The 57,671-nt window shown below is 45.5% G+C and carries 51 protein-coding genes (2 of these 51 running past the window's edge); 39 read left to right on the forward strand and 12 right to left on the reverse strand.

Annotated elements, in window-relative coordinates; all coding sequences use genetic code 11:
- From EKN16_RS01670 to EKN16_RS01680, 3 genes are all read left to right on the forward strand, one after another.
- Positions 1-888, forward strand: partial view of an extracellular solute-binding protein gene (locus EKN16_RS01670; protein ID WP_125653414.1) — the 3' portion only. It extends 495 nt beyond the left edge of the window; 888 of the gene's 1,383 nt are visible here — the last part of the coding sequence; its start codon lies beyond the left edge, outside the window; the stop codon is at positions 886-888.
- A 129-nt stretch (positions 889-1,017) separates the two neighbouring features.
- Positions 1,018-5,934, forward strand: coding sequence for an S-layer homology domain-containing protein (locus EKN16_RS01675; protein WP_164522633.1), 4,917 nt, complete (start codon positions 1,018-1,020; stop codon positions 5,932-5,934).
- A 311-nt stretch (positions 5,935-6,245) separates the two neighbouring features.
- On the forward strand, positions 6,246-7,409 hold the full coding sequence (locus EKN16_RS01680; RefSeq protein WP_125653416.1) for an MFS transporter: 1,164 nt from the start codon (positions 6,246-6,248) through the stop codon (positions 7,407-7,409).
- A 133-nt stretch (positions 7,410-7,542) separates the two neighbouring features.
- Here EKN16_RS01680 and EKN16_RS01685 read toward each other — a convergent pair whose 3' ends face one another.
- Positions 7,543-8,235 (reverse strand): hypothetical protein, encoded by a 693-nt coding sequence (locus EKN16_RS01685; RefSeq protein WP_125653417.1) that lies wholly within the window; start codon positions 8,233-8,235, stop codon positions 7,543-7,545.
- Entirely contained in the window at positions 8,219-8,872 is a 654-nt protein-coding gene (locus tag EKN16_RS01690) for a helix-turn-helix domain-containing protein (protein WP_232016150.1), read from the reverse strand. The genes EKN16_RS01685 and EKN16_RS01690 overlap by 17 nt, the downstream gene beginning before the upstream one ends.
- Positions 8,873-8,932: 60 nt before the next feature.
- On the opposite strand from EKN16_RS01690, the gene EKN16_RS32000 reads away from it, so the two are divergent.
- On the forward strand, positions 8,933-9,079 hold the full coding sequence (locus EKN16_RS32000) for a hypothetical protein (protein ID WP_164522634.1): 147 nt from the start codon (positions 8,933-8,935) through the stop codon (positions 9,077-9,079).
- A 142-nt stretch (positions 9,080-9,221) separates the two neighbouring features.
- Here EKN16_RS32000 and EKN16_RS01695 read toward each other — a convergent pair whose 3' ends face one another.
- Both EKN16_RS01695 and EKN16_RS33650 read right to left on the reverse strand, forming a co-directional pair.
- Positions 9,222-9,656, reverse strand: a complete 435-nt coding sequence (locus tag EKN16_RS01695; protein ID WP_221226879.1) for a sensor histidine kinase — start codon at positions 9,654-9,656, stop codon at positions 9,222-9,224.
- A 36-nt stretch (positions 9,657-9,692) separates the two neighbouring features.
- A complete protein-coding gene (locus EKN16_RS33650) occupies positions 9,693-9,818 on the reverse strand; it encodes a histidine kinase dimerization/phosphoacceptor domain-containing protein (protein WP_125665742.1) in 126 nt (41 codons plus the stop codon).
- Between the two features lie 7 nt (positions 9,819-9,825).
- Here EKN16_RS33650 and EKN16_RS32775 point away from each other — a divergent pair, with 7 nt between their 5' ends.
- On the forward strand, positions 9,826-10,095 hold the full coding sequence (locus tag EKN16_RS32775; RefSeq protein ID WP_232016151.1) for a hypothetical protein: 270 nt from the start codon (positions 9,826-9,828) through the stop codon (positions 10,093-10,095).
- Positions 10,096-10,328: 233 nt separating this feature from the next.
- Here the strand turns inward: EKN16_RS32775 and EKN16_RS01705 are convergent, their stop codons facing one another.
- Entirely contained in the window at positions 10,329-11,531 is a 1,203-nt protein-coding gene (locus tag EKN16_RS01705) for an IS110 family RNA-guided transposase (protein WP_125653419.1), read from the reverse strand.
- 293 nt (positions 11,532-11,824) lie between these two features.
- Between EKN16_RS01705 and EKN16_RS01710 the strand changes: the two genes are divergently transcribed.
- The 3 genes from EKN16_RS01710 (at position 11,825) to EKN16_RS01720 (ending at position 13,332) form a co-directional block, all read left to right on the forward strand.
- Positions 11,825-12,163 carry a hypothetical protein gene (locus tag EKN16_RS01710; RefSeq protein ID WP_125653420.1) on the forward strand — a complete coding sequence of 113 codons (339 nt, stop codon included), beginning with the start codon at positions 11,825-11,827 and terminating at the stop codon, positions 12,161-12,163.
- Positions 12,164-12,219: 56 nt separating this feature from the next.
- On the forward strand, positions 12,220-12,675 hold the full coding sequence (locus EKN16_RS01715) for a DinB family protein (protein WP_125653421.1): 456 nt from the start codon (positions 12,220-12,222) through the stop codon (positions 12,673-12,675).
- A 258-nt stretch (positions 12,676-12,933) separates the two neighbouring features.
- Complete coding sequence (locus tag EKN16_RS01720) at positions 12,934-13,332, forward strand: VOC family protein (protein WP_164522635.1); 399 nt, start codon at positions 12,934-12,936, stop codon at positions 13,330-13,332.
- A gap of 382 nt (positions 13,333-13,714) precedes the next feature.
- Here EKN16_RS01720 and EKN16_RS32005 read toward each other — a convergent pair whose 3' ends face one another.
- Positions 13,715-13,864, reverse strand: a complete 150-nt coding sequence (locus tag EKN16_RS32005) for a hypothetical protein (RefSeq protein ID WP_164522636.1) — start codon at positions 13,862-13,864, stop codon at positions 13,715-13,717.
- A gap of 66 nt (positions 13,865-13,930) precedes the next feature.
- On the opposite strand from EKN16_RS32005, the gene EKN16_RS01725 reads away from it, so the two are divergent.
- Both EKN16_RS01725 and EKN16_RS01730 read left to right on the forward strand, forming a co-directional pair.
- Positions 13,931-14,275 carry a hypothetical protein gene (locus tag EKN16_RS01725; RefSeq protein ID WP_125665744.1) on the forward strand — a complete coding sequence of 115 codons (345 nt, stop codon included), beginning with the start codon at positions 13,931-13,933 and terminating at the stop codon, positions 14,273-14,275.
- Positions 14,276-14,409: 134 nt separating this feature from the next.
- Positions 14,410-14,832 (forward strand): hypothetical protein, encoded by a 423-nt coding sequence (locus EKN16_RS01730; protein ID WP_125653423.1) that lies wholly within the window; start codon positions 14,410-14,412, stop codon positions 14,830-14,832.
- Positions 14,833-15,257: 425 nt separating this feature from the next.
- On the opposite strand, the gene EKN16_RS01735 is transcribed toward EKN16_RS01730, so the two are convergent.
- Positions 15,258-16,529, reverse strand: coding sequence for an IS110 family RNA-guided transposase (locus EKN16_RS01735; RefSeq protein ID WP_125653424.1), 1,272 nt, complete (start codon positions 16,527-16,529; stop codon positions 15,258-15,260).
- Between the two features lie 492 nt (positions 16,530-17,021).
- Between EKN16_RS01735 and EKN16_RS01740 the strand changes: the two genes are divergently transcribed.
- Complete coding sequence (locus tag EKN16_RS01740) at positions 17,022-17,921, forward strand: copper amine oxidase N-terminal domain-containing protein (protein WP_164522637.1); 900 nt, start codon at positions 17,022-17,024, stop codon at positions 17,919-17,921.
- Positions 17,922-18,290: 369 nt separating this feature from the next.
- On the opposite strand, the gene EKN16_RS01745 is transcribed toward EKN16_RS01740, so the two are convergent.
- The 4 genes from EKN16_RS01745 to EKN16_RS01760 form a co-directional block, all read right to left on the reverse strand.
- The gene (locus EKN16_RS01745) at positions 18,291-18,719 is read right to left on the reverse strand and encodes an SRPBCC family protein (RefSeq protein WP_125653426.1); all 429 of its coding nucleotides are present in this window, start codon (positions 18,717-18,719) and stop codon (positions 18,291-18,293) included.
- A gap of 291 nt (positions 18,720-19,010) precedes the next feature.
- Complete coding sequence (locus tag EKN16_RS01750) at positions 19,011-19,430, reverse strand: hypothetical protein (RefSeq protein WP_125653427.1); 420 nt, start codon at positions 19,428-19,430, stop codon at positions 19,011-19,013.
- A 1-nt stretch (position 19,431) separates the two neighbouring features.
- Complete coding sequence (locus tag EKN16_RS01755) at positions 19,432-19,890, reverse strand: CcdC protein domain-containing protein (RefSeq protein WP_125653428.1); 459 nt, start codon at positions 19,888-19,890, stop codon at positions 19,432-19,434.
- A gap of 372 nt (positions 19,891-20,262) precedes the next feature.
- Complete coding sequence (locus EKN16_RS01760; RefSeq protein ID WP_125665746.1) at positions 20,263-21,381, reverse strand: MFS transporter; 1,119 nt, start codon at positions 21,379-21,381, stop codon at positions 20,263-20,265.
- A 299-nt stretch (positions 21,382-21,680) separates the two neighbouring features.
- On the opposite strand from EKN16_RS01760, the gene EKN16_RS01765 reads away from it, so the two are divergent.
- From EKN16_RS01765 to EKN16_RS01845, 18 genes are all read left to right on the forward strand, one after another.
- Positions 21,681-22,259, forward strand: a complete 579-nt coding sequence (locus tag EKN16_RS01765) for an LOG family protein (RefSeq protein WP_125653429.1) — start codon at positions 21,681-21,683, stop codon at positions 22,257-22,259.
- A gap of 365 nt (positions 22,260-22,624) precedes the next feature.
- Positions 22,625-24,352, forward strand: a complete 1,728-nt coding sequence (locus tag EKN16_RS01770; RefSeq protein WP_164522639.1) for a sensor histidine kinase — start codon at positions 22,625-22,627, stop codon at positions 24,350-24,352.
- Between the two features lie 5 nt (positions 24,353-24,357).
- Positions 24,358-26,040: a response regulator transcription factor gene (locus tag EKN16_RS01775; protein WP_125653431.1), complete on the forward strand. Its 1,683-nt coding sequence runs from the start codon at positions 24,358-24,360 to the stop codon at positions 26,038-26,040.
- Positions 26,041-26,156: 116 nt separating this feature from the next.
- Entirely contained in the window at positions 26,157-27,653 is a 1,497-nt protein-coding gene (locus EKN16_RS01780; RefSeq protein ID WP_232016152.1) for a type 2 periplasmic-binding domain-containing protein, read from the forward strand.
- Complete coding sequence (locus tag EKN16_RS32780; protein ID WP_232016153.1) at positions 27,650-27,889, forward strand: hypothetical protein; 240 nt, start codon at positions 27,650-27,652, stop codon at positions 27,887-27,889. The genes EKN16_RS01780 and EKN16_RS32780 overlap by 4 nt, the downstream gene beginning before the upstream one ends.
- Before the next feature lie 152 nt (positions 27,890-28,041).
- Entirely contained in the window at positions 28,042-28,953 is a 912-nt protein-coding gene (locus EKN16_RS01785) for an ABC transporter permease (protein ID WP_179955583.1), read from the forward strand.
- Between the two features lie 17 nt (positions 28,954-28,970).
- Positions 28,971-29,855: a carbohydrate ABC transporter permease gene (locus EKN16_RS01790; RefSeq protein WP_125653432.1), complete on the forward strand. Its 885-nt coding sequence runs from the start codon at positions 28,971-28,973 to the stop codon at positions 29,853-29,855.
- A 438-nt stretch (positions 29,856-30,293) separates the two neighbouring features.
- On the forward strand, positions 30,294-31,370 hold the full coding sequence (locus tag EKN16_RS01795; RefSeq protein WP_125653433.1) for an autoinducer 2 ABC transporter substrate-binding protein: 1,077 nt from the start codon (positions 30,294-30,296) through the stop codon (positions 31,368-31,370).
- Positions 31,360-33,156, forward strand: coding sequence for a sensor histidine kinase (locus EKN16_RS01800; protein WP_183530630.1), 1,797 nt, complete (start codon positions 31,360-31,362; stop codon positions 33,154-33,156). The genes EKN16_RS01795 and EKN16_RS01800 overlap by 11 nt, the downstream gene beginning before the upstream one ends.
- Positions 33,153-34,715: a response regulator transcription factor gene (locus EKN16_RS01805; protein ID WP_125653435.1), complete on the forward strand. Its 1,563-nt coding sequence runs from the start codon at positions 33,153-33,155 to the stop codon at positions 34,713-34,715. Before EKN16_RS01800 ends, EKN16_RS01805 begins: the two co-directional genes overlap by 4 nt.
- A 122-nt stretch (positions 34,716-34,837) precedes the next feature.
- The gene (locus tag EKN16_RS01810) at positions 34,838-35,686 is read left to right on the forward strand and encodes a sugar phosphate isomerase/epimerase family protein (RefSeq protein ID WP_125653436.1); all 849 of its coding nucleotides are present in this window, start codon (positions 34,838-34,840) and stop codon (positions 35,684-35,686) included.
- A gap of 52 nt (positions 35,687-35,738) precedes the next feature.
- On the forward strand, positions 35,739-37,241 hold the full coding sequence (locus tag EKN16_RS01815; RefSeq protein ID WP_125653437.1) for a sugar ABC transporter ATP-binding protein: 1,503 nt from the start codon (positions 35,739-35,741) through the stop codon (positions 37,239-37,241).
- Complete coding sequence (locus EKN16_RS01820; protein WP_125653438.1) at positions 37,238-38,221, forward strand: ABC transporter permease; 984 nt, start codon at positions 37,238-37,240, stop codon at positions 38,219-38,221. The genes EKN16_RS01815 and EKN16_RS01820 overlap by 4 nt, the downstream gene beginning before the upstream one ends.
- Before the next feature lie 13 nt (positions 38,222-38,234).
- On the forward strand, positions 38,235-39,203 hold the full coding sequence (locus tag EKN16_RS01825) for an ABC transporter permease (RefSeq protein WP_125653439.1): 969 nt from the start codon (positions 38,235-38,237) through the stop codon (positions 39,201-39,203).
- Positions 39,204-39,275: 72 nt separating this feature from the next.
- A complete protein-coding gene (locus EKN16_RS01830) occupies positions 39,276-40,352 on the forward strand; it encodes an autoinducer 2 ABC transporter substrate-binding protein (RefSeq protein WP_197719119.1) in 1,077 nt (358 codons plus the stop codon).
- Positions 40,353-40,435: 83 nt separating this feature from the next.
- Positions 40,436-41,629 carry a sugar phosphate isomerase/epimerase family protein gene (locus tag EKN16_RS01835; protein ID WP_125653440.1) on the forward strand — a complete coding sequence of 398 codons (1,194 nt, stop codon included), beginning with the start codon at positions 40,436-40,438 and terminating at the stop codon, positions 41,627-41,629.
- 53 nt (positions 41,630-41,682) lie between these two features.
- Positions 41,683-42,627, forward strand: a complete 945-nt coding sequence (locus tag EKN16_RS01840) for a sugar phosphate isomerase/epimerase family protein (protein ID WP_125653441.1) — start codon at positions 41,683-41,685, stop codon at positions 42,625-42,627.
- A 129-nt stretch (positions 42,628-42,756) separates the two neighbouring features.
- On the forward strand, positions 42,757-43,800 hold the full coding sequence (locus EKN16_RS01845) for a DUF4432 family protein (RefSeq protein ID WP_125653442.1): 1,044 nt from the start codon (positions 42,757-42,759) through the stop codon (positions 43,798-43,800).
- Between the two features lie 91 nt (positions 43,801-43,891).
- On the opposite strand, the gene EKN16_RS01850 is transcribed toward EKN16_RS01845, so the two are convergent.
- Positions 43,892-44,929, reverse strand: coding sequence for a LacI family DNA-binding transcriptional regulator (locus EKN16_RS01850; protein WP_125653443.1), 1,038 nt, complete (start codon positions 44,927-44,929; stop codon positions 43,892-43,894).
- 417 nt (positions 44,930-45,346) lie between these two features.
- Here EKN16_RS01850 and EKN16_RS01855 point away from each other — a divergent pair, with 417 nt between their 5' ends.
- From EKN16_RS01855 to EKN16_RS01900, 10 genes are all read left to right on the forward strand, one after another.
- On the forward strand, positions 45,347-46,699 hold the full coding sequence (locus EKN16_RS01855) for an ABC transporter substrate-binding protein (RefSeq protein WP_125653444.1): 1,353 nt from the start codon (positions 45,347-45,349) through the stop codon (positions 46,697-46,699).
- An 85-nt stretch (positions 46,700-46,784) separates the two neighbouring features.
- Positions 46,785-47,678, forward strand: a complete 894-nt coding sequence (locus EKN16_RS01860) for a carbohydrate ABC transporter permease (RefSeq protein ID WP_125653445.1) — start codon at positions 46,785-46,787, stop codon at positions 47,676-47,678.
- The gene (locus tag EKN16_RS01865; RefSeq protein ID WP_125653446.1) at positions 47,679-48,515 is read left to right on the forward strand and encodes a carbohydrate ABC transporter permease; all 837 of its coding nucleotides are present in this window, start codon (positions 47,679-47,681) and stop codon (positions 48,513-48,515) included. It abuts the gene before it with no gap.
- A gap of 231 nt (positions 48,516-48,746) precedes the next feature.
- Complete coding sequence (bioA, locus tag EKN16_RS01870) at positions 48,747-50,120, forward strand: adenosylmethionine--8-amino-7-oxononanoate transaminase (RefSeq protein WP_125653447.1); 1,374 nt, start codon at positions 48,747-48,749, stop codon at positions 50,118-50,120.
- Positions 50,117-50,863, forward strand: a complete 747-nt coding sequence (bioD, locus tag EKN16_RS01875; RefSeq protein WP_125653448.1) for a dethiobiotin synthase — start codon at positions 50,117-50,119, stop codon at positions 50,861-50,863. The genes bioA and bioD overlap by 4 nt, the downstream gene beginning before the upstream one ends.
- 6 nt (positions 50,864-50,869) lie before the next feature.
- Entirely contained in the window at positions 50,870-51,871 is a 1,002-nt protein-coding gene (gene bioB / locus EKN16_RS01880; RefSeq protein ID WP_125665752.1) for a biotin synthase BioB, read from the forward strand.
- A gap of 12 nt (positions 51,872-51,883) precedes the next feature.
- Positions 51,884-53,062: an 8-amino-7-oxononanoate synthase gene (gene bioF / locus EKN16_RS01885; protein WP_125653449.1), complete on the forward strand. Its 1,179-nt coding sequence runs from the start codon at positions 51,884-51,886 to the stop codon at positions 53,060-53,062.
- On the forward strand, positions 53,059-53,880 hold the full coding sequence (locus tag EKN16_RS01890) for an alpha/beta fold hydrolase (RefSeq protein ID WP_221226560.1): 822 nt from the start codon (positions 53,059-53,061) through the stop codon (positions 53,878-53,880). The genes bioF and EKN16_RS01890 overlap by 4 nt, the downstream gene beginning before the upstream one ends.
- Positions 53,870-54,736, forward strand: coding sequence for a malonyl-ACP O-methyltransferase BioC (gene bioC, locus EKN16_RS01895; protein WP_125653450.1), 867 nt, complete (start codon positions 53,870-53,872; stop codon positions 54,734-54,736). The genes EKN16_RS01890 and bioC overlap by 11 nt, the downstream gene beginning before the upstream one ends.
- A gap of 58 nt (positions 54,737-54,794) precedes the next feature.
- Positions 54,795-57,671, forward strand: the 5' portion of a protein-coding gene (locus EKN16_RS01900; RefSeq protein ID WP_232016154.1) for an ATP-binding protein. It continues 243 nt past the right edge of the window; the window shows 2,877 of its 3,120 coding nt (coding positions 1-2,877); it begins with the start codon at positions 54,795-54,797; its stop codon lies beyond the right edge, outside the window.

Raw genomic sequence — 57,671 nt, forward strand, 5'->3', positions numbered from 1 at the left:
GGATTGTATGGAATGCCTTGGTTTGCTGATGGTTATTTCCCCCTAGCATATAATAAGAAAATACTTGAACAACTCGGTATTACAGAAATTCCTGAAATAAAAAATCTGACTGATCTTGGTGAATTTTTCAAGAAATTCTGGACGCTTAACAATGGAAGCTACGACTTTGTTGGAGAGGATCCGGCATATGGCACATTTGGACTGTCTACCGCGTTGTACAATTATGCATTCCTGAATGGGGCTGACAGCACGACCTTCTATAATCCGGAAACGAAAAAAGTAGGATTTAATGACCCGAAAATTGTTGGTGCCTTAGAATGGATGATTGACTTTAACAAACAGCATATAGATAAGAAAGCACGCGATGCCTTGTTCGCTCAAGTACCGGAAGGCGTACATCCTTTCAAAGCAGGAAAGCAGGCCGTTGGATTCTTTGTTATGAGTAGTGCAGCTGATTTCGCACAATCTCCTGATGTAGACCTGGGCTTGGCGCCGATGCCAACTGAAATGCTTCGTTCAGGCGGAATTGGTGTGTCGATGCTCAAAATGAGTAAAAATAAGGAAATTGCCTGGACGTTCTTGAAATGGCTTACTGCCACTGAGGAAGGTGCTAACTCACTGGGGACGCACTTCAACTTCTTCTCAGCTAAGAAAGAATACAGCTGGCTTAAGGATACGGCATCCAAAGATCCAATTGCCCAATCGTATGGCGACGCACTTGCCCGCGCTGGTAAACCGACGCCTACCTTGCCGGTTAATAGCGCACCAGTTCTGGCAGAGCTAGTGGATAAGGTGTATAGCGGAGAGGTTTCTCCAAAGCAATATCTGGATCATGTTACAAAAGTGCTGCAACAGCAGGTTGATGAGTATTATGCCCAAAAGAAGTAAATCTTGAACTATGGCCCGTGCAGGAAGCTTTATTCCGACGGGCCCTTTTCAAGCCGCAAGCTAATGATCGGCAAAGAGTAACAGTGATCGGTTCATAGTGCAAGCAAATTTGAAAGGATGGATTTCATTATGAAAATGAGAAAAATTCTATTTTGTGCATTAATTGTTACTCTATTTGCTCCCTTCTTTTGTTTTTCTCCGGCCTCAAATCGTGCGTATGCCTCCCCTGCGTTGTCTGTAGATGGCAATACGAGTGACTGGGCCACACTCCCACCGCTCGTTAGAAACTACACGATGAGTCATACGATGCATGTTTTCAATAACAATTCGTATTTGTATCTGCTTATTGAAGGCGGAGGTCTTAGTGCGATGACTTCGCAATTGTATATAGATAGCGATAACAATGAGTTGACCGGCTGCAATAAAACAGGTTGGCAGAATCCAAGTGGGGCCGATATCTTATTAGAAAGCGAAATCAAAATTGTACCAACCGAGGTTAGTATTGGAGGCCAAACCGTGGTTAGAAATATTAAGCACGAACGGCTGGTTCGATATAAATACACAGGAACAAGCGGAGATTGTAAATGGAGCAGAGAAAAAGAATATGAGGGGAACGGTGAGTTCTTCAAGGGAGAATACGTCATTGAAGCTCGAATTCCTCTTGCTGATCTTGGATTGCTTCCCGGGGATTCGATTCGCCTAGGATTTGTGAATTACCATTCGGATATGGATCGGCTGCCATTGGCTGGCGAACCGCTCGCAACTTATACATTGCTTAACGGAACAGACGAATCCAATCCGCCGACATCCCCGCTTAATTTAGCTGTTAGCCGGATTGAGAGCACGAAGCTCGAGCTCTCCTGGGATGCGGCGACTGATGATACAGGCGTTACAGGCTATAAGGTATATCGCAAACCGGTTGGAGGCACTGAAGCATTCATCGGCTGGGCCGTGACACCACGCTTTCTAGACCGTTGGCTGGAACCGACAACTTCGTACTCTTATCGAGTTGTGGCCTATGATGCCTCAGGTAATTCTTCGCTTCCGAGCGCTTCATTATCCGGCACTACAGTCGCGTATCCGACAGTTCCGGCATCGACAGGTAACTGGAACGATACGACAAAGCTTCTGTTCAATTATACGATCGATGAAGCAATCGATTCTCATGTCTTTGCTGATTATGATCTTCTCGTTTTGTCGGGTGCAGTATCACCTGAAAAAATAAAGGAGATCAAGACGCTAAATCCGAACATATTTATCGTTGGGTACATCTCTGTCGGGCAAGACTCTCCGATCGGAAATGATATAGATATCTTTTTCAAGGATGGCAAAGGAAACCCTGAATGCGACGCGAATTGGCCGTCCTGTTATATTGACCCGACCCATCCGAAATGGCAGAAGAAAGTGCTGGAGCAATTGCTTCCGAGCATGGTTAACAGAGGTTTTGATGGTTTTTACCTAGACACTGTGGACGTGACTGAATCGATTCATACCGATAAAGCATGGGGAATGGGACAGTTAATTCAGCTCATTAAGAAGAAATTCCCAGACAAAATCGTGTTCTCTGGTGGTGGTGCTCACTTACTTACAGGTGATACGTATGATATCGCGAATTCTATTGATGCTATGCTGTTCGAAAGTTATACGTCGACATGGGTTGGCAAGGACATGTGGAACTCGGACGGGTCTGTCTTCCTTGGCAATGATGAACAATACAATGTGTATACGCCATATGATCATCCTCGGAAAATGGACTACATCACCAAGCGGGATCACGTGAACAAAGTTCGTTTCATTCATAAGCCTGATGGTACTTTATCAAGAGACTTGGCTGGAGCTCCTCTCATCAATCCGCAGGCTGATTTCCGTGTTTTCACGCTCGATTATGCTACACCTGATCAAACGGATCTAATGACTTATGCAGCTAATCGGGCATGGGCGGATGGTTTCTACCCCTCGTTCGGTATGAAGTTGCTATATTTGCCGCCAGCCTATGATTGGATGGACAAAGCTGCATTTAACCCGGGTTCAGTGGGTTCGTCGTATTCACTGCAAAACTTTGGGAAGGGAATCGATTTGCTGAAATACGCCTCTGTGACGGTAGATGGAAATGATACCGACTGGGCAGGAATGAACGCAGAAACCGTATATGGAAGCGGATCTATTGCCAGTATGAGCATTCGGACGGATGGAACGAATCTCAATATTCTGGTGAAAGGGACAGGGCTGAACAATCCTGGTCAGCGAGTCATTCTAAATACAGACCGCTTTGATACTTCAGGTTACCAGTTCCCGGAATGGTCAGGATCTGCTCATACAGGAACTGATTTTATGATTGAGAATGGTACGCTGTTTCGACATAAGGGCGATCCGTGGAGCAGCTCGGGATGGACGAACTGGTCATGGGAGAAAATCGAAAACGTACTGGAATACAAAGTGAGCAATGATGGTACAATTGCTGAAATGTCGGTGCCTTTATCAGCACTTTTTTCTATCGGAACACAGAAAACTTATGCCTTTACGATGATTGATGCTGCTTATATGAAATTTAGCGGAGCATCGACTACCGAAACTTTGCCAGCTGCACCTGGCTTATTGCATGCTGATCTTCGCCTCAAGCTAGTATCGGTCGACGGCAGTGGTACTGATTGGTCGGCGCTGAGTCCTATTGTTTCGCCAACTGCAGGCGGCACTATTACGTCCATGAAAGCGACTAACGATGCTTATCATCTTTATATGCTGGTTAACGGAACGAATATGAACTTATCCATGGGAAGAATGCTGCTCAATACGGATAATAACGAACAGACAGGCTATCAATCGATGCCATGGAGTCCCTTAATACTTACAGGGGCCGACTTTATGGTCGAGAACGGACAGATATACAAGTATGTTGGAACTGGAGCGGATTGGAACTGGGTTCCTGTTGTGAAATATCCGGATGTTCCTGTCCCGGCAACAGGTTATGCGGCCAGTTCATCCGCACTTGAAATGGCCATACCGCTGGATGCTGTCAATCTTACATCAATAAGTAAATTCAAAGCAGCTTTCGTCCAATTTAGCGGAAACGCGATTACCGGTCATTTTCCGTATATTTTCGATATTGATTTAGCTGTTGCAGCGGCAGCGGCAACGGCAACGACAGCGATCGCAGCGAACAACAGTGTCAGCGCAAGCCCAAGTAGTGTAATGGGGGGGGGAGCAGTCACGTTAACAGCGATTGGTGACCGACAGGCAGCGGCAGGTGCGGTGGTTGGAGATGAGAAGTACATTCCAACAAGCTGGACCTCGACGGAAGCAGGCAAAACGGGCAATTTTACGTTAAGCGGAGGAAACTTCACTTCGATGTATACAACGACATCAGCGGGCGGTTATACGGTGACGGCTACCTTTACGAAGCAGACATGGAATGGCAGCGCTTGGGTGAATACCGCCACAACGGATACCAAGATCACAACTGTAACGGTGATAACAGCTCCGTCAGCACCGACAAACATAACCGCGGTAGCAGGCAACGGACAAGCAACGGTTAGTTTCACGCCTCCTGCAAATAATGGCGGAAGTGCTATTACAGGTTATGAGGTTACAGCTTCACCAGGGAATATTAAGGTTACAGGAACAGCTAGCCCAATAACGATAACGGGCTTATCCAATGGAACGAATTATACGTTTACGGTAAAGGCGATCAATGTTGCCAGCAGCAGTTCGGTTTCCGCTGCTTCCAATGCTGTCACACCAAGCTCACCGTATTTACCTTCACAACCGTCAACACCAACACTACCAGAGACACAAAGTACGGGAGCTGACGTCCTTGTCAATGGTAAGCTGGAGCATGCGGGGACAGCGACAACAACCAAAGTAAATGGACAAACGGTCACAACCGTACTATTAGACCCGAAAAAACTGGAAGACAAGCTCTCGGCGGAAGGTCAATTTGTCGTGATTACGATTCCGGTTAATACGAAGTCAGATGTTGTCATCGGGGAGCTTGACGGTCAAATGGTTAAGAATATGGAGCAAAAGCAGGCGGTTTTGAAAATCAAAACCGAGAATGCAACCTACACCTTACCTTCTCAGCAGATCAACATAAATTCAATATCTAATAAGTTAGGTAAGGAAGTGGCGCTTCAGGAAATTAAGATACAGATCGAAGTGGCCAAACCGACTACTGACATGGTGAAGATCGTAGAAAACGCTGCAGCTAAAGGAGGATTTACGATTGTTGTTCCACCGCTAGACTTTACAGTCAGGGCCACTTACGGGAATACAACGATTGAAGTGTCCAAGTTTAATGTCTATGTAGAACGAGCAATTGCCATTCCGGATGGTGTTGATCCGAATAAGATCACGACTGGGGCCGTTGTTGACCCAGATGGAACCGTCCGTCATGTACCTACGAAGATCATAATCATTGACGGTAAGTACTACGCCAAAGTGAGCAGCCTAACGAACAGCACGTACGCCATCGTTTGGCATCCACTTGAATTTAAGGATGTAGCGCAGCATTGGGCGAAGGATGCCATTAACGATATGGGTTCGAGAATGGTCATCAACGGTATCGACAATGAAAGCTTTAATCCCGAGCAAGATATTACACGCGCGGAGTTTACGGCGATCATGGTTCGCGGGTTAGGATTGAAGCTCGAAAGTGGAGATACCTCATTTGCAGACGTGAAGTCTTCGGAGTGGTATAGCAGCGCTATAAAAACAGCATACTCGCACAACCTGATCAGCGGATTTGAAGATGGTACTTTCCATCCGATGGACAAGATTACTCGAGAACAAGCCATGACGATTATCGCGAAAGCGATGACGATCACCAATCTGAAGGCGAAACAACCATCCAAAGATGTCGGGCAACTGTTGAGTCCATTCACAGATGCCAGCCATGCAGCGGAGTGGGCGAAGAGCGGCATTGCCGACTGCCTACTAGCGGGAATTGTACTTGGAAGAAACAGTACGGAGCTTGCTCCGAAAGCTTACATCTCTAGAGCAGAGGTAGCAGCAATAGTTCAGAGACTTCTTAAAAAGTCTGATCTGATTTAATTCGGTAGATGTTATATCAATTGGGTTATCCTTCAAGCAATTGAGCAAGGTGCTTGAGGGATAACTCTTTTTATTTGTGAATAGATCGTTCATAATTTTCTCTTATACCCAGACAAAAGTAAGCCTCGAGGTCGGGTGGCTTTCCTTGCCCACAATTTTGAGTGGTCACTGGAGTAAGTGCTAAATGAAAATCCTTAGTCTGCTTCAAATCGATCCGTGGAAACAAATAGCTACTTATATCTATCATTTCTTGGTACAATACATGATTGAGGTTAACTATTAAAGGAAACACATGGAGGATCAAATCTTTTATGAATGCGCCAAACCTATTACGAAGCTTTAACTTTTTGTATTTTTCCCTGCTGGCAATGTTCATTTCATTCCTCCCGGTCTATTTAGATGTGCAAGGATTGCATCCAGCGCAAATTGGCTTCATCATCGGTACAGGAGGTTTTGTTACGCTGATCGCTCAACCTTTATGGGGCATGATTAGCGATAAAACCAGGTCAAGCCGCAAAGTGCTGTTAACACTGCTGTTGTTCTCAAGCGTAATTGGCTATTTGCTGTACGACTCCAGCAGCTATCCCCTGCTTATTCTGTTCGCTATGCTGCTATACTTCTTTCTGATGCCAATCGATCCACTGATGGAAAGCCTCAATTTTACGATAGCTGAATCTTCCGGAATCAGCTATGGGTCCATCCGTACCTATGGCGCGTTGGGTTATGCAGTAGCGTCGCTGGTCACAGGCTACGTTATCTCCTTTTTCGGTGCAAACAGTTTGGCATTGCTTTTTGCCGGCATTGGGTTCATCAGTTTTGTTATAGCCTGGATGATGCCTAATGCGCCTGTGACAGGCAAACCCGTTACCTTAAGTAGTCTCAAGCATTTTATTAGCAATAGGGAGACGCTCCTGTTTCTGCTGCTGGTATTTATCTGTTCCATCCCTGCGCGAATGAACGATACCTTCCTTGGCGTATACATTCGTGAGCTTGGAGGGAGTACCGAATTGGTTGGACAGGCCTTTTTTCTGGCAGCAGGCAGTGAAATTTTGGTATTCGCACTGAGCTTCTGGTGGATGCGCAAAGGTAAAGAGCTGCTTACAATCTCGTTTTCGGCCGTTTTTTATTTCCTTCGTTTTTTCATCTCTGCTTGGATTACCGATCCTCATCTGTTGGCGTATTTGCAAATTCTACAGCTGTTGACCTTTCCGGTGTTCTACTCCGCCGCCATTCAATATCTTTATCGAATTGTTCCGGCGGAATGGCGTGCCACAGGTCAAACGGTGCTGGCGCTGCTGTTCTTCGGTATTTCAGGAATCCTGGCCTCCTATATAGGAGGAGCTGTATATGGAAACTTTGGCGGTAAAACTCTATATCTGTCCATATCAGCCATTTCTTTTCTGGGGATGCTTTTTGGCTTGATGCTTTATCGGGTGTATGGGAAAAGGCTGAAAGATACAAAAGATGCTGTATAAGTGAATCCCCCAACATAAAAAGATCAGATACGACAGAAATGTCGTTTCTGATCTTTTTTAATACAACCTTTAGCATACATACGGATCAACACTTACAATCCGTTGTGCCGACGTGTCACTCGCCAATACTGCATCAATAAACGAGAAGTCCAGCACCAAGCGCTGCGATTCCAACAATAGCCATATAAAACTCGAGGCGGGCGATGGATTTCTTGGCCAGGTTCACGGCCCCCAAATTGACGAAGCTGTGCAATGGGATCAACGCGATGACGAGCCAGTGATACTTGGCTACGAGCAGCGTGCAGCCGATATGGAACGCGCTAGCTGAAACTCTCTCAAACAGGCCCCAGAAAGGGCTGGCGCTAACCATTCCTTGCGCCTCTAACATCGCTTTGGCCTGCATTGCTTTCTCGTCGGTCCGCTTTGCCAGAGATGCGATCGCCACGACTTGGACTATTGTATAAACCACCTCGACGGCAGCCCAGCCTTGCCCGATCGAGAGTGCCCAGGAGAAACCTGTGCCTGTCAGAATGAGTAAGCCAAGACGGACGCCTTCCTCCAGAGGGCCGGAAGAGCCTACGATGATTTTTTGTGCCCGTTCCTTGGGCAACTTCATCCCAAGCACGCTGATTGGACCGCGCAGCATTAACGCGATAATCCACCCTAACGCTCCAAAGCCGAATGCTTTCCAGATCATATCGGTCCCCGTATATCGGAACGCCAGCCAAAACAGTATCGGGATCAGTAAATAAATAGGCAGTAGAGGTATAGATTGCTTCACTGATTTCTCAAAAGATTCTTTCTTGGATTTATCGTGCGTCGTCATGTGATTCTTCCTCCGATTTATCTTTATCCGTTTCGCTTGCTTTTCCTGGGATGACGATGGTTGACATCATACGTCTGCGTCGTCCCTGACCAGGTTTTTTGCCCATGTACCGTGACATATTCTCGCGTATTTCAAGCAGCATCTGCATGTATTCCTCATCGGTCAAGTAGAATTGAGCCTGCCGAAACGTGACGCCATCCTTGAACAAATCATAGTCGTCCTGCTTCAAATAATCGCCGAAGTCGGTGATCAGGCTTGCTGCGAATTTCAGGAACATCTGCATATGTTTCTCGGGCGATATCTTCTCTTCATCCTCAAGGATTCCGTCGGCTCCGTTCGCGGCGAGGGCATATACCTTTTCGACGGTTCCCCTAACCTGGTTTCGTTCCACCACCTCAATGAGCTTCGCTTGAAGCAGCTTATTCAGGTGGCGATACATGGTCGCCTGCGGCACGTCGGGCAGCATTTCTGCGAGCTGTTGGGTCGTCATGTGCTCTCCAGTTACGAGTGTCTGTATGATCCGTATCCGAATAGGATGCAGTATCAGGTCTGTTCTCGACTCCGCCATTTCCATCACCTCATCTTTTTTATTATCATTATCAATAATGATAATAAAATAATAGTGTATGGATGTCAACTCTAAAAAATAAGCTGCACTCTCCTGCAAAACGGGTAGACTTCACCGACACTTCTCCTGATGGGTAGACTAGAAAATGAGGCATACAAAATTGCCCCCAGATATCGCGACATTATCGTAGAAGGCCATAATCAGCAGCCGGATAGAAGAGATGCGATCATTCAGTCTGGAATTGAGCGCTCCATACGAGTGGCAATAGCTTTTTAATCGAAGTTAAAGGAGTATAGAAGCGAAATTCATTTTTCATAAAAGAGAGCCATCCGACAAAATCCCGTTATATGGTACATATCTTGGTAAGATAGAGAGATTTGTCATGAAAAATTAGTGGGTGATTTCGAAAGTTCTCCTCCTAACATTCAATATCGTCATCTCCTATTGAACTGTTATGAAGCGGGACCTTTGCAATGATCATTAGTCCATGGGGCTGGCAATTTCGAATCAGGAAAGAACCTCCCGCTCTATCACATCTCGCTCTCATACCCGACAATCCGAAACCAGGCAAGGGAGGAACATCTCCAGTACATCTACCGTCGTCCTTCAACGTCATCGTAATTTCCTTTTCGTTTTCACAAACTGAGACCTCAACGATCGATGCTTCTGCGTGACGAATTACATTGGTCAACGCTTCTTGAAGAACGCGGTACAGCAATTCAGCAATTTCTGGCTTCCATTGGGTTACCGTCCCGGAGACAGTGAGCGGGATACTTAACCCGCTTTGCTCCTGAACTAATTTGATCAGGCTCTTCAATGCAAGCAGCCCGAGACCAGCATCGTCTATGACCATCTGATGCACAACGGTACGAACTTCGGTAAGGCAGCTTCAAACGACATTCAGTACGTTGGGTAGCGTCTTATCGGCTTCTGGAGTGTTCGATTTTATCATATAAGGCAATGCTTGAAGCTGAATGATGACGGAGGTTAACCCATGTCCAATGCTGTCGTGAATATCCCGGGTGGCTTCTGCTGCCCTATTTACTAAAAGTGAATTACGGGATGATCTGCTTTCCGGCTACACAAATATTATTTCAAGAAAGATAGACATTGCACAATTAGAGGACTTCATGTTTTTGGAAATATGCGGACTCTACGCATTTCGGGTAAGTAGAGAAGAAAGGCATATATGGATACGTGAACATATACCAAGTCTGATTGAACTTTGTAAATCCTTGCTTAATGGCAAAATGGTTCTTTATAAAATCAAACAAGTAGGCTTAGCAAACTAGAGAAGCCCATAATTACAGAAAACAAAGTACGCAGCCGATCGGCACCCCCTCTCCCTTACAGCACTAACGAAGTTCTTATGCTTCATAAGGTGTTCCGCTATTCCAGCTAATAGCTTGTCAATATTTATTTATTAATGAACAAAACGAAGGATGCTATACTGGAAAAAGGATATGACAAATAACCGTCCCACAGATATTGGGAAGGTTTTCCTCCATATCTAAGCGTTGCATATTCAGTCTAGGATGAATGCTTCTTTCTTGGTCAAAATCGCAAAAATCCAGTGGAGTAGTTTATTTGCACACGCGATCACAGCTACTTTAAACAGTTTTCCCTCTGCACGCTTTTTATCGTAATAAGCTCTTATTCTTTTGTTACGTGAGCCTTTCAGACCACACCTTACAGCTTGATATAAGGCTGTCCGAAGCCTCCTAGAACCGCGTTTGGTGATTTTATTTCGTGTTGCTGTAAACTTGCCGGAAGAAAACACACTTGGATCAATTCCGGCAAACGCAACCAGTTTCTTGGCGTGATCGAACCGATCAATTTCCCCGATTTCAGCTAAAATTGTTGCTGCAATTTTGGTGCCGATGCCGGGTATCGATTGGACTAAATCATACTCTTGTAATTCTTCAGCCAGAGCCTCTATTGATTGATCAAGTTTCGCTAGATGCTCTTGGTATTGAAGAAGTAAGTTAATGAGCAATTCTAAGGCAATTAAATGACTCGGAAAAGCAGTCTCCCTAAAGGGATTTCGCTCTGCTGCAGCTATTAGCTTCTGTGCCCGTTCCAGCGACCACCGGTTAGAGTTGACATGTCCCACAAGGTGCTGTATCCGAACCGTTACGTCGTTCTCAGACATGGCCAGCACCGATTGAGACGTTGGGTATAGAGCCAGGAAACGGAGTGACACCTTCGAATAAAGGTCGCCAAACACGCCATGATATTCCGGAAAGACCTGATCTAACACCGCCTGAAACTGCAGCTTTGCTTGGACATACATACCCGTCAGAGACTCATATTGCCGAGTCAGGTAACGGAGATTCATCAGATACTGACCCCGCTTTTTGTAAGGCTCCAGCTCTTCTTTGTAGAACATTTCCCCCAGTTGATACGCATCAGCAACATCCGTTTTCACCTTGCGTAATTGGCTCTTTTTTGCTTGGTGTGAAAGGAACGGATTGATTATAATGTACAGATACGGATGCTCATCCAGGAACTGAATGACCGGGCTGTGATAATGGCCCGTTGCTTCTAATACAACGGCCGGACGCTGCCTAGTAAAGGACTCCAAGTCTTGAAGATAACGGAGGAAGGACGCTAATCCGTCAAGATCGTGCTTAAACCGGAAGGTCTTTCCGTAGGGCGTTCCCCGATCTGAAAAAGCTTGTGCATGACTTTCTCCTTTAGATACATCCAATCCAATGACAGGGTTCATTCAACCACTCCTGATCTGATATTCGCCGGCAACCCCTAGCCTTCTTGTCGTCCACAGTATCGCTTGTTATCCGGGATCTTTGTCCCAACCAGCCTAATCATGGTTTAACAAGTAGGGGGGATGAACGGAATAGCTCTCGGGATCCAAGTCCCACGGGCAGAAACGTTCGATCCCCGGCTACCTTAATCTTATGACCACACAAAAATAAGGTCTACCAGAAAGATCTGGTGACCTTATAATACGAACGGGCAGGATAGTCGAAATCAATGTTGAACTATTGAAGAATGAAGTGCATGAATAAGAGGTGTGAACTTATTGATTTAAACGGTGTACCCGTTATATCTTTGCCCGCAGGTTACGATTTGTTAGAAGCTTTTATTGGGACAAATCTTCAAGATAATGATGAAAATGGTGTCTGGCTAATCGACTCAATAAACGAAGTATTAAATGGGAAGGTAGAAAATTCAACTCTCGGCGATGTAAAATACTTTGTAATCCAGCTTAATAATACATCTGTGAAGATTATCGACCCATATTCTGATAATGAAGCCTATTGCGAGTTGCCAACAATGACATTTAAAAACATCATTGTAAATTGGCTTAAACAAAAGGATAATTACTACATTGATTAAGCTAACAGATAACAGTAGGTTCAAGTAATCGATGAGACGAAGAGGGGGAAACCGAAATGAAGACGATCAAGCGCATGATGGACCACCTGTACTGGGCGGACGGACGCATCTTGGACGCGCTCGAGGAGAGTGAGACGAAGAACAAGGACCTTCTGAAGCTGGTTCGGCACGTCGCGGTCGCGGAACGAGTCTGGCTGTCCCGATTGCAGGGCAAGGGCAGCTCGCAATATTCGTTGTGGGAGGAAGCGGAAGACCTGACGGCGATCCGGACGATGTTCGAAGAAAACGCCGAGCAATATCGCGTCTATATCGAAGAGCTCGAGGAATCCGAGTTGGACGAGATGGTCGACTATGCGAACCAGAGCGGGGTTCCGTTCCGAACGTCCGTCCGGGACATCCTGTCGCAGGTCCTCTTACATGGGCAATATCACCGGGGACAGATCAACCGGGTACTTCGGATCGAATCGGCAAAGCCCGTCCAAGTCGATTACATTACGTTCGCGAGGCTCTAACGGGAGACGATAGTTAAGGGGCTTGCTTCGATGCAGCTCCTTTTTTGTTTATTGAAGTAACGGGCAGGATAGTTGAATCAACAATGTTGATAAAAAATGACACAATGATTATGCAATGGCGTGGTAAAATTTATGAAACGAAAGGAGGTTGTATCATTGGTTCAAGGTGCTAAGAACTATAAAAACTCCGATGGATACAAACCTACTACTATCCCCAAAGCTCTGAAAGTTATTAAAGGCCATAAGGAGGGTATAACCATGGAAAGTTTGAATAATCAAAATCGAACAATGAACACACAGGCAGGAAGCAGGCTTGAAAAGCGAATAGGGTCGATCTTTATCCATGTTTCAGACATGAAAAGTGCGGTGGAATGGTATAGCCGTGTATTTGATCTGCCTTACAACGATGATTACATGAATGGGAGACTGTCTACGGTTTATACGCTGCATTTCGAGGGAACTGAGATTTTGCTGGATTCAAACCATGGAGCCGCGCCCGCCCCCCAACCGATGATGTTTTTCAAAACAGACGATATTCGGCACACGCTCCAGTTTCTAAAAGACACCGGCATTGTGATACATAATGAGGTGCTAGAAAACAATATCGTCATTTTCGAAGACCCCGATGGAAACCGGCTGATGGCGATTCAAATGTAGCAACGTACTCGACCTTACTTTTGGGCTGTTAAGTGGTAGCAAAAAACGTTTATTGTTAAGCTAACGGGACACGATAGTTCAACGCATTTTGGAGCAGTTTGCCGGTGGTGGCAGCTGCTCCATTTTTCATTACGCTAACGGGCTATTTAACGCAACAAACCCTTCTAATTACTCGTATAGAAAGGGACCATGCTTTTGCGGAGGAGGTAATAAATGAAGAATCAATTAAAAAGTAAAGTTATTGTTATTTTAATAATAATAACTTGTTGCATCCTCTTACTTTTATTTTGGTGGTTATATAATATGGTGAATACTCCAAATCCAATGGATCCGTGACCGATTGTTTATTAAACTAACTTATTAAGCTACGGGACACGGTAGCTCAATAAAAAATTGAAGGCTGCCGAACTACCGATTCGGCAGCCTTCATTACGCTAACGAGGAACAATAGCACAGTGACAACAGGCTGCTGACTTAAATCAGCGGCCTGTTGAACGGGCAGAATAGTTAGCGTAGCGTAGTCCTTCTTCAATGAAACAAGTAAATGGTGAAACTTGCATCCAAGTATAAACGTCTAAAAAAGAAATGGGGGGATAGTTTGAACAAGTTAGGATTTATTCCAATACTGCTTCTCTTAGTATTAACTTTGACTGGTTGTAATTTATTTGAATCTAAAAAAGATATACCGATTGAGATGGTAGCATTCAATAGCCTTACGGATGAAGAAAAGGATTTAATTCCAGCAAGCCCTAAAGATTCAATTGTAAAGAAAGTGACTGTGAATGGTGAAATAGAATCTGTAATTGATAAAAACTATAATAAAGATGAAGTCTACTCCGTTACATTTAATAATACTGAAACCAATTCTTCTGGAAATCTTATGGTTTTTTTTGATTTGGACAAAAAAACATTTGTTGGTAAGAGTAAACACAGTCTTGAATAAAATGAAAATCAACGCTAGATTTATGAATTGGAAGTGATATCTGTTTCAAAACTGGATATTTTGTTATTAAGCTAACGAGCAGGATAGTTCCAAGTATGGTAATATGAGGGTGATTATGAAGGGGGCAAATTATCATGAAATTTAAATTTGGCATTGCAATCTTGATATGTCTAATCGCATTGGTTGGTTGCTCCAAAGATAAATATAATCTTCAAGATGTTAATAACGCTTTTAAATCGCAAAATTTAATACTAGGACCATACGGATTAATGGGTACAATACCAACTTTGAATAAAGTAATTCCAGAAATGAATTCGATTGAAGGTCAAGCATCTGTAGATCACTCTGACCATGAATTTGTGTATTTTTATATTTTCAAAACGGAATCAGCTCGTAAATCCGGTGTCAAAGAAATTAAAAATGAGATGAAAAATGCCAAGTTCACAACGTATCCCTTTTTGTATGAGAAAGGAAATGTTCTTACTATATATTGGGCTAAATCAAAAGAAAAGCCTCTCTTTAATGATTCAATTAAATTGGCAATTGATAAACTGTAAAGGTCAACAAATTGAACTGTAATAAAGTGATTAGCCATTGAGCTCCCTCGGTACGATATGATTTACTCACGAATGCTCGCTTATTCGCAGGATTTCACCGGTTGGTAGGGGCGAAGTGAGAAGAATGGGGACACCGCCAAAGACATTGGCAACATGAAGGCGTGCGGGAATAGAGGGGGAGGTTGTCGCCCCATAAATTTCCATGTACTGCACGCTATCTCCACGCCGCCCTTGGAGGCTTTCACTCCCATGTCTCAACGGGTCATTGCCCTCTCATTCCTTCGTTACACCTATCCAAGGGGTGGAGGCCGGTCTTGCTAACGGTACGGGTCGGTGCCCTTTGGTTCAACTGCATCCGGTACTCCGTGCTTTCTTTGAAATCCCGCGAATAAGCCAATCTACGTACAACGAAACGGTATTAAGTATTAAGCTGCAAGCTGGAGAGACAACGTTTTTGAGGGGTTGTAGGCTTCACCGCTTCGAGCCATCCCAACTAATATCCGAGCTAATTTGCCACAAAGCTTCATAATGGATCTCATTTTCTTCATCTTTTTCACTTGCACATTGTGTGCATGCATGGCTTTAAACTCTGGATTGTTCATCACTAGACTCATGGTCATCATGAAGATGAATCGACGGAGGCGAGATCGTCCGCGTTTGCTAATCTTCATCTGTCCAGTCCATTTACCTGAACTGGCTTCTGCAAGATTGAGGCCAGCATGACGCAGCAAAGCATTTCCGTGAACAAATCCGCTTAAATCTCCAGCCTCACCAAGAATACCAGCCAGCGATACAACACTAATTCCTTTAACGACAAGCATAGACTTAACAAACGGAATGCGTTCTAACACGGATGTAACCTCAAGTTCAATAGCCTGCAGCTGTACACAAGCGAGTTCGTACTCCTCGAGCAGTTGCTTTAAGTGAAGTTTGTAAGCATACGTTGCTTGCTTGGAACCGACAGAACGACCCGCTAGAGCGATTAGTGCTTTCGCTTTACGTTCGCCGGAGTGACGCTTCATCAGCGATTTCCAGCCCTGAATCAAGTCCTGAGGCTGTAACATCCTTAGCTCTGCCGGCGTAGGGAACAGGCGAAGTGTTGCCAGGGAACCCACACACATGATGTCCTTGAAGACATGTCGCAGTTCAGGGAAAACAACGTCAACCCAGCGGTGTATCTGGTTTTTCGCGCTAACGAGTCTCGTAACGACAGAATCGCGGTTTGAGAGGAAGACACGCAGTTCTTCAAAGGCTTCTGGCGTCGTTCGAGTAAAGGAGTAGTACCCGTTTTTCACCATGTCAGCGATGACAAGCGCATCCTTTTTGTCACTCTTTGAGGGCGTGTTGTCGCGGTTTTCTTTGTTCTTCTTCACAAGGTGCGGATTGACTAGAACGACTTCAAACTGGCGTTCGGAGAGCCACTTCGATAGGTTAAGCCAGTAGTGTCCGGTTGGTTCCATGCCAACGATGGCTGCGGATAAGTTATGAGCGTTTTGTAGCCGTTCTATCCATTGATAGAGTGAATGAAAACCATCTTCATCGTTAGAAAAGGATAAGGGGTTGCCGATCACAATACCGCGAAAGTTAACGGCTCGTGCGACATGCGTCAGTTGGGCGATATCGATCCCGACGACCAGATGCTTAGGCGTAATTTTTTCAATGAGTTGATTTTGTTTGTCCTGCGATTTAAACTTCATAGTAGAGCGTCCTCCTGGATGATGGGATTTTAAGGGCTATGACCCGTTGCGTACTCCCATCGTACCGAGGCGCTCGTTTTTTTGCAAAGCTGAAATTTAACGCTCTACAGGAATGCTAACGGGGAACTATAGCACAATACATAAGGGGCTGCCGAGAGGCCGAGAGGTGGCCCTTTGTTAAGCTAACTGGCAGGATACTGCCATCGTAATGGTACTAAGAGGAGTTGGCTCATCGTTAAGGAGGAACCCTGTAAAAGCCCAAATCGGTAACCGCACTGGTGGCTTTTTTAATTGAAAGAAAAGATGTTAAGAAACAACATGTATTGGTGAATAAATCATGATAAGATATTTATGTAATTTATTTCCTTCATAATATCTCAACATTAAACTACCTGCTGCGTCTAAATAAATAAATAAATAAATAAATAAATAAATAAATAAATAAATAAATAAATAAATAAATAAATAAATAAATAAATGAGGAGGAAAATCATGAAGAAGATCTTATTCGTCTTAGTTTTAGCATTAGGTTTGCTGAGTCTTACACAAGCCGCTGCAGCTTCAACGAGTTATGAGTTTAAAGCCCCGCCTAGTGAGGTGGAGGTAAATGTAAACGGTGAATTTATTGCAATGGATGTACACCCAATCGTGGAAAACAACCGCACTTTCCTTCCTATTCGAACTCTGTCGTCCTTAAAACTATCCTATAGCTGGAACGCCATTTCAAAAGTCGCTATTGTTCAAAATAAAGACGGGGACGAATTGAAAATTACCGTGAACAATAAAACAGCTTATAAAAATAAGATCCCGATCGAAATAGAGGCGCCGGCCAAAAGTAAAGATGGACGTGTGCTTGTCCCTATTCGATTTGTAACAGAAGCTCTGGGCTATCACGTTCAATATGATTCCATTCGAAACATCGTGTTTATTACATCGGAGGAGTATAAACTTGATAGCAGTTTGTTAGAACAAGCGGATTTGAAGGTTGCGCGTAAAGCAGCAATTTCGCTACCTATCACTTCAAACTTCAAGCCTCTTGAGGTTAAAACCTACAAAGATCATTCATATTTATTCCCGGGTGGTAAAGCCAATATATATATTTTTTATGACGGCTATACGAATTCTGTTATAGAAATTAAGGATGGGAAGGCGATTCTGGCAGGTCAATGGATAACATCTCCCAAAGGTGATAAAAATCTAGCGTGGGTCGGTACGATTACCGAATTTGATAATCCTGCCCTAGAACCTTTGACAAATACACGGGTAAAGTTTTCAAAAATAGGGGACGTCATTGAAACATATTATTGGAATGATGGGAAAGTAATGGGACCCATTAAGAACCCTTCCAAGGTATATTCTGATATCATTCAACAAGTCCCAGATAGTATTTAATATCTTGAACTGTGTACTTGTTTTTAACGAAAGAAGATTTGGAGACTAACGCTACAGTGGCACTCGACGAAAACTGCTCTAAAGTATATGAGGATGAAGTTTCATAAATGAGGAGATCATTATGCGGTCTTAGTCTGGAATTCCAACGGACTGAGGCCGTTTAATTGATGCAGTTAATCTAGCTGTTCAAAGAAAATAAAGTTGTAGACTCTGGATTAGATCAAATATTAATTTAGGCTCAACCGTTCAACATACGGGGAACGATAGTTGAATCAAACAAAGAGCAGTTTAACGCATAAAAAAACCTCCCGAAAGGAAGGTTTAAATTAATGTTTTCAATTATTATGATTAAACCTGCATGTCCGATTCTTATTTAGAAATTTCACTATATTTTTTAAAATTGTCTAGAATCGCCTGAAAGCCTGCTTTTTGCATTTCAATGGGATTGGTGGATTCTGCTTCAAAAGTTTCAATTACCTTGGTGTCGTTTTCTTGGCTAATAAAAGTAATCGCAACTTTTCTTCCATCTCCAATAGTGTAAGAAATAAACTCGTTTATTCTCACTTCATCATAAACACCACCAAAATCAAATCCAAAGCTACCATCCTTTGCTTCCATTCTTGTAAGAAAACTCCCGCCATTTCTTAAATCATTGTCGGCATTCGGCGCATGCCAGTCATCAGAAGCAAAAGACCATTTCGTTATATGCTGTGGTTCTGTCCAGTATCCCCACACTTTTTCAACGGGTGCATGAACTGTGGTTTCTACCGTTATTGTTACTTTATCATTCGTTTCCATGTAGATTACCGCCTCACTGTAGTAAATTTATTTTCATGATTGATTATATCACTGTACTAGACGGAGAACGATAACGCAACAATGACCGCCAAACTAAGGCGGTTTTTCTTTTCGTCATTGTGGCTGCTTTGTATGTCGTATGACGCTCTGATGGCAGTCCTAAGGAAACGTATTAAGTGGAAGCGAGCAGGAAGGCTGTAAGGGCTAGTGACGGCGGAGCGTTCAATGGGCGGAGTAGCTGAATTATCTGGAAGCATTTAAGATCTATACATGAACATTATTTTGCTCGGTTTACCTGGGGCTGGAAAAGGTACTCAGGCTAAAGTTATCACTGAAAGTCAACTTATAATCATTTGCTTCTCGCCTCATTCTCGCACCCCAAAAAAATCCATACGTTCCTGCATGAATAATCGAATACATCAGAATTTCATTAACGTCGGATTGTTGTGTAAAGAGCCAGATTGCCGCGTCCGCTGAGATGACGGCAGCAGCCAAAAGTACGGAGAAGCTTCCCGGCAGCCGGAGCGCGATATAGGCCAAAAGGTAGAATATGAGCACAACCGCAGTCTTACAGGTATCGAATACGTTCCATGAAAGTGAGGTCAATATCCAGAGCAGTATCACAGCTGCCGCGCGCCTTCGACTATTCCTGAGCAATCCGTCAGTTGCCCAAAGAAGAGATAAATAAGCGAGACATAATATGATTTCCATGTTATCTGCGCTGTCCCCGCATCTGCTGGTATCTCATATAGAGCACATAACGTCGTGCGCTAATGCTCCCTAGAGGAATAAATAACAGAGCATTACTTAATGATACCAAAGCTTGCTCCTTTCCCCAATACTCTGCCAATAAACGCAGGAGCATGACGCCCATGAAAAGGATGATGCCGCCAATGGAGCTTTGTGAGGTTATTTTTCCATTAGCGGGGTTAATGCGAACTTTATCGATCTTTCCTCTCAATACGCCAATACCCACACCAATAACTAAACAAACTAAATAAAGAAGGAAATTCTTCGCCGTCAGATTAGAGGATTGAGAAAGGCTTGAATAAGCTAGCCAAACAAAAAGAAGCGGTGTAATCCACATACGTGAGGGCTGAATCTCTTTCTCTCTGCCCATGCGAAGCAGGACGATCACTAGGACAATTAAATAGACAGACAATGTACTCATTATGGTTCCTCATTTCTTTATCCAATTCAATGTTTAAAGTATAAGCCAGAAACGGAAGAAATAAGTCCATCTCTGGATTGATTTGTTTATCATCCGAATCCACCTGGAGATGTAGCATCAACCAATGGAAAAACCGTACTGCCTTGGATGAAAAACGTCAGAAAGTGGTATGCGGGAAAACTGCACGTACGGTTTGATGAGTAGGGGCTGGGATCCCCAGCCCTTACTCTATTTAACGCAATAGCGACTGAGATGTTTGAATTGATGCCTCAGTTATAGGAAACCCTAAAAAGACAAGCAGGCGAGTTAATCTCGCCTGCTTGTCTTCAATGGGCCGGATGGCTCAGTGGATAAAATCATTAAAAGTGTACTTCAATTCTTCTTTGAGGGGAACCCATGTACTTTCGCCCGCCACGCTACGAGCAGCGCAAGGAGCAGCAGAATAAACAAGACCCAAGGGAAGGAACGAACGCCAAGGGTTTCGAGTAAAATAGCTCCAAGTAAGCCGCCTCCACCGATGGCCAGATTCCATGCCGTCACAAGCATCGATTGGGCCACATCCCCACTCTCGCCAGCAGATTCAGCCATTGCCGTCAGCAGCAGTGTCGCCGCTCCACCAATTGTAAGCCCCCACACGGCAACTGCCAAATAGATCACAATCGCTTGACTGCTGCCTATGCCAAGCAGAAGGGATGCCAGTGAGAAAGCTGCGAGGCTAATCAATATCAAGAAACGCGGCATACGATCAATCAACATCCCTGTAATCCAGATCCCAATAACCGATGCCATACCGAAAATAAGAAGCATTAAGTCAACGCGCCTGGCAAGCCCGGCCTGAGCAAGGTAAGCCGCAATATAGGTATAAAGAATGTTATGAGCTAGCATCCAAGCCAGAACGACAACCAAAACGGGCCGCACCCCCGGCATGACGAAGACTTTGTGGAGGGGGAGTCTCTTGTTAGCTGACTCTCCGGGATAGTCCGGCATCTTCCATAGTACCCAGACAACAAGTACCACAGTTAGCAGCGACATAATCCCGAAAACAGCGCGCCAGCCCACAAGTACGCCGAGGAATGTTCCGGCAGGGACACCAAGGGCCATAGCGAGAGGCGTGCCGATCATTGCCACTGCCATGGCTTTGCCCTTGAGCGCATCCGGTACCATACGCCGGGCATAACCGGCTGTCATTCCCCACAAGACACCGGCGGATACGCCTGCTAAGAAACGGGCAACCAGCGTCAGTGCATAATTGGAAGATAGGGCAGTAATGCTGTTGAACACAAGAAAACCAATAATGCACAGTAGCAACAGCGGTCGCCTTCGCCAACTGCGTGTCGCTGCAGTCAAAGGAATTGCGGCCAAAAGGGAGCCAAGGGCATATAACGTGACGAGTTGTCCAGCGAGAGCCTCCGAGATTCCAAGCCCTTGGCCTATCTGGGGCAACAAACCGGCGGGAAGCGCCTCGGTGAGAATACAGATAAATCCAGTCATGCCCAGAGCAAGTAATCCGGCCCACGGAAGACGATCAGCAGACGGAGTGCTGGCAGCACTTCGCGTGGCTAAAGTTAAGTGACTCAATATCCAAACACCTCCTGGTTATCATTTTGTAGATCCATGAATCCACTGCCATACGAGCACTCGCTCAGCTTTCTCCATATAAATGTTTAATCCATTATTGGACTTCATAAATTTACATTCCGTAGCACTTCTTACTCGCTAGTATGATTCACACTCAATATATAGTATATTATACAATGGATAATATCAATATATAGTTAGGGGATGGATTTATGAAATCAATATGTGTTTTTGCCGGATCAAATTTAGGGGAGCATCACGATTATAAAGTTAAAGCTGCTGAACTTGGTAATTACATGGCTAAAAAAAATTATCGATTAATTTACGGTGGATCTAAAATAGGTTTAATGGGTGAAATTGCTAATGCTGTCATGAATGGTGGAGGTGAAGTGATCGGAGTCATGCCTAAAGGATTGTTTAAAGGAGAAATGGTACATAGAGAGGTAACTCAGTTAATAGAAGTAGAAGATATGCATGGGCGCAAAGCTAAAATGGGAGAACTAGCTGATGGTTTTATTGCTTTACCCGGCGGTTTTGGGACTTATGAGGAACTTTTCGAGGTCTTGTGCTGGTCACAAATTGGCATACACAAAAAACCAGTAGGTATTCTCAATATCAGAAATTATTTTGATCCCTTAATAAATCTAATTAAACACAGCATTAATGAAGGCTTCTCCAATGCTTCACATCTCAGTCTGATAAACGTTTCCAATGAACCCTTGGAGCTTTTACATCAATTGGAAAGCTATGTTCCTCAAACGCTAGAACAAAAGTGGAAGCAGCTTAGTTAGTATTGAGCAACTGAGAGGACGAATCTGGTTTTGGGCATCCGGACCATTTTGAAGCTGGAACGCAGGCTTCTTATTCAAGACAGGCGACCTTCCGAAATGAGGAGGGTCGCTTTTTTATGTGCGTAATGGGGCGCTGCTGGAAGAATAAATTCCATGGGCTGAACAATGCGGGCAGCCCTCAAAAGTCATGACAATGGCGGAGGGATAGCCTTTGTTTTGTTGTTGTTTTCAAAATCTGTTTTCCTCCATGCAGCTTTGGATAAGTTTTTGATATGATGGGTAGAACACCTGTCCTAAGCCGCATTAAAGTCATGGTTGTTAGGCAAATATTGCGAAGGGGGAATTGTGTGAAGAGACCTGCAGCAATGTCGAAGTTACATGTTTATCAAAAAATAATTTTAATCTTTTTGGCTATGATGATTCCTTTTTATTTGATTAATTTGTGGATGAATATGACGGGGCAATCCTTTATCAAGGATGGCATTTCCAACGCTACTTTGTCCAACGTTAAGTTTTATTCCCGTCAGGTAGACGACCAAATGGTGTTTATCCGCAATTTGCAGCTGCAATTTTTGAATGACTCCGATTTGCAGAAATTAAGCTTTCTCGGAAAACGAATCGAAGAATACGAAGAAATCCAACTGGTAAACAGGGTGAAAGAACGTCTTGTCACCATTCAAAACTCTAGTGATTATCTCCTTAATGTCGGCGTATATATTAAATCATTTGACAGGACGATATCCTCGCGTGGAGGAATTAAGAAGCTGCCCAATTCAGAGCATGACGTCATTGCGGGATATAGTGAGACTCAACCGGCACAGCCGCTATACTACAGCGGGGGGAAGCTGTTTTTTGTAGCATCCGCAAATAATGCCAGCATCGTTGCCTATTTTGAGCTATCCGTTGGTAAGTTCGAAGAAACGCTGCGTCCATTGGTCGATTATTATGTCGATTCCGGCGCGGTGCTAACGGATGATCATTTTATCAAAACGATAACGGTCAAGGAAAAGGCTGCGGTCGATGCAGTCCTTCAGCAAATCCAGGCAGGCGTCATGGGAAGAACACCCGATCAGGTACCCGACAGCTTCACGGTTCACAATGAGAAACATCCGTATATGATCACGCACAGCCGTATAGCCACTCTTGGCTTAACGCTGTATATGTATGTGAATCAAAGCGAAGTGACCGGTCCGTTAAAGGCTTTTAATATTTGGTATATTTTGTTGTCGGTCGTTTCGCTCGCGATCATCCTCGTCTTTTCTTTTTCTGTTAACTGGATGATTCACAAACCGTTGAAAAAGCTCATGAAATCTTTGAAAATACTAGAGGCGGACAATCTGATTTTGTCGATTGCTCCGAATCATGACAATGAATTCGGGTACCTGTACCGCAACTTTGACCAGATGGTCGTCAAGCTGAAGCAATCGATACAGGAAAATTTTGAGCAGAAAATCGCTCTTCAGCATTCCGAGTTGAAGCAGCTGCAGTCCCAAATCAATCCGCATTTTTTGTATAATAGCTTCTTCAACATCTATATGATTTGCCGGAGCGGCGATGTCGATAGCGCGTCTGAGCTGGCAAGAAGGCTTGGAAGCTATTATCAATTCATCACACGCAGCGGGAAAGATTTAGCGACACTCGCCGATGAGTACCAGCATGCAATGGATTACTGTGAAATTCAAAGTATTCGCTTCTCGAACCGGATTGAAGTGGAAGCGGCGGACATGCCTGAATCCTGTAAATCGTATCTGGTGCCACGACTGATCTTACAGCCTGTTGTGGAAAATGCGTTTGAACACGCCTTCGAGAACGGGCAGCGCCGCGGTCATGTCTGTGTGACGAATGCTTTTGAGAACAGCCAATTACGGATCATAGTAGAAGATAATGGGGATACGCTCACCGACGAAATTCTGAATAAGCTGCAGTACCAACTTGCTAACACAGAGCAAATTTCTGAGAAAACGGGGCTTGTGAACGTTAGCCGGCGAATTCGTTTAAAGTTTGGAGATGCTAACGGAATTTATGTTTCACGCAGCGCACTTGGCGGATTAAAAGCGGAAATTATTATTCATTTTACAGAAAACGGAGGTTGACCACGGTGCATAGACTGTTAATTGTGGATGATGAACCCGTAATTGTCGACGGTTTGATGCAGTATTTTCAGGATGCGGAACAACTGGAGTTGGATGTTTGTAAAGCTTATTCGGCAAACGAGGCATTGGAAATCGCCATGAAAACGAAGATCGATATTGTCATCTGCGACATTCGCATGCCTGGTAAAAGCGGGTTGCAGTTGGTCGAGGAGGTTGTCGTCTATTGGCCTTCATGCCGATTTATATTATTTACCGGCCATAGCGAATTCGAATATGTGTATAAGGCAATCCAGAGTAATGTTGACAATTACATATTGAAAACCGAAGGTATCGAGCCGATATTTAAAGCGGTAAAGGCTGCTGTAGCGAAATTCGACGAAGAAAGCCGTAAGAAAGATATGCTGGAGCTGGCGGGACTGCAAATGACTGCAGTAGAACCACTGCTCAAGAAAGAATTTTTCGAAGCACTGCTATACGGAGAAAATGCGGATGATATTTGGCGTGAATGGCATTTCAAGGGACTGACTCTGAAGCTTGACAGAGGACTACCACTGTTGATCGTCACTGGGAAAGTAGATGCTTGGGATGAAAAAATGTCTTATACGAAAAAGTTGGATGTGTTTTATTCGATTCAAGATTTATTCGCACACCATTTGTCTTCTTTGCTGATCGCAGAACAAATCGTACACGATCATTCGGATCTAGTATGGTTCGTTCAGCCCGTTGCGAATACGAGTAAATTTGTCGATCCTAGTGGCAATACCGATTGGCGAGGCATCGTGACGTATTTGAAAGGCATGCTGGAAACGGTGCAGAACGGCTGCCGCGATCTGCTCGGCATATCCTTGTCGTTCGCGGTAAGCAGGAGCGCTGCGAATTGGGATGACATCCGTAAAGAGTTTGACGTGTTGAAAGCGGCGCTCAAGCAGTTGGCTTTCTACGGGCAGGTCATGGCGGTCGTTGATCTAGGTATGCCGGACGGATTGTACAAGTGGGAAGCGGGTAAACCTGCTGTGCCGCAAACAGCTGAATTTAACAAAAGCCTGGCAGCACTGGAGAAATGCTTAAGCACGGGAAATGAAGCGGGAGCAGTCGGCATGACATCGGAGCTGTTCGGCCAAATCAAATCTGCATTGGCGGGCAACTATTTGCTAGGGCTCGAGAAGTATTACTTGCTGCTGCTTGCATTCGTATCGCATCTGAACGAATTAAACGCGCATGACAAGCTGAGCGATGACATCCGAGTAGCCAGCCTATCGATGATGGATTTGCCTGTGGAATGGGACAATGCCGAGTCGCAGTTTGTCAAGATGGTTAATTCGATCTGTTTCAGAAAGAAGGAGCAGGTGGAAAAAGGCGAAAACTTGCTCGTTGAGCGAATACACCGTTTTGTTCACGAAAACATGGGTGCAGATCTTTCGCTGGCCCGGATCGCGGAAGCGGTGTTCTTCAACCCCTCTTATTTGTCCCGCTTTTACAAACAACTGACAGGACGCAACCTATCCGACTACATTAATGTGACCAAAACCGATGCAGCAACCCACATGCTGACGAATACCCAGCTTAAGGTGAACGAAATCGCATTAAAGCTTGGGTTTGAGTCCCCTTCCTATTTCACGGCCTTTTTCCGCAAAATGAAAGGTGCGACACCGCAGGAATACAGAGATTCCCACATGCTCAGGAAGTAAATAAAACAGAAGCAAGTAAATATCTTAGTATTGTTTGAGTGAATCCCCCGGCCTTATGATAAAAGTGTAAAGCGCTTACATCCAAATACAGCAAAAATGGGGGAGAACACATGTCAATGAAAAGATCGAGTTTGATGATGCTAATTGCTTTATTGATTACCGTTATAACTTTATCCGCATGTGCAAGCGACAAGAACGAAGACAAGCAAGCTGCTACGCAGCAAACCGATTCCGGCAAGGATACCGCTACGAATACCGCTACGACTACCGATGACGCTGCAGCAACGCCGCAATCGGAAAATACGGATCCACTCGGAAAATACGCGGATACAGTAACCGTTACCGAGGTGCTCGGCTTTAGCGCTCCGGAAGATGCGAAAACCCCGCAGGGCATGACTCCCGATCAGAACGCTTATTTGAAGGACTTAAAAGACCAGTTGAACATCCAAGTCAAATATTTATGGACCGTCCCATCCGATCAATATGATCAGAAATTCTCGATAGCAGTCGCTTCAGGCGATTTGCCCGATATTATGGATCTCGATGTGCGTAATTTTGAAAAGTTTAAGAGTCAAGGTGTACTTGCCGATTTAACCGATGCTTATAACAAATTCGCTTCACCAGCGTTGAAGAAATTTATGGAGTCTGACGGTGGGGTAGCCATGAAATCGGTGTCTGCCGACGGCAAGCTCTACGCGATTCCCGGTTTCGAAGAACCGTATTTGTCGACGCAGCTGATGTGGATCCGCGCAGACTGGTTGAAAAACCTCGGTCTTGAGGCTCCGAAGTCCATGGATGAATTGGAGAAGGTTGCCGAAGCATTCGTCAAGAATGATCCTGACAAAAATGGGAAGAACGATACGTACGGACTTGCCATGCACAAGACTTTAATCAGTTGGGCATTCGACGCACGCGGTTTCTTTAACGGTTTTAATTCCTATCCGGGCGGATGGATCAAGGGCAGCGACGGAAAACTTGTGGCAGGGGAAGTTCAGCCAGAAACGAAGACGGCGCTCGCCAAGCTGCAGTCCTGGTACAGCAAAGGTATTCTGGACAAGGAATTCGGAATGAAAGACGAGACCAAGGTGAGTGAAGATATTGTCGCGGGTAAAGTGGGTATCACGTATGGGGAATGGTGGTTGGCGAACTGGCCGCTCAATCTGAACAAAGATAAAGATCCGAAGGCCGATTGGATCAGTGTTCAAATTCCTTCCTTTGACGGACAACCGGGCAAATCGCTTGTACCGACCGTGCGTATGGGACATATCGTCGTCGCTAACAAAGATTTTAAAAATCCGGAAGCGCTTATTAAGATGATAAACTTCTATATCGAAATGAACACGAAAAAGTATTACGAACAAAATAAAGCGGAAAAAGGGTATGTGTATAATTGGTTCGTACCAAGAATATATAACCCAACCGATGTGGAAAACATTTATACGAATGTCAAAAAGGCACTTGAGAACAAGCAAACTCAAATCGAAGACGAAACGATCCCTTATTACAAGAACGTCCAACAAGTGCTGGATGCGGCGAATAAATACTTGGCTGGAGACCCAAGCGGATGGGGCTTTATTACAGCCGCGCCGCCGATGACGGAGGCTGGGGCTTGACGCGGAAAATCCGCGACAATAAGCAGTATGTCAGCAACGAATATTTTGGCTCAGCTACAGAAACGCAGGTGGAGAAAGGCGCGCAGCTCGACAAGCTGCTGAACGAAACCTTCGTTAAGATCATTATGGGTTCGGCGTCGATCGACGAATTCGATAAATACGTGAAGAGCTGGAAGGCGCTTGGCGGAGATGACATTACGAATGAAGTTAACGACTGGTATGACAAAAACAAGTAAAATTTCCGTATAGTAATCCTGCTCGTGAAGTACCGGGGGGAAGGGCACACATCTCCTCCCGGTTTTATCTTTAACCATTCAGAATGAATATGTTTTACTTGTAGCAGCAAATTTGTCGCTCAATGACTTATCCGCTTGGAGGCAGCTCAAACATGAAGGACATATCGCTCAAGAAAAGACATATGAAATGGGAAATGCCGCTCCATATGATGCTTATACCGGGTGTGTTGGTGACGCTTGTTTATGCTTACGGACCGATGTTTGGAATTGTGATGGCGTTTCAAAAATTTGAACCGATTCTCGGCTTTTTCAAGTCGAAGTGGGTCGGGCTTAAAAATTTCCAATACATTTTTCATCTACCGGAGTTCGATCAGATCATATGGAATACCGTTGTCATATCGGTGATGAAAATCGTATTTGGATTGTTGGTGCCGCTCATTCTGGCTCTGCTGCTGAACGAGCTGATGAAGGACTGGTTTAAACGGTTTGTTCAGACGAGTATATTTTTACCTTTTTTTCTTTCATGGACGGTGCTTGGCGGGATTATTCTAGAAATTTTCTCCATGCAAGGCCCTGTTAACAGCATCCTTTCGGGATTCGGAATTGAACCGATCATGTTTATGGGGAAAGGCGGATGGTTCCGGTCGATCATCATCGCCTCTGACGTTTGGAAAGGCATGGGCTATAATATGATTATTTTTTTGGCGGCGATTACCGGAATCAATGCTAGCTTGTTCGAAGCGGCCGAAGTGGACGGTGCGGGCAAATGGAAGCAGTTGGTCCATATAACGCTGCCTGGTATGGCGCCGATCATCATTCTTCTGACGACCTTAAGCTTGGGGAACGTGCTGAATGCAGGGTTTGACCAAATATTGCTTATGTATAATCCGATCGTTTACGATAGTGCGGATGTTATCGATACATTTGTCTACAGATTAGGGCTGTTCAGTCAGCAGTTTGCACCTGCTACTGCTATCGGGCTGTTTAAGTCGGTCATTTCGCTTGGACTCGTCTCTCTCTCCTATTTCCTTGCCTACAGATTCAGCAATTACCGTATATTTTAGATGGAGGGGGAGCAGCTATGTTCTATAAAGCATCGTTAAGCAGGAAAACATTTATTGTATTGAATGTTGCAATATTGACGTTCGTGTTAATTCTCGGCATAGTACCGTTTATTCATTTACTCTCGGTTTCTTTAAGTTCAAATACAGCGGCTATGGCAGCGGAAGTAAAGCTTTGGCCGGTCGGATTTTCGTTTGAAGCCTACCGTTATTTGGGCCAGAAGGTGGAGTTTATCCGCTCTCTGGGCATCTCACTGGAACGGGTCGCGCTCGGCACGATCGTGAACATGCTGCTCGTAATCATTACTGCATATCCGCTCTCCAAGAGCCATGCACAATTCCGATACAGAACGGTGTATGTATGGTTTTTTGCCATTACGATGTTTTTCGGCGGAGGGCTGATCCCGACCTATATCATCATTAAAGAGACTGGACTATTAAACTCCATTTGGTCGCTTGTTTTGCCCGGTGCATTAAACGTCTGGAACACCGTGATGCTGCTTAACTTCTTCAGGGGAATTCCTAAAGATTTGGATGAAGCCGCCACAATTGACGGAGCGAGCCATTGGATGACGCTGTGGAAAATCTATATGCCGATTTCATTGCCAGCGCTGGCAACGATTGTGTTGTTCACCGTTGTTGGGCATTGGAACTCGTGGTTTGACGGCATCCTATATATGAATTCGCCAGAGAAATATCCGCTGCAGAGCTACCTTTCCACGCTCGTTACGTCAATCAACAAGCAGGCGATTTCGCTCGATGACTTGAAGCGGCTGGAGTCAATTAGCGAGAAAACGCTGCGCACGGCACAAATATTTCTTGGCGCGCTGCCGATCATGCTGGTGTATCCGTTCCTGCAAAGATATTTTATAAAGGGGATTACTGTAGGCAGCGTCAAAGAGTAAATGGACAATCCGAACACAACCCGCATGGTTAAAATCAGGATGCTTTCACTGACTCTTCCCTGACCTGTCGTGTAGGTAACAAGTAGCTTAAATGAGTCCCTTTCCTTCAAGGTGGGGACTATTTGGTGTTTATAAAATTTGGATGCTTCCCATCACGAAGTACCTAGCGAAGCGGACGGAATCGTTCTGAAGAAGCGCTAGCGTTCGCCTTTGTCTCCTTATTTCTACCCCTACGGGATAGAATCAAGAAATAGGGAGACAACAGCGATCGTAAGAATGATCCGTCCGCGCAGCGGGCTGCACTAAGAATGATCCGTCCGCGCAGCGAGCTTCTACGCACCATGCTTCAAATTTATCAAGCACTTATTTTAGTGCAGAGCCGGAAAAACATGTTATAATTTCTCCAGTTATCAAAGTACCGGGAGGAAGGAAAAGAAAATGAAGATGCAGGTTAGCTCATACGGACTATTTTGTTGTATTCTCGGAATCTTCTTGACCCTTGTGTTTGTAAACGGTTGCAATAAAAGTGACTCCACTCCCAAGTTTACAGTAATCTATAACAATGAATTGCAGGCGAAGCATGCTACCCAGTCAGAAGAATCAGTTAGAGCGAAAAAATACAAAGTGGCCTTCGTCTCTAAAATCGCTGGCATCCCCTATTTTGACGTTGCGGAGGATGGGGCTAAAGAGGCGGCTAAAGATCTGGGCATCGAGCTTATCTCTTCCGGACCTCAGGTTGCGGACGCTGAACACCAGATCGAAATTGTGGAGCAATTGATCAGAGAAGGTGTGGATGCGATTGCCATTGCGGCCAATGATCCCAAGGCTTTGATACCAGTCCTGCAAAAAGCTAAGAAGCAGGGAATTCAAGTCATTACTTGGGATTCGGATACATTGCCTGAGGCGAGATCGTTTTTTGTCAATCAAGTAGATTATGAAGCGTTTGGACGTCATCAAATGGATCTCTTGGCGACGCTTTTGAATGAACGCGGCTCTTTCGCCATTTTAACTAGTTCGACTACGGCCATGAATTTGAGCGAATGGACCAAGTGGATCCGGAAACAACTGGATGAGTATTATCCCAAAATGAAGCTGGTGGAGATCAGATCCAATAACGAGGATATGGAAGAAGGTTATAAACTTTCCTTGGATATGCTGGACCGGTATCCCGATATCAAAGGAATTATCGGGGTTGGGTCAACGAGTCCGCCTGCTGCGGCCAAGGCGGTGCAGGAACGGGGGAAAACCGGCGAAGTCAAGGTCATCGGCATTGCGTCGCCGAATCTGATGCGCAAGTATTTGAAGGAGGGTGTCTCGCAGGTCATAAGTCTTTGGAGTCCCAAAAAACTCGGTTATTTGACTGTTTATATGGTTAAGCAGCTGTTGGACGGAGAAATGGCTTATGACGGTCAGGAAATTCCGAATGTAGGGAATATACGCATAAAAGGGGATGTTGTCATCATGGGTGAACCGATAGATTTTACAAAAGACAATGTGGACGACTATGATTTTTAGAAATATATTCAAAAACTATAGGTTTACCTCCAAGTTGATTATTACTTATTTGCTGCTTACCGTTATCCCGATGGCTATTATCGGTTATGTTTCGTACTGGCAGTATAACCGCTCAATTGAAAACCAGGTCGGAAAATACATTCCACGTATATTAAGCCAGACTAACGATAACATCGATCGGAAATTGGATGAATTGCAAAATCTGAGTGAGCTTATTTATAACTCGAATGAGGTTGTCTCTATTCTGCGGAAAAAGACGTCTCAGTCCCAGTCCCGTTCTCTACAGGACAAATTTGCAGTTGAAGGCTACTTATCTCGCACTTACTTAAGCGGCAATTATAGTGATGTTCTCGGTGTCTTTATTTATAGCAATAATCGGATTTTTCAGAAAGCCAATCTCGCTTACAGCGCTTTCGATCCAAATTCGCTACCAGTTGGACAAGAACTGAATTTTCGAGGAAAAGTAAGTATCATCCTGCCGCTCGATGCAGGTTTGCAGTTTGAAGGTGCAGTCCCCTATTTGTTAATCGTCAAGCCAATCAAGGATTCCGATAATCAGAAGACGTTAGGTACGATGTATATTGCAGTTACGATGAAGTTTATCGAGAACGTTTTGTCTGAACTCGCAAACGAAGATTCGGCAACTTTATGGATTATGGACATGAAGGGGAAAATCATCTATCATACCGATTCCGAGAGGATCGGGGGCATATACGACGATGCACGGCTGTTTCCAGTGACTGATGGAAGTTTCAAAAAAATGTCGTCGTCAAAAAGCGAGCTGTTTAGTGTCAGCCGTTCGGCATCGACTAGCTGGACGTTGGCTTACCGTATTCCGATGGAGAAGCTGACGGCTCAAACAGACCGTCTTCGCAGTCTGATGATTACTGCGTTTGTCCTGTTTGTTGCAGTCACGGGAGTGATCTCTGTACTGCTCGCCTGGAATTTCACCCGACCGCTTATCCAGCTTCGGCGGTTAATGGTCGATGTGCAGAGAGGGAACTTTCAGGTCGATATGCAGATCCGTAGCAGGGATGATGAGATCGGCATGTTAGCGCACCGCTTCAATGCCATGGTAAAGGAAATACGTGCGTTGATCCAGGAAAACTACCAAATCGAAATTAAACAAAAAGAGGCCCAGCTCTACGCACTCCAATTTCAGATCAACCCGCATTTTATGTATAACACCCTGGAAACTATATCGATGGCGGTAGAACAAGGGGAAAGGGAAACAGCGGTGGAAATGGTATCATTACTCGGAAGAATGATGAGGTTTTCACTCAGCAACAAACGAAGAACTATACCGATTTCAGAAGAATTACAGCATGTTGAGGATTTCTTGCAAATCCAGAAATATCGTTTCGAGGATGCTCTTGAATATGCTATACACAGTTCCATTGAATCTGAGAATTATGGGACTCTGAAGTTTATTCTGCAGCCAATCGTAGAAAACAGCATTAAATACGGATTGGAGCACCGGCAAAAGGTATATATTGAGCTCGAAATTGACGAGGTGCGCGACGAGAATGGCAAATCGGTTTCCATCCGATTTAGTATACGCGACAATGGTGTCGGAATGGATGCCGACCGTTTGCAGCAGGTTCGTCACATGCTCTCGGACTCCCAATTCATGCAAAGGGATTCAGGTGTCGGCTTGCTAAATGTTCATTCCCGCATTGCGATGGAGTACGGGGAATCCTATGGTTTGAGTATTGATAGCGAGAAAGAAAAAGGAACAGTCACTGTGTTGGAAATTCCGGTACTGCCTATGGAGGATGAAAAATGATTCAGAAGATTCATGTAATTGTTACCGACGACGAGCCTATGATCCGCAGGGGAATGGTCCGACTTATCGAAGAATGCGGGGAGCAATGGAAGGTTCTTGATATGTTTGCCAACGGCGCAGAGGCACTGCAGTATATAAAAAATGCTGGGATAAGGGTCGATCTGCTCGTTACAGATGTCAAAATGCCTATCATGGATGGATTAACCCTGATACGAGAAGCCCGGCAGTATCAACCAATAATTCCTTTGGTGATCAGCGGATATGATGATTTCGAATATGTGCGGACCGCATTAAAAGAAGGGGCTATCGACTATCTTCTTAAGCCGATCAACCGCTCACTATTTCGGATGCAGATGAAGGAATTACAATACAAGATTCAGCGCAGGAAGCGTCAGGATGAGCTAAGTGCGCTTCAACAATGGTTATACGAGGGTGATTCGCTGGGAATAGCGGGAAACTGGCGGGGTACTTTCCTGGAAAAATCGTACCGTCTACTGTGCGTTTCCCTGGATGAACCTCCGTTTAAGAAGAGGACATATACACCGAGAGACTGGGAGTTATCCATGTATGCCGTCGAGAATATTTTGGAAGAAACGGTCAATGATGCGATGCTGGGTCAAACTGGCCGTGGTTGGGTTTGGCAGGGTGGCAAAAGAATGTGTTGGATCCTACTGGGTGATGCAGAGGGTGTGGAACAAGTGGCGGAATCGGTTCGTTTGACTGTTCTGCGTTACATGGGACTTTCCGTAACTGTGTCCGTCAGCAGCGAATTTACCGATATGCACAGTTTGCCGGGCGTTCGTGACGATGTGTTGTCGCTACTGTATTTGCGACTCGTATCTGGGGGCAACCGGGTAATAGAGGCCGACCGCATGCTGGATATATCTGAAACCGCTTTACCGGTTAAACTCCGGCAGATTGTGCAGCGCCTTCGTTTGGAGATAGGGAGTGAATCGGATGGAGAAACAAAGTCACTGCTGGATGACTATTTCAGGGGAATTGAATCACTTCGTACACCGGAAAGCATTCGGCATGCCATTGAATATCTGATTATACATATTCACGGTGCATGCTTGGAAACCGGACATGAAGAGGCACAAACTCGGATTTTATCGAACTTGGGCAAAATGGACCAACATACGGCCAGCTTCCATCAACTCCACAAACAATTAAATAATTTGCTGCTGCTCCTATCGGATTCTATGCGTGATAAACGGTCGAAAACAGATCAGACACCTGTCAACCGAGCTAAAGTTTGGATCAAGCAACACTTGGGGGAACCACTCACGATTCAATCCATTGCCGAGCAGATCCCAATGAATCCGACTTATTTTTGCGAAATATTTAAAACGCACACTGGGGAAACTGTGCTCAATTATGTGAGACGGTTAAGAATGGAGGAAGCGGGGAGGCTGCTTACCGAAACAGATGGCAAATTGCTTTCTATCACCGCCAAGGTGGGATACAACGATGTGAAATATTTTAGCCGCCAGTTCAAAAGGCATTTCGGGGTGCTTCCCTCTTCCTTTAAAGATATCGCTAAACCGTCTGCGGATTAATGCAGCGGTTTTTTTTTTATGAAAGAACCGAAAAATGTCTACCCCTTCCGAGATATGTCTACTATGTCAACGCTTTCACTGCAAGTACAATGAGAACAATAAATGAACATGGAGGGATTTTCTTGAAACTTGGAATTCACGCATATGCATGGTGCTCACAGTGGAGCAACGATACCCTGAATCTAATCAATCGAGCTAAAGATTTAGGTATGGATTTTATCGAGTTACCGCTAATGAGTTTGGATACATTTGACGTGAAAGCGGTTCGCCAACGACTTCTGGATGTAGGATTAGAATGCTGCACGTCCACTGTACTGCTTGAAGGAATGGACCTCACCAGTGGCGATGCCGAAGAACGGCAAAGAGCGGTCTCCTATTTGAAACAATGTGTGGAAGTGTCCAGCGGGATAGGGGCCAAGCAGTTCAGCGGAGTCATCTATTCGCAGCACGTGAAGTTGGCAATTAAACGGCCCTCCGAGAAGGAATGGCAGATGGCGGCCGATGGACTCCGGGAAGTGGCGAAATATGCTCAGACATTGGGGTTGCCTATCGCACTGGAACCGGTTAACCGCTATGAAACCTATTTGATTAATACCTCTGAACAGGCGATGAGGTTAATAGATATGATCGGAATGGATAATGTCGGGGTGCATCTTGACACATACCACATGAATATCGAAGAGAAACGGTTTTCTGACGCGGTGAAACTTGCCGACTCGAAGCTGATGCATATTCATTTGTGCGAAAACGACCGCGGCATTCCTGGAACGGGGCTCGTCGATTGGGATGATTTGTTCCGGACACTTGGGGAAATCAATTATCAGGGTTATGCGGCTTTGGAATCGTTCGTTGACATCACTGACAACATGAGCACCTGGGTATGGCGCCAATTAGCGCCAAACGGAGACACGCTTATTACAGAAGGTAAAGCGTTTATCCGCTCCATGCAGGAGAAATACCGTTTGGTATAAATAAACGGAATTTACTTCTAGATCACAATAAGCAGCTGGAGGTATTAGTCAGATGGAGTTCTTGTTGCAGATGAGTAACGTTAGCAAGACATATCCTGGAGTAAAAGCGCTGGACGATGTACAGATCGCGATAAAACCTGGTGAAGTGCATGCCCTGATCGGTGAGAATGGGGCGGGTAAATCAACCTTAATGAAAATTTTGGTTGGCGTTGAAAGCGCGGATGAAGGTGTGGAAATCTTTTTCGCCGGTGAGAAAGTCCATTTCTCAAAACCTATCGATGCCACATTAAAAGGAATCTCTATCATCTATCAAGATTTGAGTCTCTTTCCAAACCTCTCTGTGGCAGAAAATATTTGCATCGGTCGTGAAAGCGCTGGAAAAGGCTACTACCGAGTGCAATGGAAGCAGATGAAGCTGCTCGCAGAAAAGACATTGGCTGAGCTTGGGTTAAAAATGGATGTATCTCTCCCCTTGGGAAAATTAAGCATTGCAAAACAGCAGTTGGTTGCTATTGCTCGGTCTTTAGTGTTTGATTCTAAATTAATTGTTATGGATGAACCGACTTCTTCATTATCTTCTGGAGAAGTTGAGCAGTTATATAAGATCATCGAAGATTTACGCATGAAAGGTATCTCGATTATCTATATCAGTCATAAACTGAAGGAATTATTTACAGTGGCCGATAGATTCACGGTTCTCCGAGATGGGAAGTTTGTAGGCAGTTATGACAAAAACGATATGAACGAAGATAAGTTGATCTCCTTAATGGTAGGAAGAAAAGTCGAGGTTTTCAACAGGGAAGAGAACAAAGGCGGGGAAGAGGTTCTTCGCGTAGAAGGACTTTCTAAAAGGGGAAACTTCAAAGACATTTCCTTCTCACTACGCGCAGGCGAAATTATTGGAATTACGGGATTGGTCGGTGCAGGACGCACGGAATTGGCGCATGCATTATTCGGTTTAAACAAACCTGATCACGGTCATATTTATATCTCCGGTAAGAAGGTGGACATTAAGTCCTCGAGTGATGCAGTTAAACACAAAATGGCCTATATACCCGAAAGCCGCCAGACGCAAGGCCTGTTTCTGAGACAATCAATTATTGATAACATCTCGGTTACGGTGTTTGATCAGATGCTTAACAAGTTCGGGTTTATTGAACGGGCGAAAGAAAAACAGTTGGCTGCTGAGTATATACAGATCTTGGATATACGCCCTCCGCTTGCGGAGATGAATGCTGGTCAACTTTCAGGAGGCAATCAGCAAAAAATCGTAATCGCCAAATGGTTGTCCACCAATCCCAAAATATTAATCATTGACGAGCCGACGAACGGAATTGATATCGGCGCGAAAACTGAAATTCATAAATTGTTGCGCAGGCTTACGAACAAAGGAATTGGAATTATCGTCATTTCCTCTGAACTTCCGGAAGTATTGGCCGTAAGTGATCGAATATTAGTCATGAAACAAGGCAGGATTTCAGGTGAAATCGCCGGAGCCGAAGCTACACAAGAGAAAATTATGAATTTTGCCGTTTTAGGAGATGGTTTGAATTGAAATCGTTTTTCAAGTCGAAAGAAATGGGAATATTAGCCGTACTCGTTTTACTTTGCATCGTGTTGAGTGTGAACAATCCCATATTTTTAACGTTGGATAATATCCAGGATATTCTAAAAGCCAATAGCGTTCTGGCCATCTTGGCAATGGGTATGACATTGGTCATTATTACCGGGGGAATCGATGTATCTGTAGCTGCTATATCAAGCGCGGCTATGGTTATTACCGGGCATTCGATGAAGCTGCTGCCAGAATCTCCGATATCGATTCTAATTGCGCTATTCATCGCAGTTGCAAGCGGATTAATTATTGGACTTCTAAACGGAACGCTCATCTCCAGGCTGAAGATCCCCCCCATCGTTACAACGCTGGGCACGATGAGTATTATCAACGGCAGCATTCTCTATTTCACGAACGGTGTTTTCTTGAACAGCAGTAATTTTCCGCAAGTTTTCATTCGCTTTTCAAATTTTGAGCTGGCGGGAATTTCAATTCTTGTTTATATCATTGCCCTAGTAACTTTAATTACTTGGTATGTAATGAAATATATGATGATTGGCCGCTCAGTGTTTGCCATTGGAGGAAACCCTGTATCGGCGGTTAGAGCGGGCATCAATCTAGAGCGCACACAATTGTTTGTTTATGGATACATGGGTTTTCTTGCCGGCATCGCAGCTATGACTCAAATGATGTATACAAAATCAGTTGATCCTAACGGGATGCTTGGTTTTGAGCTGACGGTTATATCCGCTGTTGTCATCGGGGGCGCGAATATCCTTGGCGGCAATGGATCGGTTTGGGGAACGCTCTTAGGCGTATTGCTGCTCGGTGTTATGCAGAATGGGTTGATTCTCAGCCATATCGACACTTACTGGCAAAAAGTTATCATCGGTTTGGTTATTCTAAGCGCTGTATCCTACGATTATCTTCAACATAAACGAGCTGAATCAAAGATATTGAAAGTAGAAGTTCAGGCATAGGAGGGATAATAGAGTGTTGAAGATCTCGAAAGAATCAATGCTTGGGTTAATATTAGTCGCTCTATTTATTCTCATGGCAATCATAGCTCCTGGTTTTTTGGATGCATACAACTTGAGCAACATGATGTTTCAATTGCCAGAGTTAGGAATTTTGGCTCTTGGAATGATGGTAGTCATCGTTACGGGGGGGATAGATTTATCGATAACCTATACCTCATCTTTATCAGGGATTATCACCGCTTTATGTTTGTCGGATCACTTTCCGGTTGCCATTGCGATTGTTATTGGTATAGCAGTCGGCTTGATTTGTGGGTTGCTTAACGGATTTTTTATAGCCATCATCGGTGTTTCGCCAATTCTGGTAACGCTCGGCAGCATGGTATTATTCGAGGGTATCAATCTTACGATCACCAAGGGCAATGCGATTTCCGGGTTTCCGGACTCCTTTGGAAATATCGGTAATATGTCCATAGGTCCAATTCCATTACCGGTCATTATATTCCTTTTATTAGCGGTCATGACCACTGTTCTGCTTAATCGAACCATTTGGGGTCGAAGTGTGTATAAGGTCGGAATTAATCCGGTTGCCACTCAATTTTCCGGTCTCAATGTGAAAAAAGTATTGATGGGTGTCTATTTATTCTCTGCTTTCATGGCAGCGATAGCCGCAATAATCATGATCTCTCGATACAACTCGGCTAAAGTCGATTTGGGATCTTCCTACCTATTATTAACGGTTGCAGCTGCTGTTCTGGGAGGAACGGAAATCTCCGGGGGTTATGGGAAAGTAATAGGTACCGTGTATGCGGTGATGATATTCCAGGTTTTATCTAACGGGTTGAATCTTCTGGGTATACCCAGAACAGTAGTTGACATTCTGATGGGTGTGATCCTCATCGCTGTGCTGTCACTTAATTATGTATTGGCGAGGATGAGCCAGAATAAATCTATCAAACAATCGATTAAAGTATCCGCAAGTTGATAATATCTGTTTCTAGAGACGGGTATCCATCATAGATTTATCCAAAATCCGAAAGAGAATAGGGGTAGCAAAATGAAAAAGTTTTCAGGCATGTTAGTAAGTGTACTTCTGGTGTTTGTCTTGGTTCTGTCGGCTTGTTCAACAAAAAATGCCAACAATTCCTCTAGTTCGAGTCCGAACTCTGAAGGTACAGCTTCTCCTGCTGCTTCTGGAGATGATCAAGGTACAACTGGTAAAAAGTTGAAAATTGCCATCGTTCCTAAACTAATCGGTATTCCTTATTTTAATGCATCGGAAACCGGAGCTTTAAAAGCGGGTACTGACCTAGGTGTTGAGGTTATTTACACAGGACCTACCCAAGCAGATGCTGCACAGCAAGTAAAAGTTATTGAAGATTTGATCAGCCGCAAAGTCGATGTAATCGCTGTGGCACCTAATGATCCCGCTTCATTGACTCCTGTTTTGAAAAAAGCAAAAGAGCAAGGAATCAAAATCATGGACTGGGACACACCGGCGGATCAATCCGTTGTTGAGCTTTCTATTCAACAAATCGACAATGAAGTTTTCGGACGGGCGATCACCGATAAGCTTGTCGAGAAAATGGGATCGGATACAGGAGAATATGCGATTGTAACGGGCGGATTGTCTGCTGCCAACTTGAATACGTGGATCGATTGGGCTCAGAAACAGGCAACGGAAAAATACCCTGGCCTGAAACTGGTCACCGATAAAATTGCTTCAGATGAGAAGCAGCAAATAGCCTATCAAAAAACATTGGATCTGCTTAAAGCGTACCCGAACCTGAAAGGTATCATGGCTTTCTCAACAGTCGCACCGCTAGGCGCTGCTCAAGCCGTTAAGGAAAAAGGACTTGAAGGAAAAGTAGCGGTAGTTGGTACTGCACTGCCGACAGACTCGAAGCCTTACTTGGTGGACGGTTCGTTATCTTCTGCGCTTCTCTGGGATCCAGGTGCATTGGGATATTTGACAGTTGCTCTGGCTAAAGATTTAGCAGAAGGAAAAATGCCTGCAGATGGCCAAGATGTTCCAAATGTAGGTAAAATTCAAGTGAAGTCTGATAAGAAAACTATTATCATGGGACCTCCCACTGAATTTACCAAGGAAAATGCAGATCAATTTAAATTCTAGAGTCATAGTTTGACGCGAGCGCGGACATTCCACTAGAGGGGGTGTCCGTGTGTTAGTTATAGCCGCAGAAAGGAGAAAAACGGATGACTGACCCAAAGATTTATTTAGCAGTAGATAATTGCTTTGCCTCCAAGAGATGGACAAGACCGGCAGAATGGATGGACTTGCTCGGGAGGATGGGGATAACCTGCGTGGAAGCTAGCGCGGACAATGAGTGTGACCCTATTTATATGGATCGGAATTATATGGATCGATGGGTCCAGGAAGTGAAAACCGAAAGCCAAAAATCTGGTGTTCGGGTTGTCAATCTTTATTCGGGTCATGGAACTTATGCGACATTGGGATTGGCGCATCATGACCTTGCTGTTCGCGACCGGATTCAACACGAATGGCTTAAGCCTATGGTGGATATTGCTGCACAATTAGGAGCGGGACTCGGTTTTTATTGCCACGCTTTCTCCGATTCCGTCCTGCAAAGACCGCAATCTTACAATGAAAGAGAGGTGGACCTTTACGTCAGGCTTGCCGATATCGCTAAATATTCCCGTGATCTCGGTGTTCGCACTCCCGGAGTCGAGCAAATGTATACGCCGCATCAAATTCCATGGACAATCGAGGGCTCGAAACGGCTGCTCAAGGAAGTTTTCCGACTTTCGCAATCACCATTTTATCTTACGCTGGATACGGGTCATCAGAGCGGTCAGTCTAAGTTTCTTCGTCCCGATGAACAAACTATCGAAGAAATGGCAAAATATTTCCGCGAAGACGGTTATCAGCCTTCATTTTGGTTGGGCCCCTTATCCGCCTATGAACTTTTTCAGCAAATGATTCAAGAGCCGTTCGAGAAACAAGCGGCTTATGTGGAGCAGATCATCTGGGAAATGAAATCTTATCCGCATTTGTTCGCCAAGCAATCGGATGGCGACACGTATCGTTGGCTCGAAGAACTAGGATGCTATTCTCCAATCGTACATTTACAGCAAACTACGGGCGGATCTTCCTCCCATCTCCCTTTTACAGAAGAATACAATCGAAAAGGGACCATTTTTGGTGAATCTTTGTTGATGGCTTTGGAAAAGGCATACCAAACTCCTGACGATAAGGGGTTCCCACCTAAATGCGAGGAAATCTATCTGACCCTTGAAATTTTCTCCGGAACCAGTGAGCTGAACATTGACATATTGAAAAAAATACAGGATTCAATTGTATACTGGCGGAAGTTCATTCCCGTAGACGGGATGAAGTTAAGCGAAGCTATACAAAACCTGAAGAAGTAATAAAAGTGATAAATGAGAGTCATTTATCAAATAAATGTGAGGAGCGAATTCTAATGTCTAAACAACTATATGAGCTGAAAAACGATAAAATCCGATCAGCTTTTCTCAGTTTGAAGAAGAACCAACCGGAACGTTTTGAGAAAAGGCTGAATTTATCTTGGAGCAATTGGGGTTTCGGTATGGAGTCGCTAGAAGATTCGGCCAAGCGGTTACAGAATGCAGGAATCGAGTTCATTGAGCTGCACGGGAATCATTATGGACCGGACCTTGGCTACCATGCAAGGGAAACATTGGAGATTCTCGGAGCCCATGGCATCACGGTAGCAGGCGTATGTGGTATGTTCTCGAAGGACAATGATCTATCCAGCAACCGTGCAATTCACCGTCAAGCAGCCATTGACTACTTGAAACGGGAGATCGAGTTTACTTCTTCGGTGGGAGGCTCTTATTTGCTGGTTGTTCCGGGTGCCGTGGGAAGACCAGATAAATACGATGATATGGAATTGGAAAGGAGTGTAAATATGCTGCGATCTGTCGCCGATCTGTTCGTGAAGCATGGTGTCAGAGCGGCGGTCGAGCCTATTCGATCAGCGGAGACTAGTTACGTCCATACGATCTTGGATGCTCAAGCATATATTCGAGCTGTCGATCATCCCGGCGTCCAGCACATTAACGCGGACTTGTATCATATGCAATTAGAAGAGTCCCATATCGGGGAAGCATTATTGGCGTCGGGTGAACAACTGCTCAACCTGCATGTAGCGGACAGTAACCGTTGCGCTTTAGGAGAAGGATCCCTAGATTTGGACACTGTCATCATGGCGCTCTATCTGCTAGGTTTCAACAGGGAAGGACGTTATGTAACACCTGAACCTCTTGGGCCTGGTGGCGATCCTTATCCGGCGATGTTTGGTAAGCCAGATAGGGTGAAACTTGATCAGATGGTCATGCAGACTGCTTCTTATTTCCGCGAACGTGAGTCCATTCTGCTCGGCTAAGCTTTAAGGCTTTTTTGGCGTGCAGGTCAGTCGTTTGATTATTTATATAGACGGTAGTGTTTATTAGATATAAAATAATGTTATAAACGAACATATAATGAGACAAATACTTAGAAAAGGGGGCTTTAGATGCTGCTATACGGACAAAACTGGACACGTCGTGAAGTAGAAGCGCGCGTAGGCCGTCTCGGACAGATCGGCGGAGTACGAAGGATGATGTTGACTGAAGGGAAGGAGGCAGGGACGGAGATTATCGAAGTGAGGACAGGCGCTGGTCTTTCCTTTGAGGTTGTTCCTACCAAAGGACTCGATATTTCTTTGGCACAACTGTGGGGTTCTCCTATTTCTTGGCAGTCTTCCAATGGCAATGTTCACCCTATGTTTTATGAACCGGAAGGTGTTGGTTGGCTGCGGACAGCATCCGGCGGACTTCTGATGACTTGCGGTCTTTCTCATGTTGGCGAACCGTCGAAGGATGAAACAGGAAGCTACGGCCTGCATGGACGTGTTCATCATACGCCTGCTAATCAAGTTAATATCCGTGAACAATGGATGGGGGACGAGCTGGAATGGGAAGTTTCCGGCGTTGTAGAAGAAACATCCCTATTTGGAAGCAAACTCAGGCTCATTCGCAGCATTTCGGGTCGGATGGGTGAGAATCGCATTGTTATTGCTGATCGGGTAGAGAACTTTGGTTTTCAGCCTGCACCGCATATGATGCTCTACCATTTCAATTTTGGTTTTCCGCTGCTTGCAGAGCATACGGAGATACAACTGCCTTCGTCAGATATCGAGGCTCGCGGTAAGGATGCGCCGCTTGATTGGTGCAGCAAATGGCAAAAGCCTGATTCTGCTGCGTCTGAGGCCGTCTATTATCATCGTGTTCACCTTGATGCAGTTAACTCGAATGGAATGGCTGAAGCGAGCTTACTCAACTCACGGTTTCCAGCGGGCGGTACTGAAAAGCCCGTGAAGGTAACTCTGCGTTGGTCGGTGGATTCACTGCCTCAGCTTGTTCAGTGGCGGATGCCTGGAGCAGGTGAGCATGTTCTGGGTCTTGAGCCTTCGAACTGCAGAGTCGAAGGCCGCGCAGCCGAAGCGCAGCACGGAGGTCCTTTCATACTGTTGCCGGGCTCTTCTGCAGTCTACCAATTAGAGCTGAACGTAACTTGATTCAAAGCGATAATATAGGCCAACCGTATAGGCATTGCTCATCTCATTTGCGATTATATTCGCGAGCGAGCGAGGAGCAATGCCTTTTCTTTTATTTGAATCCGTAGCTGTTTAGATGACTCCCGCATGATTCCCGTACGATCAGTTCGGGATCAACAATAAAGGCGTTGCTTGGGGATTGATTGTTAATGAGATCGAAAAGCATACGCGCAGAGAGGATGCCGATCTTCTCCTTGTTTTGCCGAATGGTAGACAGGGCTGGGCTTGTGTACTTGCAAGCATCGATGTCATCGCATCCAATGATTGCGATATCCTGTGGTACCTGTAGATTGTGTTCCTTCATTGCACGCATAGCGCCAATAGCCAACAAGTCGGATGCAGCGAATATGGCTCTTGGCAACTTACCTGCTTTAATCAATCGTTTCATCGCCTCGTAACCACTCTCTTCGAAGAATGTCTCACCGTTGACGAACCAGTTGGCATTCACCTGTAAGCTGAGTGTCTCTATCGCATCCCTGTAGCCAGACTCACGTAAATTGGAGATATTCGACTTCAACGTACTACCAATGTAGCCGAGCTCTTTATATCCTAGCATGTAGAAATGCTCAACAACTTTGGCTGACATTTTATAATTGTCCGACATAATGGTACCGGAATTCTGTCCCTTTAGCTGGATGTCCACGCCAATACAAGGAATATTACTGAGATCCAGCTCTTCGATAGAGGCCTCCACCTCCTCACCAGAGATAATGATACAGCCATCCACCTGAAAATGGAGGGAACGGGCCAGATAGTCGCCATCACTTCCGTGGAACTTCTCGTTAGAGAAAAAGAGTAAATCGTAGCCTAAGAACCCCATCTGCTTCTTGAATGCGTTGAGCACTTCGATGAAGAAGGGGTGGGTGAAGTCGACGTTGATCTTGCCGGCGAAAATAACCCCGATCAAATTGGAGCGTTTGGTGGCGAGCGTCTTCGCGGAATTAGATGGGACGTAGCCGGTCTGCTTCATGATTTCGAGAACCCGTGTTTTGGTTTCTTCCGAAACGTCACTGTAGTTATTTGTGATTTTCGAAACCGTCGAGATCGAAACGCCTGCCATTTTCGCGATGGTTTTGATGTTTGGCTTCATATGCGGGCTCCTAACTCCAGAGAAACATCTCAAAAGCATATTGTATTTGTGATAAAAGGGAATTTTTCATTATATTAGACTCATAAAAGCGACTCAAAGCTAGGATTCCAATCTTTCTGTAAGCGATTTACGAAAGTGGTTTCGTAGATTATTCTATATACAATTTGTTGGAAAGTCAATTATCAGTTGGCTGACTTAGCGACTAAATATGAATTTATAGTGTAAAAAGCAATAATCTTTTTTTATTGGAAACCTTTACAAAATTATTTAAAGGTGTAATAATAAGTTTATCGAAACCGCTTTCGTTACTTTTGGGGCATATACGAAAAACTTGCTCCGGAACAAGGGTTTCATCAGTCAGCAGGAGAGCTATCGGGTCTAAATTACTTCATAATTCATGTAGGGGGTACCAAGACAATGAAAAAGTTACTTTCAGTTTCGCTGCTGTTAGCGCTGTCTGTCGTTACTGCTGCTTGTGGTGGCAAAAACGAGAATAATCCAACAACAAACAAACCAAAAACCAACAACACGGCTCCAGCAAAAGTGACTACGATTAAAATGCTGCACTGGCAGCAAGATAACATTAACGCTGCGATCGAGAAGATCAACGCCGATTTCGAGAAAGAGTTTCCGCAGTACAAAGTGGAATATACGAAGACCGAGCCAAACGACGTCTACAAGCAAGCTATGCGTACACACTTAACTGCAAACGACATCGACATCTTCCCGGATCTCTCCGCGATGAGAAGTTCTCCGAAGGATTATACACCGGGAGCCAAAATTCCCGATTGGCAACAATGGATCGATAATGGCTTGATCGCCGACCTATCAGGGCAAGCATTTGTTAAGAACTACAATGCATCCGATATCGCCAAGGGCGGCACGTATAACGGTAAAGTGTACGCGATCCCTGCGGGCAGTTTCGCTATGGGCGGACTCTTTTTCAATAAGAAGATATTCGACGAGAACGGATTGAAAATACCAACGACATGGTCTGAGTTTGTTGCACTGAACGAAGCGCTTCTTGCAAAAAATATTACCCCAATCGGGCTGGCAGGGAAAGATGTATGGCCGCTGAAACTACCTGCATTCAACCTACAGGCGCAATTGCTCGCTGGAGGCAACCAGGAAGCATGGCTTGAAGGCATTTGGAAGGGTACTAACAAGTTTAATGATGCAGATGCAGTTGAAGTACTCGAGAAAATGAAGACAATTCAAGATAAATACACGATCAAGAATTTCATGGGCATTGGTTATGGCGACCTGCCTAAGCTCTTCGCTACCGGTAAAGTTGCGATGATCGCCGACGGCAGCTGGGATATCACGACGATCCAAGCAGCTGATCCGAACCTTGATTTCGGATACTTCCCACTCCCAGCTTCTGATAAACCAGTAGACGTGTTGGCGGGTAAATACGACATGACTTGGTATGTAGCTGAGAAAGGCCCGAACAAAGAGGGCGCACTAAAATGGCTGGAGTATTTCTCCCGTCCTGAAGTTTACCAGAAGTTTGTAACGGCAACAGGTATGCTTCCGATTCAACCAAATATTGCAACGGGCAACAAAGTCAATGATGACTACATCGTGCAATGGGTGCCGAAGATGCAAACAGCTTACGAGATCCTTATGATCGATCGGGACAACGTCGGTGAGCACATTGCAACTGAAGGGGTGCATACGGAATTCCTGTCTCCGGGAGGTCCGTTCAAGACTGCGAAGGAACTTGCGGACGTTCAACAGAAGGAATGGGAAGCCGCAGCTCCTAAATGATGAATTGACTTTAAGCTATTTAGAATAAATATTAATGGGTCTGAGCGTTGCCTCAGACCCTAATTGACTTTACGAGGTGGTTTTCATGTATCCATTCGGCAAAGGGATTTCACGCACCATTCCCTATCTGCTGTTAGCAATTCCTCTGGTCTTGTACCTCGTCTATTATTTCGGTCCGTCCGTAATGACGATTTATTATTCGTTTACAAATATGAAATTCCTCCCTGGCAGTACTTACGACTTCGTCGGATGGGATAACTATCGCGATGTCTTCTTCGCAGGCAACTCAGCGGAACGTTGGCCTTCCATTAGCCGTACATTGATCTTCATGGTCATCGTTACGCTTGTGCAGAATGGGCTTGGTTTGTTCATCGCTATCATCATTAACCAGAGGCTCAGAGGCGATAAATTTTATCGCGCCATCCTTTTCCTTCCCGTAGTTCTCGGCGTAATCGTAGTTGCTTTGGTGTGGGGGCTTATGTTCGATCCGCTAGGCGGACCTGTCAATACCTTGTATGAAAAGTTGTTTGGATATAATGATACGTTCTTCGGCAGTTTCAGTCATTCGTTTTATTATGTAATATTTGTTCAGATATGGCAGTACCTTGGATATTCGATGTTGATCTTCCTTGCCGGCCTCCAGACGGTGCCGAAGGACTTATATGAAGCGGGGCATATCGACGGGGCGAATCGTTGGCAGACGTTCTGGAAAATTACGTTCCCACTTATCGCACCGTCCATTACGGTGAATATGCTTCTCGCGATCATCGGATCGATGCAGACTTTCGATATTATCGTAGCTACGACGGACGGCAACTTCAACACTAGGACTATGGCTTACGACGTGTACAAAGAGACTTTCCGCGGTTCGCTCGAGATGGGACTTCCTTCCGCGCTGGCAGTCGTTCAGTTCTTATTGATCTTGATCTTCGTCGTTGTAGCAGTATTCTTACTTCGCAAGAGAGAGGTGGAACAATAAATGAGATCCACTGCATCCGTGAAGATCCCCTCTTATGTCTTCATGCTTCTGCTCATGATCTTGTATCTTGGGCCGCTGCTCTTCGTGTTTAATGTATCCTTGAAATCATACGATGACTACCTGTTAAACCCGCTATCCTTCATTCATAAGCTTAATTGGAGCAACTACAAGGAAGCTTGGCAAGAGGGGAACTTCGTCAATTACATCGGCAACAGCTTACTGTACACGGTAACCAGTACAGTAGGTACTGTCCTGGTATCTGTATTCGCAGCTTTCCCGATCGCGAGGGGATACGTGAAGTGGGGAGGGTTCTTCTACCTGTTCTTCCTTATTTCACAATTTCTGCCCAACCCGATCGTAGCCCAATACAAGCTGATGCTTGGACTGCGGGAGATCGCGCCTGAGATCGCATACGACACCAAGTGGGGTTTTATTCTGCTGAAGACGACAGGAACCGGCGTAATCTTCATGATGTTCGTCGGCTATATCAAGTCGATCAGCCGAGATTTGGACGAGGCGGCAAGTATGGACGGGATCGGTTACACGCGCTTTATCTTCCGAATCCTGTTACCTTTGATGAAGCCGATTCTCGCAACCGGCATCATACTGACCGCGATCGCGGTATGGAACGACTTCATCGGTCCACTACAATACTTGCCGAGTGCTGAGAACTACCCAATCACTGCTGGTCTTAGAGAGTTCAAAGGTCAATATGGTAACAATTGGCCGCTGCTCGCCTGCGGTGTTACGATCGTAGCAGCGCCGCTCATTTTCTTATATACGTTCATCCAGAAATATATCGTGGACGGAGCATTAGCGGGTGCCGTGAAGTCATAATCCCGACACATGAATCCATTTACAAAGAAATTGAAAAGTCTGGTGCTAGCCGAGATAAAAAACATAATTATTTCCCAACACCCCTTCTGTGATCCGTGGCAGAAGGGGTGTTTCATGTTATATCCCGGAGTCTATTTGAACGCTATTTACAGGAACATCATGGTCTGCTAGAATGGGGACATTCTATTGTTAACCAAAATAAAAATAATATGGTTAACAATTAAAAGCTTAATGGATGGTGATATTTTTGTGAATTACGAACGGCTTGCTTCCCTAAATAAAGCTCACTTATGGCATCCTTTTACTCAGATGAAAGACTACAATAACGCTGAACCTCTCATTATTGAACGCGGTGAAGGCATCAAACTGTATGACGTCCATGGGCGTGCTTATTATGACGGGTTCTCCTCCGTTTGGCTTAACGTACACGGACACAACGTACCAGAGCTGAATCAGGCAATCACGGATCAGTTAGGACGTGTCGCGCACTCCACCCTTCTCGGAATGGCCAATGTCCCTGCCATCGAGCTTGCAGAAAAGCTGGTTGGAATCGCCCCGCAAGGCTTAACGAAAGTGTTCTACTCTGATTCTGGAGCAACGGGTGTGGAGATTGCGATCAAAATGGCCTTTCAATACTGGCATAACAAAGGGGCCAGGGGGAAAACAACTTTTATAACAATGAATCAAGCCTATCACGGCGATACGATTGGCGCGGTAAGTGTCGGTGCGATCCCGTTGTACCATGACGTGTTTCGTCCCATGCTGTTTCCCTCCCACATCATTCCATATCCTTACGCTTATCGTCATGAAGGCGGTGCAGCGGGAGCAAAGGAAGCTACGTTAACCGCATTGCGTAATTTGCTCGAGACACGGGCGGATCAGATTGCGGCTCTCATTGTGGAGCCGATTGTGCAAGGAGCAGGTGGCATCATTGTTATGCCGCCGGGTTGTTTACATGATATGGCTGCACTGTGCCGCAAATATGATGTGCTGTTGATCGCTGATGAGGTGGCAACCGGTTTCGGCCGGACGGGTGCTATGTTCGCTTGTGATCTGGAAGACGTATCACCTGACTTGATGGTAATCGGAAAAGGTCTGACTGGGGGCTATTTGCCTGTCGCAGCGACGCTTGCGACTGATGAGGTGTATGACGCGTTTTATGCCGATTACGAAGAACAGAAAACATTTTTTCATGGGCATTCCTTCACAGGCAACCCGCTCGGTTGTGCCGTTGCTTTGGCTAGCTTGAAGCTGTTTGAAGAGCGCAATATGGTTGAAGGAGTTAGAGCAAAAGCGTCATTTGTCGAGCATAAACTCGCAGCGCTTAAAGATCGCCCGCATGTCGGTGAAATCCGGCAAAAGGGACTGATGATCGGAATCGAGCTCGTTCGTAATAAGAGTTCACGCGAGCCGTACGATTGGGCAGAGCGAATCGGCGTTCGCACAAGTCTGCGGGCCAGAGAACTCGGAATGTTAACAAGGCCGCTCGGCAATGTGATTGTCTTTATCCCTCCGCTTGCCAGCAATGAAGCTGAGCTGGAAGAGATGACTGATATTTTATCGGAATCGATACTTAATGTCACCGAAGGTGGTTCCGCTACATGAACCAAGTGGACGCTGAAACGATTCGCGGATTATTCGTGACAGGTACGGACACCGGCGTTGGGAAGACGGTTGTGACGGCAGCGATTACTGCTGCGCTTCGTGCCGAAGGGCTGAATGTTGGTGTCTGGAAGCCGGTTCAGTCCGGAGCGCCTCTTGGCAGCGGAGTTACCGACGCAGAACGTCTACTTCAATACACAGGAATTAATGAGCGAGCTGACTCGGTAGCATCCTTTACATTCGAAGCTCCTCTTACTCCCTTTCTCGCTGCCAGGGAGGCTGGAATGACCTTTACGTTGCAGGAGCTAATCTCCGCAGGTGAACCACTATTAAATCGTTATGAATCGGTACTTATCGAAGGGGCCGGTGGCGTGGCTGTTCCTCTGACCGAAGAGGAGCTCGTGGTGGATTTGATCACAAAGCTTCGGATCCCAGCTCTGATCGTAGCTCGTTCGGGCCTTGGTACGATTAATCACACGCTTCTTACTGTGTCCTATCTGCGGCACCATGCGGTACCAATCATAGGCGTTATTCTAAACGATGGCGAATCAACCGAGAGGGTTGACGACCCAAGCACAGCAACGAACGCAGAGCTGATTGAAATGTATAGCGGCATAAAGGTTCTCGGACGGTTTCCCCGCATGCATGATGAAACGAATAGGGATTTGCTGATTCACACGGTTCGAGAAAAGATCCAATTAACACCGATCAAACAGGCATTAGCAGTTCAATCCATGGGAGGGTGAATGATGATGAAGAATACAATTGCAGCTGATTTAGAATGGTCATCGCTCGCGCAAAAGGCGCTGAATGGCGAATGTTTAACGGTTGAAGAAGGGCTTGCTGTGCTTAATGCGCACAACGATGAGATTCTGCCTCTGATGCAAGCTGCTTTTAACGTGAGAAAGCATTATTACGGAAAAAAAGTGAAGCTAAACATGATCATCAACGCTAAAAGCGGGCTTTGCCCCGAAGATTGCGGCTACTGCTCACAATCTATCGTATCGACTGCACCCGTTCAGAAATATACTCTGCTCGATAAAGACACGCTGCTTGCAGGAGCACGAGAAGCCATGGCACGCCAAGCAGGAACTTATTGCATTGTAGCAGCCGGGAAAGGTCCGACGGAAAAGGAGCTGGATCAAGTCGTGGACGCGGTGAGAGAAATTCGTGAAACGATGCCGCTCAAAATTTGTGCATGTCTAGGCATCTTGAAGGACGGTCAAGCTGAACGTTTATCGGAAGCAGGCGTACACCGATACAACCACAACCTGAACACAAGCAAAGCCAATTATCCGTCGATTACGACAACACATACATACGACCAGCGTGTTGAAACCGTGGAGAAGGTGAAATCGCACGGCATGTCCCCTTGCTCTGGTGTCATTATCGGTATGGGTGAAACGAATCATGAGATTGTTGAAATGGCGTACGCGCTCCGTGAGCTTGATGCGGACTCCATTCCAATCAATTTTCTGAATGCGATACCGGGAACACCGCTGGAAAAATCAGGACGCACGTCGGCTATGAAAGCACTCAAGGTGCTGGCCCTGTTTCGGTTTATCTGTCCTTCTAAAGAGATCCGTGTCGCGGGCGGGCGCGAGGTCAACCTCCGTACGTTGCAGCCGTTGTCGCTGTACGCCGCTAATTCACTCTTTGTAGGTGATTATTTAACGACGGCAGGCCAAGACATCTCGGCTGATCATCATATTATTGAAGATTTGGGGTTTGAGATTGAATTAAATGCCCTGTAAGGTGGTCGGATCATGAACTGGATGGAAAAAGAACTCGAGCTATTGGCTGAAGATTCGTTGGAGCGCTTCTTGCGAGACAGTGCCCCGGTTCCGGAATGTCCTGGTTATACAGTGCGTGGAGAACGTCTACTGCTCAACCTGGCCTCCAATGATTATCTTGGCCTTGCGCAGCATCCCGCCATTATTGAAACGATGCGCGAAATGCTTCTGACAGAAGGCGGGGGCTCCGGCGCATCACGTCTTGTGACCGGCAATCGTCCGCCTTATGGCCGTCTTGAAGAAGCGCTGGCCACTTGGCAGAATAGTGAGGCGGCACTTGTTTTTGCAAATGGCTATATGGCTAACTCTGGCGTTATTCGTGCGCTGATGGGCCGAGGTGATGTTGTTTTCAGCGACCAGTTTAACCATGCGAGTATTGTAGACGGCATTGTATTAAGCCGCGCGGAGCATGCTCGTTACCGGCATAACGATAAGGATCATTTGAAGCTATTAATGAACAAGCACCGAGATAAACGACGTAAGCTGATTGTTACGGATGCCATCTTCTCTATGGATGGTGACCAAGCACGCTTACGTGAGCTCGTTGAACTCAAATGTGAATATGGCGCGATGCTGATGGTGGATGAGGCGCATAGCGGGGGGATCTATGGGGAGCGCGGCGAGGGATTATGCTATGAGCTCGGTCTGCACAATGAGGTAGATATACATATGGGAACGTTCAGCAAATCATTCGGTGTATACGGCGCTTATGTCTGCGGCAGCCGAAATTTAATTCGCTGGCTAATCAACAAGGCAAGGCCGCTCATCTATTCAACCGCACTGCCTCCTTCTCTCGTAGCTGGTGTTTCTACCGCATTAGACTTGGTAAAAGTCGATTATTGGCGCCGGGAACGGCTCTTCTCAGCAAGCAGGTTGTTTCGCTCCTCGCTTTGCGAAGCTGGTTTTAACGTCATTAACGGGGACTCACCTATAGTACCCGTGATCATCGGAGAAAATGAGAAGACCCTCCGGTTCAGTCACGCACTCGAAGGGGAAGGTATTGCGGCGGTGGCCATCCGACCGCCAACAGTTCCTGAAGGTACAGCGCGAATTCGCTTCTCTTTATCGGCCGCTCATACCGATAAGGAACTGATTGATGCCGCCGCGTTAATCCGTAAGATCGGACTTCAATTAGGGGTGCTAAGTGCATGAATGGATCGGATTACAATCCAGCGACAATTCAACAAGAGACAATTCAACAAGAGACAATTCAACAAGAGACAATGGGCACCATCTTATGGCTTACTGGATGGAGCATGCCGAATACGGTTTTTGATCGGCTCCGCGTGCTGCTGCCTAACTTTCATCATGTTTCTGTAGATTACAGTGATGCCGATTCTCCAGAGAAAATGCTGCTCCTGACTGAAACAGAAGCAAGAAATATCCCGAATCCGGATGAGTCCGTTTGCAGGGTGAGGGCTTCCCGCGGAAAACCGCTGTTGATCGGAGGCTGGTCTTTGGGAGGTCTGCTGGCGCTGGGACTAGCGTGTAAAAAATTAGCGGACGGCCTTATATTATTCGGTGCAACAGCCCAATTTACCCGTTCCAAAGAAGAGTTTGACCGCGGCTGGGCAGATGTATACGTTAGACAGATGATTACTGAACTCACTAAGGATCGCCAAGCCGTTGAAACAAAATTTAGAAGGCTCGTGTTTACTGAGGCAGAACGGGAGACCGACCTTGGTCAGAGTCTTCTCCCCATTGGCAGCTGGACAACTCCAGCGTTAATTACCGGTCTTCAGATTTTGCGAAGCGAGGAATGCTTGTCTCAGCTGCCGACAATCGATTGTCCGGTACTTCTTGTCCACGGGACTGAGGATAAAATTTGTCCTTATAGTGCTGTATCGGAGCTTATGGATCAATTACCGAAGGCGAAGTTAATTACAATACCCGCCAGCGGACATGCACCGTTCTTGGGAAGGGAAGTACATATAGCTGATGAGCTGAGGAGATGGTGGCATGAGCAATAGAATAAGCGCAATCCAACGTCAATTTAACCGCCGTGCAAATTCGTATGATGCTCACGCCCATGTTCAACGTATGATGGCAGACCAGCTTACACAATCTCTCTTAGGATGGAAGAGTAAAGGAATCACAGACGCCCCTAACATTCTTGAAATTGGGTGCGGTACGGGGGCGCTGACCCGAACTTTAGCGACCGAATGGCCAAGCGCAAGTATTACTGCTCTTGATATTGCACCCGCAATGATACGATTGGCTGAGCAACATGTCCAATCAGCTAAAGCAAACCATTCAGATGCCATGAATCATACATCGGACCATATACACTTTCTTCTTGCTGATGTCGAAGTGTGGGCGGCCGATGCTCCAGTGGCTTCGTTCGATCTCATCGTCTCCAACGCCTGTTTTCAATGGCTAAGTAATCCTACGAGAACGCTAAGTCACCTTCGAAGGATGCTTCGTTCCGAGGGAATGCTGATATTCACGACATTCGGACCTGATACATTTTACGAGCTGCATCAGGCATTTAATAGTGTTTATCAAGTCAGCGGAATGGAGCCGCAGCGGCATGGGCTGTCATTTCAATCTGCAGACCAATGGAAAAGCCTGCTCGAGGAAGCGGGATTTGCTAGTTCTCATTATGAGCGTACCATTCATACGGAAAAGTATGCTTCCGCAAGAGATTTTCTGCTTTCGGTTAAAGCGATGGGAGCTAGCACCTCAGAAGCCGCAGCTAAACGTGGTCTCAGTTCACGACGTCTGTTCGCCAACATGTATAAGGAATATGAGAATATGTTCAGCATACAGGACGGCGTTGCCGCTACTTACGATCTCCTATTGATCCATTCCTGTGCATCTTATTAGGCAGACGATAATGGGAGTTGTAAAAGGGAAAATGACGATGAATGTCGAAAGAATAGGCATGATGTCAAAACGAACCCTTTTATTTCACATCGTCCCTTTTGTACTATTATTTATAGGTATCCGGGTAGTTTGGATCGTCGTTGAGCAACCACCGGATACACCGGCAGCCATCCGAGGAGAATTGGATCTGCGGGAATCAAACCTGAATAATGACAGGACGGTCTCGCTGGGCGGGGAATGGGAATTTTATCCCAATCGCTTCCTTATGGAGAAAGCTAACCGCACGGACATATCTGAAGAGGGAAACAAGTTCATTCAGGTTCCGGGTAATTGGGGGCATTCTTTGTCTCCTCTTAATGATTCTAACTACGGCTATGCTACCTATCGATTGCGAATACTAGTGGATCCAGACGATGAACGTCTATTTAGCATTCGCGCTAAGGGGATCGCGTCATCAGCCGAGTTATACGTGAATGGGCGTATGCTCGCGAGCTCCAGTCGTTCGGTCGGCAGTGTGCTTTATTCCACCGCATTCGCGTCCAAGGACGGCAGGATCGACATCGTTATTCAGGCTGCTAACTACGTCAACAGTCAGGTGGGCGGTATTTTCGATTCCGTTAAGTTTGGAACGGAAAGGGCGGTTTCCGGGGAAAAGCAATTCTCTTTTGCGATGCAATTCATGGTACTCGTCGTACTTGCGATGCATGCTCTATATGCGATGCTCATTTATACGTTTGGGGCACGCCAGAAGGTGCTCCTTTCCTTTACGTTGCTCGTCCTTAGCGCCATGTTCTTGGTGCTAGCTGATGATGACAAACTGCTGCGGCAGTGGATTTCTTTGAGCTGGGATTGGACCATTAAGCTGCAAATCCTATCTTTGGCAGGTATCGGGATATTTATGCTCAAGTTCACTCGGGAGCTGTTGCTGGGCCATATACCAACCCGTATTTACCTTCCCATTCAATGGCTAAACACAGCCGCTGTTCTATCCGTAGTGCTCCTGCCTTCTTCCATTTTGTTACTAACGAGCAGTTGTGTTGAGGTCATGATGCTGCTGTCAATTTTGGTTCTTTTGGTGCTTACGATCCGATTGGTCCTGTCCGGTGTGGAGGACGCGATCTTTTTACTATTTGGGGTCATCGCGGTTATTTTAAGCAGCTTGGGCGGAATCGTCAAAAATCTCGGATGGTTTGAAATGGGTTTCTATCCGATCGATTTGCTCATCGCTTTTCTCTCTTCAGCATCGTTCTGGTTCAAACGTTACATTCGTGCCGCCGCGCAGACCGCTATTCTATCCGAGAAGCTTCAAAGGGAAGATAAGCGCAAGGATGATTTTCTGGCAAATGTGTCCCACGAGCTTCGAAACCCGCTCCACGGTATCCTCAATATCGCCCAATCCGTCTTGGATAGTGAGAAAAACGTCCTGGGGGAGAAGAACGTCCAGAACTTGGACCTTCTTGTAACGGTTGGACGACGCATGTCGTTTATGTTGAATGATTTGCTCGATTTGACACTGCTCAAGGAAAAAGGAATTCAGCTGCAAGTCAAAGCCATTCATGTTCAAACGGTTGTTTCGGGTGTTATTGACATGCTCCGTTTTATGACCGATGGCAAACGGATTCGGTTCGATAATCATATTCCTAAATGGTTCCCCTTGGTGATGGCCGATGAGAGCAGACTTATCCAGATCTTGTTCAATCTTCTTCATAACGCAGTCAAGTATACAAACGAAGGGGTCATCACCGTTCGAGCTCACGCGGAGGGTGGGCAAGCGACCATCTTCGTCCAGGATACTGGAATAGGGATGGAAGATGAGCAGCAAAGAAAGATATTCGAGCCTTACGAGCAGATTGATTCAGGGATGACAGGGGGTGGCAACGGTATTGGGCTCGGCTTAAGCATCTGCAAGCAGCTCGTGGAGCTTCATGGAGGAATGATCAAGGTTCATTCGGTTGCTGACATAGGCTCGACTTTCTTTTTCACTATGAAGTTATCCAGTGATTCGTCCACTTATTGGCTAGAGAACGATCAAAAGGAGAAACCGGAAACGGCTGATACGGCTGACAGCGAAGCGGCAGCAGCTTCTGCGGCGACGAACGATTTTCGCGAAATGATGCGTAAACCTCTATTTAAAGACGATGGCGACGGGCCGACTATTCTGATTGTAGACGACGATTCCGTCAATCTAATGGTACTCGATAATATTCTAACGGTGGAAGGCTGTAAGGTTGTCACCGCTAGCAGCGGCCAGGAAGCATTGTCCGTTCTGGACTCGAGAGAATGGGATTTGATTATTTCCGACGTTATGATGCCTAATATGTCTGGATATGAACTGACGAGGCTTATTCGCGAACGTTTTACGATGTCAGAGCTTCCGATCTTACTTCTGACAGCTCGCAGTCGGCCGGAGGATTTGCAAACGGGTTTTCTTTCCGGTGCAAATGATTACGTGACGAAACCAATGAACGCTGCAGAGCTGAAGACGCGCGTTCGTGCGCTAACCGAGCTAAAGCATTCGGTACGCGACCAGCTGCGTATGGAAGCCGCATGGCTGCAAGCGCAGATAAAACCCCACTTTTTGTTTAACACATTAAACTCGATTGCCGCTTTAGGTGATTTCGATACGACAAGGATGAGAAGCCTTCTAGATGTATTCGGTCGATATTTGAAGGCGAGCTTCGATTTTCGCAATTCTGAGCGGCTCGTTTCTCTTGAACAGGAGCTGCAGCTCGTTCAATCGTACTTATACATAGAGAAAGAGAGATTCGAGGACCGACTTCAAATACGTTGGGATGTTGACGAGAGTTTAATGCTGTATATACCTCCCCTTACGATTCAGACATTGGTAGAGAACGCAGTCAGACATGGCATTCTGAAGCGTACTCATGGCGGGGAAATCCAAATACGAGTAGCAAGGATCCCCGGCGGCGCGGAA

The organism is Paenibacillus baekrokdamisoli, from assembly GCF_003945345.1.
GTDB lineage: Bacteria > Bacillota > Bacilli > Paenibacillales > Paenibacillaceae > Paenibacillus_Z > Paenibacillus_Z baekrokdamisoli.

Excerpts from the sequence above, each read along its gene's own strand:
- EKN16_RS01675 (WP_164522633.1), top strand. The coding sequence starts at position 1,018 with ATGAAAATGAGAAAAATTCTATTTTGTGCATTAATTGTTACTCTATTT.
- EKN16_RS01680 (WP_125653416.1), top strand. The coding sequence starts at position 6,246 with ATGAATGCGCCAAACCTATTACGAAGCTTTAACTTTTTGTATTTTTCC.
- EKN16_RS01685 (WP_125653417.1), bottom strand. The coding sequence starts at position 8,235 with ATGACGACGCACGATAAATCCAAGAAAGAATCTTTTGAGAAATCAGTG.
- EKN16_RS32000 (WP_164522634.1), top strand. The coding sequence starts at position 8,933 with ATGGGTAGACTAGAAAATGAGGCATACAAAATTGCCCCCAGATATCGC.
- EKN16_RS01695 (WP_221226879.1), bottom strand. The coding sequence starts at position 9,656 with ATGGTCATAGACGATGCTGGTCTCGGGCTGCTTGCATTGAAGAGCCTG.
- EKN16_RS01705 (WP_125653419.1), bottom strand. The coding sequence starts at position 11,531 with ATGAACCCTGTCATTGGATTGGATGTATCTAAAGGAGAAAGTCATGCA.
- EKN16_RS01710 (WP_125653420.1), top strand. The coding sequence starts at position 11,825 with ATGAATAAGAGGTGTGAACTTATTGATTTAAACGGTGTACCCGTTATA.
- EKN16_RS01715 (WP_125653421.1), top strand. The coding sequence starts at position 12,220 with ATGAAGACGATCAAGCGCATGATGGACCACCTGTACTGGGCGGACGGA.
- EKN16_RS01720 (WP_164522635.1), top strand. The coding sequence starts at position 12,934 with ATGGAAAGTTTGAATAATCAAAATCGAACAATGAACACACAGGCAGGA.
- EKN16_RS01730 (WP_125653423.1), top strand. The coding sequence starts at position 14,410 with ATGAAATTTAAATTTGGCATTGCAATCTTGATATGTCTAATCGCATTG.
- EKN16_RS01735 (WP_125653424.1), bottom strand. The coding sequence starts at position 16,529 with ATGAAGTTTAAATCGCAGGACAAACAAAATCAACTCATTGAAAAAATT.
- EKN16_RS01740 (WP_164522637.1), top strand. The coding sequence starts at position 17,022 with ATGAAGAAGATCTTATTCGTCTTAGTTTTAGCATTAGGTTTGCTGAGT.
- EKN16_RS01745 (WP_125653426.1), bottom strand. The coding sequence starts at position 18,719 with ATGGAAACGAATGATAAAGTAACAATAACGGTAGAAACCACAGTTCAT.
- EKN16_RS01750 (WP_125653427.1), bottom strand. The coding sequence starts at position 19,430 with ATGGAAATCATATTATGTCTCGCTTATTTATCTCTTCTTTGGGCAACT.
- EKN16_RS01755 (WP_125653428.1), bottom strand. The coding sequence starts at position 19,890 with ATGAGTACATTGTCTGTCTATTTAATTGTCCTAGTGATCGTCCTGCTT.
- EKN16_RS01760 (WP_125665746.1), bottom strand. The coding sequence starts at position 21,381 with ATGACTGGATTTATCTGTATTCTCACCGAGGCGCTTCCCGCCGGTTTG.
- EKN16_RS01765 (WP_125653429.1), top strand. The coding sequence starts at position 21,681 with ATGAAATCAATATGTGTTTTTGCCGGATCAAATTTAGGGGAGCATCAC.
- EKN16_RS01770 (WP_164522639.1), top strand. The coding sequence starts at position 22,625 with ATGTCGAAGTTACATGTTTATCAAAAAATAATTTTAATCTTTTTGGCT.
- EKN16_RS01780 (WP_232016152.1), top strand. The coding sequence starts at position 26,157 with ATGAAAAGATCGAGTTTGATGATGCTAATTGCTTTATTGATTACCGTT.
- EKN16_RS01785 (WP_179955583.1), top strand. The coding sequence starts at position 28,042 with ATGAAGGACATATCGCTCAAGAAAAGACATATGAAATGGGAAATGCCG.
- EKN16_RS01790 (WP_125653432.1), top strand. The coding sequence starts at position 28,971 with ATGTTCTATAAAGCATCGTTAAGCAGGAAAACATTTATTGTATTGAAT.
- EKN16_RS01795 (WP_125653433.1), top strand. The coding sequence starts at position 30,294 with ATGAAGATGCAGGTTAGCTCATACGGACTATTTTGTTGTATTCTCGGA.
- EKN16_RS01800 (WP_183530630.1), top strand. The coding sequence starts at position 31,360 with ATGATTTTTAGAAATATATTCAAAAACTATAGGTTTACCTCCAAGTTG.
- EKN16_RS01805 (WP_125653435.1), top strand. The coding sequence starts at position 33,153 with ATGATTCAGAAGATTCATGTAATTGTTACCGACGACGAGCCTATGATC.
- EKN16_RS01815 (WP_125653437.1), top strand. The coding sequence starts at position 35,739 with ATGGAGTTCTTGTTGCAGATGAGTAACGTTAGCAAGACATATCCTGGA.
- EKN16_RS01830 (WP_197719119.1), top strand. The coding sequence starts at position 39,276 with ATGAAAAAGTTTTCAGGCATGTTAGTAAGTGTACTTCTGGTGTTTGTC.
- EKN16_RS01835 (WP_125653440.1), top strand. The coding sequence starts at position 40,436 with ATGACTGACCCAAAGATTTATTTAGCAGTAGATAATTGCTTTGCCTCC.
- EKN16_RS01840 (WP_125653441.1), top strand. The coding sequence starts at position 41,683 with ATGTCTAAACAACTATATGAGCTGAAAAACGATAAAATCCGATCAGCT.
- EKN16_RS01845 (WP_125653442.1), top strand. The coding sequence starts at position 42,757 with ATGCTGCTATACGGACAAAACTGGACACGTCGTGAAGTAGAAGCGCGC.
- EKN16_RS01850 (WP_125653443.1), bottom strand. The coding sequence starts at position 44,929 with ATGAAGCCAAACATCAAAACCATCGCGAAAATGGCAGGCGTTTCGATC.
- EKN16_RS01855 (WP_125653444.1), top strand. The coding sequence starts at position 45,347 with ATGAAAAAGTTACTTTCAGTTTCGCTGCTGTTAGCGCTGTCTGTCGTT.
- EKN16_RS01860 (WP_125653445.1), top strand. The coding sequence starts at position 46,785 with ATGTATCCATTCGGCAAAGGGATTTCACGCACCATTCCCTATCTGCTG.
- EKN16_RS01865 (WP_125653446.1), top strand. The coding sequence starts at position 47,679 with ATGAGATCCACTGCATCCGTGAAGATCCCCTCTTATGTCTTCATGCTT.
- bioA (WP_125653447.1), top strand. The coding sequence starts at position 48,747 with ATGGATGGTGATATTTTTGTGAATTACGAACGGCTTGCTTCCCTAAAT.
- bioD (WP_125653448.1), top strand. The coding sequence starts at position 50,117 with ATGAACCAAGTGGACGCTGAAACGATTCGCGGATTATTCGTGACAGGT.
- bioB (WP_125665752.1), top strand. The coding sequence starts at position 50,870 with ATGAAGAATACAATTGCAGCTGATTTAGAATGGTCATCGCTCGCGCAA.
- bioF (WP_125653449.1), top strand. The coding sequence starts at position 51,884 with ATGAACTGGATGGAAAAAGAACTCGAGCTATTGGCTGAAGATTCGTTG.
- EKN16_RS01890 (WP_221226560.1), top strand. The coding sequence starts at position 53,059 with ATGAATGGATCGGATTACAATCCAGCGACAATTCAACAAGAGACAATT.
- bioC (WP_125653450.1), top strand. The coding sequence starts at position 53,870 with ATGAGCAATAGAATAAGCGCAATCCAACGTCAATTTAACCGCCGTGCA.